Below are 55,148 nucleotides of genomic sequence, written 5' to 3'. Positions count from 1 at the left end.
GATTGCGGGCGGCGGCGTGCCGACTCCGAGTTCGCGAGTGGCCCGCTTCAGCTCGAGCAGGTCGGCGGTCTCGGTGAGGAGAGCCGGGGGCGGGTCGCTCTCGGCCAGAAGCGTCGACAGCTGCATCGGCACGACGCCCGAGGTCGGGTTGACCTCGAGCCAACGCAGGGCAGTGGCCGCGCGCAGAGCGTAGAAGACCCCTTGAGCTTGATCGGCTCGTCCGACGTGCGCCACTGGTTCCGCCCGACGTGCAGGTAGTGACGCCCGGTGAGAGCCCGGTCGGCGACCTCGTCGGCGAGGCCCAGGAAGGCGTCGCGAAAGGCCTCGTCGCCCTGGTAGACGATGGGAGACCGCAGCCACTCGACCACGACGGCGTTGCCGCGCGTCAGCAGACGGACCGCCTTCGCGAGGTCCCACCCGTTGACGTCGAAGATCTCGTCGAGAGGCGTCTCGATCACGTCGCGGGCCGGCCAGAGCGAGAGATAGTGGTCTCGTGGTTGCACATAGACGAACCGGCAGTCGTAGTCGCTGTCGGGGGAGGGGAAGCCCCACGCGCGACTGCCGCTCTCGATCGCCCACGGCACGACCACGTCGTGCTCGACGGCCACGCCGGCGAGGCGGGCGTCGATCTCGCTGACGACGGCAGGATCGAGGTCGGTCGGCACGTTCCGCATCTCACGACCGTACCCGACGGCCAGAATGGAATCATGACTCTCGGCCCCCGACCCACTGCCCTCATCACCGGCGCCACCCGCGGCATCGGCCGCGCGATCGCCCTCGATCTCGGCCAGACGCACCGCGTGATCCTCGGCGGTCGCGACCAGGCGGCACTCGATGCGCTCGCCGCCGAGCTGCCCGACGCGGCGACGTGGGCGGCCGATGTCGCGACCGGCGACCTCGACGGCCTCCTGCCGCTGATCGACGGCGGGCTCGACGTCCTCGTCCACTCGGCCGGGGTGCTGGGCGGCACGGCGGTGGCCGACACCCCGGTCGATGAGTGGCGGCGCGTCTTCGAGATCAACGTCTTCGCGGTCGCCGAGATCACCCGGATCGCCCTGCCGGCCCTCCGCGCATCCCAGGGCACCGTCATCCTGATCAATTCCGGCTCGGGGTTCGTGTCGGGCCCGCGCGGGTCGGTCTACGCCGCGAGCAAGTTCGCGCTGCGGGCGCTGGCCGACGCGCTGCGCGACGAGGAGCGCGCGAACGGCGTGCGGGTCAGCTCGGTGCACCCGGGGCGCACCGACACCGACATGCAGCACGAGCTCGTCGAGGCGCAGGGCGGCAGCTACGACGAGTCGCTCTACCTGCACGCCGACGACATCGCCCGCGCCGTCCGCCTCGTGGTCGACCTGCCGCACGGCGCCGTCGCCGAGACGGTCAGCGTGCGCCCTCTCGGTCGCTGACCCCCCGCCCGCCCCCTCCGTTCTACCCATAGGTAGCGCCCTCCCGACAGGAAATTTCTGTGCGGAAGCGCGCCACCTATAGGTAAAACGGGAGGGGGGCTAGGAGACGTGAACGTCGGGCCGCCGCTTGCGGTCGGGCTCGGCCCGACGCAGCACCTCGCGGGTGACCGGCGCCACGTCGCCCACGCCCGTCACCAAGAAGCGCGCGAGGTTCGACAGCGGGCCGCCCTCGTTCCACTCGAAGTAGATGTCGGGCACGACGCCGGTCGCGTCGCGGATCTCGAGCAGCACCGTCGCGAGGGTGTTGGGGATGTTGCCACTTCGCACGCGCATGACGCGGTAGCCGTGCACGAGCTTGCCCTCGACCTCCAGATCCTCTTCGAAGTTCGACGAGTCGGCGTGCCAGACCTCCATGAAGATGACCGGCGTGCGCTGCGGGATCCCGCTGTAGCGCCGCTCGTCCTTCGCCTTCTGCTTGTACTCGTCGAGGGTGCCGTCGTCGGGCTCGTTGGCGATCAGGGCGATTCGGCCCGACTCGTCGGCGTCCTCCGTGACGAAGGCGAGCGCCTGCGGGTCGAGCGAGACGCTGGTGGCGCGCAGCTGGAACGAGCGGCGCACGCGCGACAGGATCGCGATCACGATGATCCCGAGGATGAAGAGCCCGGCGATGCGCACGCCCTCCGGCCGCTCGATCACGTTGAGCACGGTGGTGTAGCCGAACACCACCACGGTGATGCCGAAGCCGATCGCGATGCCGCGCTGTTTCTTGCGCAGCGCCGACAGGAACACGGCGACGGATGCCGACGTGATCAGCACGAGCACGCCGGTCGCGTACGCGCCACCCTGCGCGTCGACGTTCGCCTTGAACGCGAGCGTGATGATGAAGGCGATCGCGATGAACACGAGCACGAGGGGCCGCACCGCGGCGGCCCACTGGGGTGCCATGCCGTAGCGCGGCAGATACCGTGGCACCAGGTTGAGGAGGCCGGCCAGGGCCGACGCTCCCGCGAACCACAGGATGCAGATCGTCGACACGTCGTAGATCGTGCCGAAGCCGTTGCCGAGATAGAGGTGCGCCATGTACGCCAGCGCGCGCCCGTTGGCCTGCCCGCCCGCCGCGAACTCCTTCTGCGGGATCAGGATCGTCGTGGCGATGCTCGAGGTGATCAAGAAGACGCTCATGATGACGGCGGCCGTGGTCAGCAGCCGCTTGGCGCCCCGGATCCTGCCGGCCGGTCGCTGGGGGTCGTCGTCTTCGGCTCCGGTGATCTGCGGCATGACTGCCACCCCGGTCTCGAAGCCCGAGAGGCCCAGGGCGAGCTTCGGGAAGACGAGCAGCGAGATGCCGATGATGGCGAGCGGGTTGCTGTGCTGGTGAGTGAGGTTCGACCACCAGTCGCTCGTGAGCTGCGGGTGCTCGAAGACGCGGCCGAAGGACACCCCGATGACGACCGCGTTCAGCACGAGGTAGACGCCGACGAGCACGAGCGCGATGCCGATCGCCTCCTTGAAACCGCGGAGGAAGACGACGCCGAGCAGGGCGATCAACACCAGGGTGATCGGCACTTCGGCGCCGTGGAACCAGCTCGGCGCGAACGGGTTCTCGATGGCGTGCGCCGCGGCGTCGGCGGCCGACAGGGTCACGGTGATCATGAAGTCGGTGGCGGCGAAGCCGAGAAGGATCAGCACGAACAGCTTGCCGCCCCACCACGGCAGCAGCCGCTCGAGCATGGCGATCGAGCCCGAACCCTTGAAGCTCTCGCGGGCCACGCGACGATAGACGGGCAGGGCGCCGAGCAGCGTCAGCAGCACCAGCACGATCGTGGCGAACGGCGACAGGAGGCCGGCGGCCACGGCTGCGATCGCGGGCTGATAGCCGAGCGTCGAGAAGTAGTCGACGCCGGTGAGGCACATGACCCGCCACCACGAGTGCGTCTTCTCGACCGTGCGGGCGTGCGGGCCGGGCTGCGAGGCCGTCTTGTCGGTGAGGCCGTCGAGCATCCAGGCGCGGAACCCGCGACGAGGCATCCTGGCCAGCGAGCCCTGCTCGAGGGCGTCGGTGTCGCCGGTGCGATCTGTGGTGGTCACGGGACAGTTTTACACGGGGCGGGCACCGATCAGAGGGGGTTCACGCCCAGACTCCCGAACTGCCTCGGCGGTGGCTGTCGACGAGATGCGTGTCGACGATGCCGATCGCCTCCATCAGTGCGTGCATCGTGGTCGGCCCGACGAAGCGGAAGCCCTTCTGCTTGAGTGCTTTCGACAGCGCTGTCGACTCCGGCGACGTGGTCGGGATCTCGCCGAGCGTCGCCGGTGCGGGCGTCGCCCGAGGCCGGAAGCTCCAGACGAACGCGGCCAGGCCGCCCTCGGCGCGGAGCGACACGGTGGCCTTCGCGTTGTCGATGGCGGCGTCGATCTTGAGCCGGTTGCGCACGATCCGGGCGTCGCCGAGGAGGCGTGCGCGGTCGGCGTCGTCGTAGGAGGCGACGGTGTCGGGGTCGAAGTCGTCGAACGCTTCGCGGAACGCCTCCCGCTTGCGGAGGATCGTCGCCCACGACAGCCCTGATTGGAAGGCCTCGAGGCTCAACCGCTCGTAGACGCCGCGCTCGTCGCGCACGGGCATGCCCCACTCGGTGTCGTAGTAGCCCATCAGCAGCGGGTCGGTCGCGGCCCACGCGGGGCGCGCGAGGCCGTCGGCGCCGACCACGACGGCGGGCGGCGCAGCCGCGGTCTCGTTGTCGCTCACGAGCCGAGCCTACGGTCGGCCGCCGTCACCGGCCACGCTCATCGCCCGGGTGACGGCCTCACACCGTCCCTTCACCGGGGATTCGGCGCCGTCAAAGGATTTGACGAGGTGAGAGCGCAACCGCTTCACTGTGACCATGACTGTGACGGTGCAACGGGGAGCATCTGTGCATTCGACGACCACGGCCCACCCCGCGGCGACCCGGGTCGACCTCCACCAGCATCTTCTGCCACCCGAGTTCCTCGACGCCCTGCGGTCTCGCACCGCTCTGCCGATGCTCCGTGACGAGTGGACACTGCTGACCGAGGGTGAGTCGGCCTTCTCGGTCAACCCCACCGCTCACGACGTCGAGCGCCGCCGCGAGCAGGAGCGCTGCGAGGGCAAGGGCGAGGTGATGGTCTCGCTGCCGGGCAACCTGCGCGTCGAAGACCTGCCGTTCGACGACTCTTGCGCCCTGATCGACATCTGGCACCGCTCGGCGCTCGCCCTGGGCGACCCCTTCCGCGTCTGGGCCGCCACCCCGATGACCCGCTTCGACCTCGACGGCCTCTCGGCGATCCTGGCCCACGCGCACTGCGTCGGCCTCCAGCTGCCCGCCTCGTCGATGGCCGATGCCGCGGCCGTCGCCCACCTCGAGCCAGTGCTGGCGCGCGTCGAGGCCGCCGGCAAGCCCGCTCTCGTGCACCCCCGACACGTCGTCGCCGCACCCAATGTCGGTGTCGCCACGGCCGACACGATGCCCCGCGCCGAGCAGCTGAAGGCGGCGTGGACCGCCTGGCACGAGGTCGGCCGGGCCCAGCACCCGACGCTCAGGATCGCATTCATCGCCCTGGCCGGGCTGGCACCGCTCGCGCAGGCCGCGGCCCAGTCGCGAGGCGGCAAGCTGCCGAAGTTCGACCCCAACGTCTTCTACGAGACCAGCGCCTACGACGAGCGCGCCATCGACGCGATGGCTCGCGTGGTCGGCCTCGGCCCGCTCGTGCACGGCTCGGATCGCCCCTACCGGCACCCGCGCGAGCACGAGCTCGGCCGCGCGGTGAACCACGCGCTGTTCTCGGCCAACCCCCGCGTGCTCCTCACGGGCCAGCCCCTCTAGCCGCCTGCGCTGCCGACTGCGTCGAACTCCGGTCGATTTCCGTCAAAACGGTCGATCCAGATCGACCGTTTTGCCTGAAATCGACCGGAGTCCGGCGCTAACGGGTCTCGAAGGCCGACTCGCCCAGCGGCGCGAGCTCCGACACGTCGACGCGGGTGACCTCGGCGCTCGACGGGCCGCCGCCGTGCAGCCAGGCGAGCAGCTCGTCGACATCCTGCGGCTCGCCCTCGACCTCGATCTCGACGGTGCCGTCGGGCCGATTGCGCACGAAGCCGCCCACCCCGATCCGGTCGGCCTCGCCCTCCGTCGAGAACCGGAAGCCGACGCCCTGGACGACGCCGCTCACGACCACTCGGCGGCGGACGATGTCGACCGGTTCGGGTTGAGCGCTCATGGCGGTCGAGCCGCGGCCTACTTGTTGACCGTCGACATGTCGGGGTAGCGGTCTCCCGCCGGCGCCGCGATGTCGTCGAGCTGGGAAACCTGGTCGGCGTCGAGCACGATGTCGTCGGCCGCGACGTTCTCTTCGAGGTAGGGCAGGCGCTTGGTGCCCGGGATCGGCACGATGCCCTCGCCCTTCGCGAGCAGCCACGCGAGCGCGACCTGCCCGGGCTTCGCACCGAGGTCGGCGGCGATGATGTCGACCGCCGTGACGATCGCGATGTTCGCCTCGAGGTTGTCGCCCCGGAACCGCGGGTTGAAGCGACGCACGTCGTTCTCGTCGAGCTGGTCGACGCTGCGGATGGCGCCGGTCAAGAAGCCGCGGCCGAGCGGCGAGTAGGGCACGAAGCCGATGCCGAGGGCGCGCACGGTCGGCAGGATCTCGTCCTCCGGCTCGCGAGACCACAGCGAGTACTCGGTCTGGAGCGCGGTGATCGGGTGGACGGCGTGGGCGCGGCGGATGGTCTCTGGCGCGGCTTCGGAGAGGCCGAGGTGCCGAACCTTGCCGGCGGTCACGAGCTCGGCCATGGCGCCGACGGTGTCCTCGATCGGCACGAGGGTGTCGACGCGGTGCTGGTAATAGAGGTCGATGTAGTCGACGCCGAGGCGCTCGAGCGAGCCCTCGATCGACTTCTTGACGTAGTCGGGGCGGCCGTCGACGCCGCGCGTCTTGCGGGCCTCCGGGTCGGTGACGTTGCCGAACTTCGTCGCGATGACGACGCCATCGCGCTTGCCTGTCAGCGCGCGGCCGAGCAACTGCTCGTTGGTGAAGGGGCCGTACATATCGGCGGTGTCGAAGAGCGTGACGCCGAGGTCGATGGCGCGGTGGACCACGCGGATCGACTCGTCGTCGTTCAGAGTGTGGCCGGTGTAGAACGCCGACATGCCCATGCAGCCGAGGCCCACGCGGCCGACGTCGAGGCTTGCGTCGCCGGTTCCGAGGAGTGTGTGCTTCATGGGCTCACTGTACGACCGGCCGCCCTGCGGCGACCGGCCGCCGGGCCACGACCGGCGGCCCGGGCGGCCACGGGGATGCGCCTCCGCGGAACCGAGCTACGCGAGCGCACCCATCGGGTCCCACGCGGGCAGCACCCGCGGGGACGAGGTGAGGGCGGGGCGCAGCGACTCGGGCAGAGCCGACTTCTTGACGACGACCTCGAAGACGTACTCGGCGAACCACGAGTCGTCCATCGTGTAGAAGCCCTGGTCGCCGTTCGAGTCGCCCCAGCTGTTCTCGACGCGCCAGCGACGCGGGGTGTCGCCGTCGAGGTCGACGCCGGTGAGCAGCATCGCGTGGGTCATCGCCGAGTCGCCGGCGAGCACGCGATCTTCTTTGGTCATGCCGAGGTCGAGGCCGTAGACGCCGTCGTAGTCGAACAGGTCGGCCGCCCAGCGGCCCTCCTTGCGCAGCACCTGTTGGCCCACGTCGCAGCCGAACCACACCGGCTCGCCCTGCACGATCGACGCGGCCGCGAGTTGCTTCATGACCTCGATCGGGGCGTTGACGTAGCGCACCTCGCTGCCGCCGCGCACGTTGCCGAGGTTCGCCACGGTGAGCGCCTCGCCCTTGGCGTGTGCCGAGCGGGGGTCGTCGACGAGGCAGACGTAGTCGTCGAGGTCGAGGGTGACGTATCGGGCGGAGAACTCCTGCGGGGTCAGCTCGCCGTCGCGGTGGAAGTTCTTGTCGTCGTCGGTCCACTGCCACTCGAAGGTCTCGGGCGGGGTGCCGAGGTGCACGCCCAGGATGCGGTGCACACCTTCGAGCGCATCGAGCCGGGCGGCCTCGACGGTGTCGGTGATCTCGCCCGCGGCGACCAGGGCGCGCAGGTGCAGAGCCGAGCGGCGGAGGTGCTTGCGCAGCAGCGAGTTCATCTTGCCGGTGTTCGACGACGACTCCGTCTCGGGCATCGCCTGCTGCGGCACGACGCCGTGCTTGGCGAAGATGCTCGTCGCCATGTCCCACTGGCCGCCGTCGCCGAGGGGCTCCGACAGCAGGAAGGTGACCAGCCGGGACGCTGACTCGTCGGTGGCTGTCGACACGATGTCTCCGAGCCAGAAGTTGGCCCGCTCGAGCTTGTCCCAGTACATCGCGTGATTCTGGCTGAACTCGAAGTCCTTCATGCCGAGGCGCTTCTTCGTGCCGACGCGCAGGAGGTTGAGGGCGGCGAAGAGCCAGCAGCGGCCGCTCTTCATCTGGTTGGTGACCTTCCAGTCGTCCAGCCGGTTCGAGACGGACGACGGGATCGCGACGAATCGCTCACGGCGCAGGGCGACGTCGTCGAGGCCCGTGCGGGTCACCGCGTTCTGCATGCGGACGGCATTCGAGTCGTGCTCGAAGCGGTGACGGAAGCCGGAGACGGCTTCGGAGGTCAACGCTCCAGAGACGGATGTGTGCGGCTGGTCGATCAGGGTCATGACGGAGGGCCTCTCTCAGCGTGGGCTTCGGTTGCCACTGAGGCTAGACCGAGGCGCTGAGGAGGCCCTTCGGGTGTTGCGGGATGATGCGGGTGGCGCTGCGGAGATGGACTCAGCGCTTCTTGACGTTCGAGACGATGTCTTCGGAGTGCGAGGCCTTGCCGCTCTTCGCCTTCTTGTCGGCGCGCTTCTCTTTGAGACTGCGGACGGCGACTTTGGCGCCGTCTTTGTGGCTGGATTTGTCGGCCATGGTGGTGCCTCCTGTCGAGACCTGGCGGTCCCGTGGGCACCGAGGCTACGCGGCCCCATCCCGAACCCCGCTCGAGCCAGGCGAACTGGCAGGTTGGAGCCCGCGCCGCCTAGGGTGGGCGCATGCGACCGGACGAGATCGCCAGGCGACGGCTCACCGCCCAGCGGGTCGCCGGGCACGGCGCGTCGTCGGTCGCCGAGGTCGCCGCCTCGCAGCTCGCGACCCAGGCGCAGGATCTCCTCGGGGCCGAGTGGGCGCTCGGCCTGCGCTCGACCACCGGCGAAGGCAATGTCGCCAGTGCACTCGTCGACGGCAGCGTCATCCGGTCGTGGCCGATGCGCGGCACTCTCATGATCATGGCGAGAGTCGACGCCCGCTGGCTCACCGAGCTGCTCGCTCCGCGTGCGTTCGCGGCCGCAGCCTCGGTCTGGCGCCGTGACGGCATGGTGAAGGAGGACTTCGATCGGGCAGCCGACATCGTGCGAGACGCGCTCTCGGGAGGGCCGGCGTTGAGCCGCCCCGCGCTGCTGGAGGCGATCGGGGCCGCCGGCGTCGAAACCGGCGGCGGTCGCGGGTCGCACCTCCTCCGCCAGCTCGCCGGCGAGACCCTGATCGTGTTCGGGCCGCCACAGGGCACGCGGCAGACCTTCGTCCTCCTCGACGAGTGGGCCCCCGGGGCCGTGCGCTACGAGCGCGACGACGCGCTCCGCATCCTGGCCACCCGGTACGTGGCCGGCCATGCGCCGACGACCGTGCCGGATCTCGCGTGGTGGAGCGGCCTCACCCTCACCGACGCGCGCCGCGCCGTCGCACTCGCGGGCGACGCGGTCGAGCAGGATGCCGAGGGGCTCCTGGTCCCGCCGGGCGGCGCTGCCCAGCCGCCTCGCCGTGGTGACGTGCGTCTGCTGCCGCCCTTCGACGAGATCCTGCTGGGGTATCGCGATCGTGTGGCGAGCCTCGCCCCCGAGCACTTCGCGCGCGTCGTGCCCTACTCGAACGGCCTCTTCGCCCCCACGCTCGTGATCGACGGGGTCGTCTCGGGCTTGTGGCGACGCACGCTCGCAGGATCGGGCGGGGTGCGCATCGACCTCGAGCCCTTCGCCGAGCTCTCCGACGTCGTGCGGCGCGCGGTGGAGCGTCGCGCGGCGGAGTACGGCCGCTACCTCGGCCGCGAGGCCACCCTCGCGATCCTGCCCTGACACGCCCGCCGGGCGCCGACGTGGCTCAGAGCAGCGTCGCCGTCGCCTCCAGCCTCACCCGGTCGCCACGGAATCGGTCGAACACGGTCTGGATGGGCGTGCCGTCTTCGGCGTAGTAGGTCATGTCGCGCGCGATGAGCGGGGTGCCCTCTTCGACGCCGAGAATGCGCGCGGTGTGGCCGTCGGCGCCGTCGCTGCCGATCGTCATGGTGACCTCGCCCGGCTTCAGGCCGAAGAACGCCTCGATGACCTTCTTCATCGTGACCGGCCCTCGAGGCTGTTGGCGGCGGCGGTGTAGACGGTCGAGAAGTACGCCGTGCGCAGCCCGATCACCTCGCCGTCCGTCAAGAACGAGTTCTCGATCATCCGCACGCTGTCCTCGTCGATGTGGAGCCGGTCGCGGACGAGCGGGAAGCTCGGCACGACGCGCTCTTCGATCGTCTCGATGACCACGTGCTCGGAGTCGGTGTGGATGTCGCTGAGCGGCACGAGCACCCCGACGTTGCTGACGCGGGTGCCGACGCGGCGTCGCCGCTCGACGAAGCCGGTGTCGCGCAGCTGCGTGAGGGCCGCCCGCACGCTTCCGCGACTGGTGTTGAACAGCGCCATGAGGTCTTCCTCGGCGAGCGGGTCGTCGGGCGCGATGTAGCCGTCGCGGATCGACGAGGTGATGAGATCGCGCACCCGGCGGGCGGAGATCTGACGCCCGTGGGCCGAGCCTCCGCGAGACCGCGGGTGCTCCGGAGATGGCGTTGTCATGGCGCTCCAACTTGTTCGAGTGGCGTTACGACAGTGTGAAGCGAGCCGCGAACAGGGTTTTTGTGATTCACGGCAGGTTCCCTACGTCGCGTAATCGATCGGTTACCGCAGATGCCGGTACCGGAAACGTCGCGACGCCATCATTGTGCCATCCCCACGGCGGAGACCCTGGTGGTCTTCATCGACCACCGTGACGAAGAGCTGGAAGGCGGACGCATGACCGTGAGTGAGCCCCAGACCGTGACCGGTCAGAGCCTCGACGACACGAGGGCCGAAGCGGAACGTCTCGCCGCGCTCGACACCTCACTGGCGCCGACCCGCCGATCCGCCTTCGCCGGGCTCTGGTTCGTCCGGCCGATCGTCAAGACGATCGTCAACTTCATCGTCTTCGTGCTGGTGGCGTTCTTCCTCGTGAAGCTCATCCCCGGCGACCCCGTCGTCGCAGCGACGGGCGGCCGACTCTCGGGCAAGGCCCTGCAGGCCGCTCGCGCCTCGTACGGGCTGACCGGGCCGTGGTGGCAGCAGCTCGGCACGTACCTCGACCAGCTGATCCACTTCGACCTCGGCACGTCGATCGCGTCGGGCCGGCCCGTCTCACAGGACTTCGCCACCAGGATCCCGGCGACGCTCGAGTTCGTCTTCTTCGGACTCTTCTTCGCCTGCGTCTTCGCACTCGTCGTCTCGTACTTCATCGTCACGCACCGCAGCAACGGGTTCGCCAAGGCGCTGGCCTCCTATGCCCGCTCGGCCGGCGCTCTGCCCGAGTACGTCATCGGCATCGCGGCGCTGTTCTTCTTCTTCGCCGAACTGCACTGGGCGCCGGCCCCCTCGGGCCGCCTCGACCCGATCCTGATCGCGCCGCCGCAAGTCACGGGCTTCCCGATGCTCGACTCGCTCCTCGCCGGCAACACGGCCGACCTGCAGTCGTACGCGGCTCACCTCGTCCTGCCGGTCATCGTGATGGTGCTCGCAGACTCGCCGCTGCTCATCAAGATGCTGATCCTCTCGCTCGACGAGGCGATCGACGACCCCGCCACGAAGTTCCGGGTCGCCTCCGGTGCGTCGCGCCGAACCGTGCTGGTCAGCATCTACCGCCGGGCCCTGCCGTCGGCCGTCGCCACGCTCGGGATGCTCTTCGGCCTCCTGCTCGGCGGCGCGGTCGTGCTCGAATCGCTCTTCAGCCTCGGCGGTCTCGGGCAGTACGCGGTCGACGCCGTCAACTCCAGCGACGTGTTCGCACTCCGGTCGTTCCTCGTGGTCGTCGCCGGCATGTGCCTCGTCATCTACCTCATCACGGACATCCTCACGATGCTCCTCGACTCCAGGCGTCGCTCGGGCGTCGCCGGGAAGGACGCCTGATGTCGCTCGACACCCCCGTCGTCATCTCGACCGACGACGCGATCCTCGCCCCGCCCGTCGCCCGCAAGGCGGCATCGACGAAGGGCTTCCACTTCTCCTGGCGCCTCGTGCCCTTCGCCATCGTGATCCTGCTGGCCATCATCGGCCCGTACCTCGCCAACCACCCGGCCACCAGCGTGGTCGGCGGCCAGACCGTCGCCCCGAACGGCAAGTTCTGGTTCGGCACGGATGCGAACGGCCTCGACATCTACTCGCGGGTCATGACGGCGTTCCGCCTCGACGTCTGCATCGCCCTGGGAGTCGCGATCATCTCGACTGTCGCCGCGATGGTCATCGGGCTCGTCTCGGGCATGTACGGGTCGCACCGCGGCGTGCTCGGCATCGTCTCGCGCATCCTGGGCCGCGCCGTCGACCTCGTCCAGTCGATCCCGGTCATGATCGCCGGCCTCGTGCTCGTGTCGTTCTTCGGCCGCAGCCCCGTCGTCGAGTGCCTCTCGCTGGCCGTCGTCATCATCCCCTTCCAGTCGCGCCTCATGAACACCGAGGTGCTGCGGACGCGCAGCGACGGCTACGTCGACGCCGCGCGCATGTCGGGGGAGTCGGAGCTCCGCCTGCTCGTGCGCCACGTGCTGCCGAACTCGTGGCGGCCCACGCTCGAGAACACCTCGACCGTCTTCGGCATGGGCATCATCTTCTGCGCCGCCCTCGGCTTCCTCGGCGTCGGCATCCCGACGCCGACCGCCGAGTGGGGCACCATGCTCTCGGTCGGAGCCCCGGACGCTGCGGTCGGCCACTGGTGGCCCGTCGCCTTCCCGGCCCTCGCGCTCGCATTCTCGGTCTGGAGCGCCTCCGTGCTCGTCTCGGCCTTCGTCGGCCGCCAGGCGAAACGGCGCTGACCCCGCCACCCCTCGCACTTCTCCACCCCCGCCTTCGGCCACACCCCGGTCGCGGCGATCCCTCCTGCACCCCTTCCCTCGCATCCACCCCGCTCGACTGGAGTCTCCCCACCATGAGAAAGACCAAACGCATCCTCTCCGCAGTGGCCCTCGCCGCTGCCGGAGCGATCGCCCTCGCTGCGTGCAGCTCGGGCGGATCATCGGGCACGTCGTCGGCCAGCACCTTCGTCATCGTGACCGCGGCTCAGCCCCAGAGCTTCTCGTACGAGACCAGCGCCACCGGCTACGAGGCCGCCGAGTTCTTCATGAACACCGGCGCCACCCTGATCCGCAACAAGTACGTCGCCGGCACCGGCGGCCAGTCCGAGCACGAGGACTACAACGACTTCACCGGCGTGCTCGCCAAGAGCTACGACGTCTCGTCGGACGGCCTCACCTACACGTTCCACCTCAACACCAAGGCCAAGAGCACCTCGGGCGACGCCCTGAACGCCCAGGACGTCGTCTGGTCGATGGACCGCAAGTTCAAGACCGCGACCAGCATCGTCTCGTTCGTCAGCGCGCCCTTCATCACCTCGCCGACCCAGTGGAAGGCCGTCAACGACTCGACCGTGACGCTGACCGTCGCCAAGAAGAGCTACGGCTACACGGCCCTGTCGCTGCTCTCCAACGTGCCCTACAACATCTACGACGCGACCCTGCTCAAGAAGCACGCGACGGCCTCCGACCCGTACGCAGTCAAGTGGTCGGGCACGCACGCCAACTTCGGCTTCGGCGCCTACAAGCTCTCGAGCTACACCCCCGGCGAGCAGATGGTCTACACGGCGAACACCGGCTACGCCCTCGGCACCCCGAAGGTGACCCGCATCGTCCAGCGCGTCGTGGCGGACGCCGGCACCCGAGCCAACCTCGTCAAGAGCGGCGACGCCCAGATCGCCGTCCAGCTTCGCCCGGCCGACCAGGTCAGCCTCGCCAAGGCCAAGTCCGCGACCATCTTCACGGTCCCGACCAACGCCTACGTCTACATGCCGCTTCTGACCTCGTCGGGCGTCTTCAAAGACGTCAACGTGCGCCGTGCTCTCGCCTATGCGATCCCCTACGACGCGATCGACAAGAACGTCTACCACGGGCGCGCCACGCCGAACTCGACGATCATCTCGTCGACCGACCCCGGGTTCGACTCGTCCGGCCTCAAGGCCAACACGACCGACCCCGCCAAGGCCAAGTCGATCCTGGCTGCCGCCGGCTACAAGTCGCCGATCAACTTCACGCTGACGGTCAACAACTCGGTGCCCGACCTCGACGAGGCCGCGGTGCAGATCCAGACCGCGGTCAAGGCGGCCGGCTTCAACATGACGATCAACCAGGTCAACTCGTCGGCGTTCCAGGCCGGCCTCGCCGCCAAGACCTTCGCCGCGTCCCTCCAGCGCGACTACGCCGTGGTGCAGTCCCCGCCCTACGTCCTGTCGCTCTTCTACACGCCCAAGTCGCCGATCAACTGGCCGGACTTCACCAACCAGAACCTGATCAGCGCCATCGCCGCCGGCAACAACGCGGGTGTCCCCACCAGCGTCGCCGCCGGCAAGGAGTGGAACGCCGCGCAGAAGGTCCTCCAGGACCAGATGCCGACGATCTACATCAACTACGTCCAGCCCCTGAACGCCTTCGCGAACAACGTCAAGGGCTACGTCTACCGCTCTGACAACGTGCTCGACTACTCGCAGCTCAGCGTCTCCAAGTAGCACCCCGGGCCGGCGGCGCACCTCACCGCCGGCCCACCCCTCTTCTTTCTCCGCACTGCAGGAAGGCTCATCATGACCGAGACAGCCGAAGCGGCACCCGTCCTCCGGGTCCGCGACCTCACCGTCCGATACGGCGACAACACAGCCGTCAGCCACGCGAACCTCGAGGTGCGCCGCGGCGAGCGGGTGGCGATCGTCGGCGAGTCGGGCTCGGGTAAGACGAGCCTCGGCAACGCCATAGCGGGCTTCCTCGACCTCGAGGCGGGCAGCGTCGAGGCCGAGACGATCGAGCTCGACGGCGTCTCGCTCGTGCGATCGGGCGAGCCGACCAGGATCCCGAGGCGTACCGACGGTCTCTCGATGATCTTCCAGGACGCGATGAGCTCGCTCGACCCGGTGTGGACGATCGGCAGCCAGCTGACGGCCGTCCTGCACTCGACCGAGAAGGTCTCGAAGAAGCAGGCGAAGCTCGACGCCCTCGAGTGGTTGCGCCGCGTCGGCATCACCGACCCCGAGCGGGTCATGAAGGCGAAGCCGCACGAGCTCTCGGGCGGCATGCGCCAGCGCGTCATGATGGCGATCGCGCTCTCGTCGAAGCCCGCCCTCCTCATCGCCGACGAGCCGACGAGCGCCCTCGACGCCTCGCTGGCCGTCGGCGCGATGGAGCTCATGGTCGAACTCGCCGAGCGCGAGGGCACCGCGGTGCTGATGATCACGCACGACATCGAGCTCTGCCGCCGCTTCACCGACTTCGTCGTGGTGATGTACCACGGTGAGATCGTCGAGCAGATCCCGTCGAGAGACCTGCACAACGCGTCCGACCCGTACACGCGAGGCCTCCTCGAGTGCATCCCCACCCTGGCATCCGCTCGCCTCGACGAGCTGCCCACGCTCGACTCGGTGCGGGCCCGACTCGAAGGGACCGCCGCATGAGCACCCCCGCCGTCACCCCCGTCACCACCCCCGGTGTCCGCATCGAGGCGACGGGCGTCCGCAAGTCGTACGGCCGCAAGACCGCCGTGCAGGACGTCTCGTTCGTGCTCGGCCAGGGCGAGCGCGTGGGTATCGTCGGCGAGTCCGGCTCGGGCAAGTCGACCATGGCCAAGATCATCACCGGTCTCGAGAAGGCCTCGGCCGGATCGATCACGGTCGACGGCCACGAGCTGAACTCCCTGCTCTCGACACGGGCCGGCCGCCTCGAGTACCGCCGCAAGGTCCAGCTCGTCGCCCAGGACACCACGTCGACGTTCGACCCGCGCCACCGCATCCGCGAGTCGCTGCGTGTGCCGGCGCAGTTGCTCGGCGGGCACGACCAGGCGGGCGCCGACCAGGCGATCTCCGAGATCACGGCCGAGCTCGGGATCCTGCCCGATCTCGTCGACAGGTTTCCCGGCGAGCTCTCGGGCGGGCAGCGCCAGCGCATGTCGATCGCCCGCGCGCTGATCGTGCGCCCCGGCCTCCTGGTCTGCGACGAGGCCGTGTCGGCGCTCGACGTGTCGGTGCAGGGCGTCGTGCTCAACCTGCTGAAGCGCTACTCGATCGATCACGGCGCAGGGCTGATGTTCGTCTCGCACGGTCTGCCCGCCACCGCGTTCATCACGCGCGAGCTCGTCGTCATGAACGCCGGGCGCGTGGTCGAGACCGGCCGCACCCTCGAGATCCTCGAGCGGCCGCAGCACGCGTACACGCAGAAGCTCGTCAGCGCCTACGAGGCCGTGGAGGAGCCCGCCGCCTGACCCCGCTCCACCTCTCTCCGCACGTCGGCGCGGCACAGCCATGCCCGCGAGCACCACCTCGCGCACCACCACAGAAAGGCAACACATGTTCCACCTCGGATGGTTCCTCGGCTCGGGTTTCGGCATTCAGCCCTGGAGCGCCACCAACGGCGACGGCCCCTGGGCCGGCTCGAACGTCACCGACTGGATGAAGCCCGACATCTACATCGACCTGGCCCGAAACCTCGAGCGCGCAGGATTCGACTACATCCTCATCGAGGACACCGCCATGGTCGAAGACACGTACCAGCAGTCGGCCGAGACCAGTCTGCGTCGGGCGTTCATGGCCCCGAAGAACGACCCGATGCCCCTCGTGCCGCTGATGACGGGTGCGACGAAGCACATCGGCATCGTGCCGACCGTGTCGACCATCCAGTACCCGCCGTATCTCGCGGCGCGCCTCTTCACGACGCTCGACCACCTCACGAACGGGCGAGTGGGGATGAACGTCGTGACCAGCGTCACCGACCGTGTCGCCCAGAACTTCGGCTACGAACGCCACCTCGAGCACGACGAGCGCTACACGATGGCGATGGAGTGGATCGACGTGGTCACCCAGCTGCAGGACTCCTGGAAAGAGGGCGCGGTCGTCGCCGACCCGGTCGCCGGCGTGTACGCCGACCACACCAAGGTGCAGCCGATCGACTTCCGGGGCGAGTACTTCACGAGCCGGGGCCCGCTCAACACGATCCCCGGCCCGCAGCGGATGCCTCCGATCTGCTCGGCCGGCAGCTCGATGCCAGGGCGCCTCCTCGCCGCCCGGTACGACGACACGATGATCGCGCAGCTGCCCGACGGCCCGTCGGCTCGCAAGTACCGCGACGAGATGCGCGCCATGGTGGCGGCCGAGGGGCGCAACCCCGACGATGTGAAGTTCATGTTCATCGCCACGCCGACCATCGCCGCCACCGACGCGGAGGCCGAAGAGAAGGCCGCTGCCGCCACGGAGTGGAAGAAGAGCGACAAGGCGATCGAGTACAACCTCTGGAACATGTCGTACACGTCCGGCGGCCGCATCGACTTCGGCGGCATCGACCCCGACACGAAGGTCAAGGACATCGACCTCTCGAAGCAGAACGGCGAGCACACCTCGATCGCCAACCTGTTCGGCGGGCGCGAAGAGCAGACCCTCCGCGAGGTCGTCGGCACGTCCTTCCAGATCGGCGACATGGGCCTCGTCGGCTCGCCCGACACGGTCGCCGCGAAGATGGGCGACCTGATGGACGAGATCGGCGGCGACGGCTTCCTCTTCTACCTGCCGACAACCCGCTACAACATGGCGATGATCGCCGACGGGCTCGCCCCCGCCCTCAAGCGTCGCGGCCTCACTCGCGAGAGCTACACCGGCGGAACCCTGCGCGACAACCTCCTGGCTTTCTGACGCCCGCCCCTTCCTTCCCTTCCACACACACCTCTGGAGTACCCATGTTCCATCTCTCCTGGTTCCTCGGCGACGGCTTCGGCATCCACCCCTGGAGCGCCACCAACGGCGACGGCCCCTGGGTCGGCAACAACGTCGACGACTGGACCGACCCCGCCATCTACATCGACATGGCGACGAGCCTCGAGCGGGCCGGGTTCGACTACATCCTGTTCGAAGACACGGCGATGGTCGAGGACAGCTACAACGGCAGCGCCGACACGAGCCTCCGCCGCGGTTTCATGGCGCCGAAGAACGACCCCATGCCGCTCGTCCCGCTGCTGACCGCGGCGACGAAGCACATCGGCATCGTGCCGACGGTGTCGACGATCCAGTACCCGCCGTACCTCGCCGCCCGTCTCTTCACGACGCTCGACCACCTGACGAACGGCCGCGTCGGCATGAACGTCGTCACGAGCGTCACCGACCGCGTGGCACAGAACTACGGCTACGAGCGTCACCTCGAGCACGACGAGCGCTACGACATGGCGATGGAGTGGACCGACGTCGTGCTGCAGCTGCAGGATTCGTGGAAGGAGGGCGCCGTCATCGCCGACCCCGTCGCGGGCGTCTACGCCGACCACACCAAGGTGCAGCCGATCGACTTCGAGGGCAAGTACTTCACGAGCCGCGGGCCCCTCAACACGATCCCCGGGCCGCAGCGGATGCCTCCGATCTGCTCGGCCGGATCGTCGGAGCCCGGCCGCGCCCTCGGCGCCAAGTACGACGACACCATGATCTCGATGGTGCGGAGCGGCGCCGAGGGCAAGGAGTTCCGCGACGACATGCGGAGGCGCATCGCTGCGAACGGCCGCAACCCCGACGACGTCAAGCTGATGTTCCTGGCCACGCCGACGATCGCCGCGACCGACGACGAAGCCCTGGCCATGGTCGAGGCGGGCAAGGCGTACCGCGCCAGCGACAAGGGCATCGAGTACAACCTCTGGAACATGTCGTACACCTCCGGCGGCCGCATCGACTTCGGCGGCATCGACCCCGACACGCTCATCCGCGACATCGACCTGTCGAAGCAGAACGGCGAGAACACCTCGATCAAGAACCTCTTCGAGGGCAACGAGGACAAGACGCTGCGGGAGGTCGTCGCCTCGCAGCACCAGGTCAGCGATCTCGGCCTCTACGGTTCGCCCGACACGGTCGCCGGCAAGATGGAAGACCTGATGGCCGAGATCGGCGGCGACGGATTCCTGATCTACATGCCGACGACGCGTCTCAACCTCGCCATGGTGGCCGACGGTCTCGCGCCGGCTCTCCGTCGTCGCGGGCTGATCCGCGAGGAGTACACCGGGTCGACGCTCCGCGAGAACCTGCTGGCGTTCTGACATCGTGACCACCACGACCGAGCCGGCCCTCTTTCGCCCGATCACCCTCCGGTCGACGACCTTCCGCAACCGCCTCTGGGTGCCGTCCCTCACGATGTTCGCGTCGGAGGGGCGGGACGGGGTGCCGAGCCCGTTCCACTTCGTGCACCTCGGCGGCATCGCCGCGGGCGGCGCCGGCGCCATCATCACCGAGTCGACGGCCGTCACCCCCGAGGGCCGCGTCTCGCCGCACGACGTCGGGATCTGGAGCGACGAGCTGCGCGACGCGTGGATTCCGATCGTGGAGTTCGCGCACTCGCAGGGCACCATGATCGGCGTGCAGCTGGGGCACGGCGGCCGCAAGTCGGCGACAAACCGATCCTGGGAGCCGCAGGTCGGGACCATTGCGCCTGGCGAGGGCGGCTGGCTGACCGTCGGCCCGTCGGCCATCGCCTATGAGGGCTACGACGTGCCGCGCGCCCTCACCCTCGACGAGGTCCACGCGACGGTGGCGGCGTTCGTCGACGCCGCCCGCCGGTCGCTCGAGGCAGGATTCGACTTCGTCGAGATCCACGCGGCGCACGGCTTCCTGATCCACCAGTTCCTGTCGCCGCTGAGCAATCGGCGCCGTGACGAGTACGGCGGCTCGTTCGAGAACCGCGCCCGCTTCTTCCTCGAGATCGTCGAGGGGATCCGGGTGGCTACCGATGACGACTTCCCGATCGTCGTGCGCGTCTCGGCGACCGACTGGGTCGAGGGCGGCTGGGACGAAGAGCAGACGGCTGCTGTCGCGCGCCTCGCCGCCGCCGCCGGGGCCGACTTCTTCGACGTCTCGACGGGTGGCCTCGTTCCCGACGCGAAGATCCCCGTGTTCCCTGGCTACCAGGTGCAGTTCGCCGAGCGGCTTCGCGAGGCGGCAGGCGTGCCGACGGGGGCCGTCGGCCTGATCCTGACGGCCCACCAGGCCGATGACATCGTCGCCGCCGGCAGGGCGGACGTCGTGTTCGTCGGCCGCGAGTTCATGCGCGACCCGCACTTCGGACTCCGGGCCGCGGCCGAGCTCGGCCTGCGGCTCGACTATCACCCGCTTCCCTACCACCGCGCGCGCTTCGCGCACACTCTCGAAGGATGAAGAACATGTTCCACCTGGGTTGGTTCCTCGGATACGGTTTCGGCGTCTACGGCTGGAACGAGCAATGGTCAGGCAACGTCGGCCGTGACGTGGCCAACCCGCAGCTCTTCATCGATGCGGCGACCTCGCTCGAGCGCGCCGGATTCGACTACATGATGCTCGAAGACTCGTCGGTCGTACCCGACGTCTACGGCGGCGGCCTCGAGTACTCGCTGCGCACCGGCATCGTCCGCCACGACCCGATGCCGCTGGTGCCGTTGCTCGCCGCGGCCACCAAGCACCTCGGCATCGTCGCGACCGCGGCGACGTCGTTCTACCCGCCATTCCTCGCCGCGCGTCTCATGTCGACTCTCGACCACCTCACGCACGGGCGCGCCGGGCTCAATCTCGTGACCGCGAGCCCGCACGCCTCGGCGCAGAACTACGGCTACGAGCAGCACTTCGAGCACGACCTGCGCTATGAGATGGCCGACGAGTGGGTGCAGGCCGTCAAGGCGCTCTGGGACACCTGGGACGCCGACGCGCTGGTCCTCGACGAGGCGACCGGAGTATTCGCCGACCACACCAAGGTGCACCACGCGAACTTCGAGGGGCAGTTCTTCAAGACCCGCGGCCCTCTCAACACCGTGCCGTCGCCCCAGCACCACCCGGTGCTCTGCCAGGCCGGCGGGTCGCCGAAGGGCCGCGACCTCGGCGCCAAGAACGCCGACACTCTCATCGCGGCCGCCCGAGGCGTCCCGGCGATGAAGGAGTACCGCGACGACATCCGCCGCCGCGCAGCCGGGTTCGGCCGCAACCCCGACGACGCCAAGGTGCTCTTCCTCGTCTCGCCGGTGCTCGGCGACACCCAGCGCGAAGCGGAGGACAAACGCGACCGCATGCTCACGGCGACCGAGGCGTCCATCGAGGGGCAGTTGGCCAACCTGTCCTACCTGAGTGGTTTCGACTTCGGCACGTTCGCCCTCGACGAGCCGCTGCCCACCGAGCTGAAGGGCAAGAGCAACGGCCACCAGAGCGTGATCGAGGAGTTCTTACGCAAGGCCGACGGCAAGACCCTCCGCGAGGCCCTGCCCAACCAGCGCGACACCACCGGCTCGATCGACCTTGTCGGCACGCCTGACAGCGTCGCGGCTCAGATGGAGGAGGCCATGGACGAGGTCGGCGGCGACGGCTTCCTCATCGGCCTGCCGGTCACGCGCAAGAACCTCACCGAGGTCTGCGACGGGCTCGCCCCGGTGTTGCGCCGAAAGGGTCTCATCCGCGACGGCTACGAGCACGACACCTTCCGCGAGAACCTCCTCGCCTTCTAAGCGCGCCTCTCGCCGCTTCCGGGGGCGTACCGTCGGGGCATGAGCTCCACGTCGTACGTCTCAGCCCTCGACCTGTTCTCGGTGGGGGTGGGCCCCTCGTCGTCGCACACGGTCGGGCCGATGCGGGCGGCGACGCGGTTCGCGCTGTCTCTCGTCGCCTCCTGCGGCCTTGACGCCGTGCACCGGGTGGAGGCGACGCTGTACGGATCGCTCGCGGCCACCGGGCTCGGTCACGGCACGCCCGACGCCGTGCTCGCGGGGCTGCAAGGGCTCGAGCCCGAGACCTGCGACCCGACGGCCGTGCGAGGTCTGACCGGGCGGGTCGAGGGCGCAGGATCACTGGCGCTGCTGGGGCTGAGAGACGTCGCCTTCGCGCACGGAGACCTCCGCCTCGCGCCGCTCACCCGCCTGCCTCAGCACCCCAACGCCCTGAGTTTCGAAGCCTTCGACGCGGCCGGCAGGTCGCTCGCACGAGAGGTGTACTTCTCGGTCGGCGGCGGGTTCGTCGTGCGCGAGGGCGAGGAGGACGTCGCCCTGCCGGCGCAGGAGGCGCCGCTCGGCTTCGCGACCGCGGCTGAGCTGCTCGCACTCTGCGACTCGCGCGACGCATCCATCGCGTCGATCGCCTGGGCGAACGAGTGCGCTCTGCACGGCACCACCGCGGTCGAGGCCGGGCTCGAGGCCCGCTGGGCGGCCATGGAGGAGTGCATCTCGGCCGGGCTGGTGACGACGGGAGTCCTGCCGGGGTGGATGAAGGTGCCGCGGCGGGCAGCATCGGTCGCGGCGACGCTCCGGGCCACGCCCGACGCCCCGGATGTCGCGGCTCAGTGGTTGCAGGCGTTCGCGCTCGCCGTCAACGAGGAGAACGCCGGCGGCGGGCGCGTCGTCACGGCGCCCACGAACGGCGCGGCCGGGATCATCCCCGCGGTCGGTCGCTACGCGCTCGACTTCCTCGGTATCCCGCGCGACGTGATCGTGCGCGAGTACCTGCTGACGGCCGCGGTCGTCGGGTCGCTCTACAAGCGCAACGCCTCGATCTCGGGCGCCGAGGCCGGCTGCCAGGGCGAGGTCGGGTCGGCCGCGTCGATGGCCGCGGCCGGTCTGACCGCTGTGCTGGGCGGCACGCCCCGCCAGGTCGAGAACGCCGCCGAGATCGCCATGGAGCACCACCTCGGGCTGACCTGCGACCCGGTCGGCGGCTTCGTGCAGGTGCCGTGCATCGAGCGCAACGCGATCGCCGCGGGCACCGCCGTCTCGGCTACCCGCCTCGCCCTGCTGGGAGACGGGGCGCACTTCGTCAGCCTCGACACCGTCATCGAGACGATGCGGCAGACCGGGCGCGACATGCGCACGTCCTACAAGGAGACGTCGGAAGCGGGTCTCGCCGTCAACGTCATCGAGTGCTGACCCCTCCCAATTGCGAGGAGATTCTGCCCGCAGAGCGAAAGTGAGACCGATCGGGGGCAGCCCGGCCCGAAATCTCCTCGCAATTGGGAGGAGGGGGCAGGATCAGCGTGCCAGAAGGGTCTGCAGCTCGACGGGAGTGAAGTCAGGGTCCTGGCCGACGGGCGAACCGTCGAGGGTGACCACGGGCGCGATCTGCCGGCCGCTCGACGCCAGCCACACCGCTTCGGCACGCCGCAGCTCGTCGACCGTGATCGGACGGTAGACGGTCACGGCCCCGCGGGACGACACGTCGGCGAAGAAGGCGCCCTGCGTTGTGCCCTCGAGCACGCCGAGGTCGGGCGGCGTCGTGACGTACTCGCCATCGATCAGCGCGATGACGGTCGAGTTCGGCCCCTCGAGCACTATCCCGTCTGTCGAGACGAAGATCACGTCGTCGGCGCCGCGCCGAGCCGCCTCGCGGAGGGCCGCCTTGTTGACCGCGTACGACAGCGTCTTGGCTCCCTGGAGCAGCCACGGCGACGTCTGCGCCACGTCGCTGCGGTAGCCGCGGTCGAGGGTGACGACGGCGATGCCCTGGTCACGCTCGGAGGCGTACGAGCCGGAGTCGAACACGTGGATCCAGCCGGTCGGCAGGTCTTGCCCCTCGACGCCGCGGGTCAGGATCACCTTCACCAGCAGCTCGGCCCCGTCGGCAGCCTCGCCGGAGAGAGAGAGGCCCTGCACGATCGCCGAACGCCAGACGTCGAGCGACGGCTGCGGCAGGTCGAGCATCCGCGCCGACTTCGCGAAGCGGGCGAGGTGCGGTTCGAGGGCTTGCGGGCGGCCGTCGACCACTCCGACGCTCTCGAAGATGCCGTCGCCGCGGGTGATTCCGAGGTCGGTGACCGTGATCTGCGGGGCGTCGGAATCCTGCTGCTCGATCGAGACCGAGCCGTCGGGCGAGTGGACCAGCATGAGGAGGATGGGAAGCGACATGCTTCGACCGTACCGTTACCGTGGAGCCCATGGCAGCTAAGCAGAAGGGCGTCGAGGCGCCGCGAATCGACCTGGTCGACCCGCAGGATCTCAGTGCGGGCGACAGTACGACCCTCCGCGACCGCGAGTCGCACGACGCCGAGCTGTTCGAGGGCGTCGACCTCACGGACGTCGATCTCGAGGGCTCGAGCTATTCGGAGTGCCGGTTCGAGAGCGTCCTCTGGGGCGGCGCGAAGCTGCGCGGCGCGCGGTTCGTCGAGTCGGTGCTGGTCGAGCCGTTCGCTCCCGAGCTCTCGGCGGCTCGCACGACGTGGCGGAACGTCCGGGTCGAGCGCCCCCGCTGGGGGTCGGCCGAGCTGTTCGACTCCGAGCTGCGCGGCGTGCGCGTCGAGGGCGGCAAGATCGACTACCTCAACCTGCGCTCGGCCACCCTCGAAGACGTCCTTCTCGAGGGGTGCTCGATCGGCGAGCTCGACCTCGGGGGAGTGCGAGCGACCCGCGTCGCGCTCGTCGACTGCCGCATCGGCACCCTCGACGTGACCCGGGCGACGTTCTCGTCGGTGGATCTCCGCGGGGCGACCTTCGAGACCCTGAACGGCATCGAGGGGCTGCGCGGCGCAGTGGTCGACGAGTTCCAGGTGACGCTGTTGGCCCCGCTGATGGCGGCGCAATTGGGTCTCGTCGTCGCCTGAATGGCTTCTGTCGGGCGATCGAGGCCCGGATCCGCGCGGATCCTGCGCCTTTTCGACCGGCGCAATGTCACGGGGCGAAACGCGTAAGCAAAACGAAACAATGCGGTGATAGTTTCAGTCACAAGCAACGCGCTCCGGGGTCAGTGAAAATCTGTACCGGCGGTATAGTCCGCGACCCGCTCGAGTCTCAGCAGTGAGAGTCGGGCGGCTGAACTGGTGTGATTCCAGTACCGACGGTTAAAGTCCGGATACGAGGCAGCGCGCGCTCACGTGCCCTTTTGTACCCCCGCGCGTGAGCAGCCGCGATGACGCGAACCTTCCCCCGGAGCATCCCCACCAGACCGGAGAAGTGAATGTTCACGGGAATCATCGAAGAGCGAGGTCGCGTCGTCCGCATCGACGACAACGGCGACTCCGTGCGCCTGACGGTCGACGGCCCGATCGTCGTCGCAGACGTGCACCACGGCGACTCGATCGCCGTGTCGGGCGTCTGCCTGACGGTCGTGGCGAGCGACGAGCGCGGCTTCACGGCCGACGTCATGAAGCAGACCCTCGTGATGAGCACCATCGGCGACCTGGCCGCAGGATCCGACGTCAACCTCGAGCGGGCCGCCCGCGTCGGCGACCGGCTGGGCGGTCACATCGTGCAGGGTCACGTCGACGGCACGTCCGCCCTCCTCGAGATCCATCCCGGCGACGCCTGGAAGCGGTTGCGGTTCGGCCTCTCCGACGATCTCGCCCCGCTCGTGGTCGACAAGGGGTCGATCACCGTGCACGGCGTCAGCCTCACGGTCAGCGACATCAGCGAGGCCGGAGCCGCCGACGGCTGGTTCGAGGTGTCGCTGATCCCCGAGACCCTCGAGGCCACGACTCTCGGCGCCCTCGAGGTCGGCGACCGTGTCAATATCGAGACCGACGTGCTCGCCCGCCACGTGCGCCGGATGCTTCGCATCGACGAGGCGGCCACCGCCGCCCTCGACGCGAGCCCCGTCGCGACGGTGGGTCTCTGATGCCCGCCCGCGCGTCGATCGGCGTCGACAACACCGTCGAGTCGGCCCTCGAACACCTGCGCCTCGGCCGCGGCGTCGTCGTCGTCGACGACGAGGATCGCGAGAACGAGGGCGACATCGTGCTCGCCGCCGAGCTCGCCTCGAAAGAGTGGCTCGCGTGGCTCGTGCGCTATTCGTCCGGCTTCGTCTGCGCACCGATGACCGGCGAGATCGCCGACCGCCTCGACCTGCCGCCGATGGTGGCCCACAACGAAGACGAGCGGGGAACGGCCTACACGGTCAGCGTCGACTCGGCCCGCGGGGTGACCACCGGCATCAGCGCCCACGACCGCGCTCACACCCTGAACGTGCTCGCCGACGCCGACAGCGTTCGCGGTGATCTGCACCGGCCCGGTCACATCCTGCCGCTCCGGGCTCGCGCCGGCGGCGTGCGCGTGCGCAGCGGCCACACCGAGGCGTCGGTCGATCTGATGATCGCCGCCGGCCTTCGGCCCGTCGCCGCCATCAGCGAGATCGTCGGCGACGACGGCGACATGCTGCGGCTGCCCGGCCTCCTCGCTTTCGGGGCCCGCGAGAGCGTCCCCGTCGTCACCATCGCGCAGCTGATCGACTGGCTCGATCAGAAGGCGCCCATCCAACAGTCAGAAGGAGTCACCGCATGAGCGGCGAGGGAGCACCCACCACCGACGGAGTCGACGGCACCGGCGTGCGCGTCACGATCGTCGCCGGCACCTGGCACGAGGCGATCAGCACCGGGCTCGTGGACGGGGCGACTCGCGCCCTCGAGGCGATGAACGCTGCAGTGACGCTCGTGCGCGTGCCGGGCAGCTTCGAGCTGCCGATCGTCGCCAAGGCCGCGCTCGACAACGGCGCCGACGCGGTGGTGGCGCTCGGCGTCATCATCCGCGGTGGCACCCCGCACTTCGAGTACGTCAGCGATGCCGCCACCTCCGGCCTCACCCGGGTGGCGCTCGACACGGGCAAGCCGGTCGGCTTCGGCTTGCTCACGCTGGACGACGAGCAGCAGGGCCTCGACCGTGCCGGCCTTGCCGGCTCGAAAGAGGACAAGGGCGCCGAGGCCGCCTCGGCCGCTGTCGAGACGGTGCTGACCCTCCGTCGCCTGTCGAGTCCCGCCCTCGCCGGCTGACACCCCTGCCGGATGCTGCCCGTCGAGGTAGTGCAGAAATCGCCCCTCACCGTCGAAAGTGAGGGGCGATCTCTGCACTGCAGAGTCAGTGCTGGCTATCCGTTGGCCGTGCTGGCGACGAGGGCGCCGTTCAGGCCGTTGGTGAAGAACCCGCCCTTGCTGACCGAGTTGCCGGTCGCGTTCAAGTAGACGATGTTCAGGACTTCGCCGGGGGTGCGGCTGTAGGCGATGCTGTTGCTGTCGGTGGGGACGAGGTTGCCGACCGTCGCGGAGCCGATGCCCTGGTCGTCGTCGGTCGAGCCGTCGACCGCGTCGCGGAGGCCCGAGATCGCGTTGACGTCGGCGAAGATCGCCGGGGTCTCGAGGCCCTGGGCGTAGAGCGTGGTGCGGATGATGCCGGCGTGGTACGCCTCGACCGCGAGGATCCCGGCGGCGGCGTCGAGGTAGGTCTTGTTGGCGATGAGGCCGGCGGCGCCCTTGTAGGCGGTGACTCCCACGTCTTCGAAGATGAAGGCGGCCAGCAAGAAGTTGATCTCGTTGGCGTACGGGTCGAAGGGTGTCGACGCGGTCGCGATGCCGGCGGCGACGGCAGCCGACTGGAAGGCCGCGCCGATGTTGATGGCGGGGCGGGCGACCGCTGCGCTGCCGAGGGCGGCGCGCAGGAATGCCACGTGCTGCTTCTCGTCTTGGGCGATCTCGGTGGCGTAGTTCTTGATGGCCGGGGTCGTGAAGTTGACGGCACGGCCGCCGCCGCTGACGGCGCCGGTGGTCTGGCTTCCGCTGATGAGCCCGGCGGGGAGGCCGGCGCCCGTGACGGCGTTGAGGTAGAACTCGGCCTCGAGGTATTCGAGGTTGAGGGCGAAGTTCAAAATGGTGCCGTCGCTGACAGGCGTGGTGGCGGCCATGGCGGGGGCTGCACTCGCGACCGCCGCGGCAGCCGCGCCGGCACCGGCGAGGCCGACCATGCCGAGCAGCTTGCGTCGATCGAGGCCTGTCTCGGCGCTGCGATCGATCGCATTCTTGATGAATTTCTCTTCGAACATTGAGGATGCTCCAGTCGGTGGTCCAAGAAGAGGGTTCAGGCCCAGCGCCGGACGTCCCTGTTCGACTCGACGTAATCGTCGCGTTAGACGTGACCCTAAGGGACGGAAGTAACGATTAGGAAGCCCCTCTTTGAGACGGGCCGTTAAACGGATACGCTGAAAGTTTTTCTTTCTGTTTGCGCCTAAACCTGATAGGAAGCTCCCGGGGAGGCTGAGTTCAGCCGCGCCCGAACCTTTAGACCAGGAGATCCAATGACGTCTCGCACCACGTTCCGCGCCGAAGCGAACGAGAGGCCGGTGGTGCGCTCGATGGGTCGCCGCCTGGCGATCTTCGGCACCGCCGCCGCACTGATCGTCGCCCCCGCTTTTGTGGCCGGTACGGCCGCCAACGCGGCTGATCCCTTCGTGATCACGACGCCGACCGCCGGTGAGACGGGCGTCGCCCAGGTGGCACCGAACGTTGTCGGTTTCGCCGGAACCGGTCTTCCGACCGCCGATGACGTGACCGTCTCCTATGTCGGCGCGACCGGTGTCGACACGGCCTCGACCGGTGGTGCGCACAACGACGGTGCAGGTAACTGGACCGAGCTGGAGAACTTCGGACAGCTTGGGCCCGGAGTCACGGCAGTCGCCGCCACGGTCACGGTCGTCGACGCGCAAACCGGTGTTGCCGACCCGGCCTACCCGGTACAGACCCTCGACTTCACGCTCGCAGTGGCGCCGAATGCGCTGACCCCGTTCACGATCACGAACCCGGTCAGCAACGCCGGCACCGTCGTCGCCCCCGGCGACGCGTTCACCGGCACCGGCACCCCCGGTGACACCATCACAATCGTCTACGGCGCTCGTGCGGGCCAGAACCTCGTTGCCGGCACCGGTACCGTGACGACGCCGGGCGGGACCTGGTCGATTGTTCCCGACTTCAGCAAGCTCGAGCCGGGCCAGACCGACGGCACAGCGATCATCACCGAGACCACGCCCGCGGGTGCGGTCGAGGCAGGCACGTCGCCCACCGCCACGAACTTCACCTTCTCCAGCGCCCCGGCCCCGGCTGTTCCGCTGACCCTCACCACCGACCCGAAGTCGTCGACGCTCTCGTCGGCCACGACCAAGGGCGTCGCCTTCCTCGCCACGGGCTTCAGCCCTGACGAGCAGGTGACCATCGCGGTCAAAGACTCCACCGGAGCCACCGTCGAGCTGGCCCCGGCCGCGGCCGAGTTCTTCGCCTCTGCGACCGACGGCAGCTTCCCCGGTTTCGTCATCCTGCCCTCGACCGCCGGCACCGGCACCTACACGGTGACTGTGACGGGCGTCCGCTCGGGTCGCATCGCCACCGGCACCTTCACCGTGGTGGCCGACCCGGTCACGACGACCACCCCGACCGGCACCGGCACGACGCCTCCCGTCGAGTCGCTCCCCGTCGTCAGCGGCTAGGCACAGCACAGGTTCCCGACGGGCCGGCCCTCTTCTCGAGGGTCGGTCCGTCACCACGCGGTAGGACGGATATTCGTGAGATTCTCTCGGCGCATCATCACCATATCGGCGTCCGTCGTCGCAGTGGCGGCCATCGTGACCGGGGCAGTCGCCGCCTTCAACCACCCCGCGTCGACGCCCGTCGCTAGCCACGTCGCCGCTCCCACTCCGACCCCGACGCCCACTCCCTACGTCGCACCGACGGCAGCAGCCGTTGCCGCTCTGCCCGAGGCCAAGTACAACGCGGTGATCCCGGGGCTCGTCGCCTACCAGCCGACCGGCACCCCCGTCGCGGCCCAGGCCGTCTACAAGATCGCCGCCGACGCCCCCCTCTACGCCGCCGACCAGCGCACGCCGGTCGCCCGCTTCGCGGCCCTCAATTTCTTGAAGCAGCCGAGCGTCATCGTCCCCGCGCAGTCGGATGGCCCCTGGACTCTCGTGCTGACACCGGCCCGCGAGGCGCTCCCCTCGAAGCACCCGGGTGCCGCTGCCCAGTCGGCGGGCTGGATCCGTACGAGCCTTCTGATCAAAGTGCAGACCCTCAGCTCTCACATCCTCGTCTCGCTCGACGCCCAGACGGTCTCGATCGTGAACTCGCAGGGCAAGACGACGGCCACCTTCCAAGCCGGCGTCGGGGCGAAAGGCACCCCGACTCCGACAAACGTCGTCGGCTACATGCAGGCACGCTACCTCGACCCGGCGCAAGACCAGACGGTGTATCCCATCGGGCTGACCTCGCTGCACTCGTCGGCGGCCGACGAGCCGTTCGGCGGCCATGACGGCGGCCTGATCGGCATCCACTACGAGCCATACCACACGGGCGACATCTCGCACGGCTGCGTCCGCCTCGACGGGGCCTCGATCACAGCCCTCGATCAGTTGCCTCTCGGCACCTCCGTCATCATCGAGAAGTGACGCCCTAGGCGAAGACCTCGTCGAAGAAGTCTCGCATCGCGCGCCACGAGCGGCGGTTCGCCGTGGCGTCGAACGCGGCGCCGTGCTCGGGCGAATTCGTGCCGGGCACGGCGAACGCGTGCAGGGCGCCCGAATAGCTGACGATCTGCCAGTCGTCGGCACCGCCGGCACGCATCTCGTCTTCGAAAGCCACGACGGCCTCGGGCGGCACCACCGGGTCGTCTGCGCCGGTCAGCACCAGGATCGGCGACGCGATGCTGTCGGCTTCGGCCGGGGCACCGCTCGTCAGGTTGCCGTGGAACGACACGAAGCCCGCCGCCTCTTCACCGGTGCGGGCCAGCTCGAGCGCCCCCGAGCCTCCGAAGCAGTAGCCCATCACAGCGATCCGAGACGAGTCGACGGCAGGATCCGCGCGCAGCGCCTCCAGGTTGGCCTTCACCCGCGCACGAAACAGCGCCGGGTCGCCGTAGAAGCGCCCGGCCTGCGCCTGCGCTTCACCACCGTCCGTCACCTCGACGTCGGCGCCGTACACGTCGCCAGCCAGTGCGACGTAGCCGAGACGGGCGAGCATCTGGGCGCGCACTCGCACATGGTCCGACATGCCGAACCAGTCGTGCAGCACGAGCACGCCGGGCCGGGGCCCGTCGGCCCCGACGGGGTGGGCGAAGTAGCCCTCGAGCTCGGAGTCGCCTTCGGCGTAGCGAGCCGTGCCGGTCGAGACCGGTCCCGACTCGGGGACGCTGTCGAGGAGATCCTGCAGGACGGGGGAGAGAATGTCGTCAGTCACCTCTCGGACGTTACTCCCGGCGGCCGACCGTCAGACGAAGCCCGGGCTCAGACCACCGTCAGACGGCGCCGAGGATGCGGACGACGGCCTCGCGCACGACGACGGCCCGCCGCTCGGGGTCGTCACGGTGGAGGTTCTGCGTCTGCGGCGTCACGAACCACGCCAGGACGAGGCCGAAGGTCATTGTCAGCAGTTCGTCGGGCTCCCAGTCGCGGGGGATGTCACCGGCTGCCTGCGCCGCGCGGATACCCACTCGACGGGCCGTCAGCTCTTCGTGGTCGACGATGCCGGGCGCTGACAGGGTCACGCCCTCGATCTGGCCCCAGAGCAGCAGGCGCGCGTCGTCGACGTGCTCGGCGAAGTGCAGGTAGAGCCGCGAGGCCCAGCCCGGCAGATCGTGGGCGTCGAGGGGCACCGCCTTCACCCAGCGGTCGACGCTCGCGCCGATGGCCGAGTCGAACAGGTCTCGCTTGGTCTTGAAGTGTGCGTAGAGGCGCTCTTTGCTCGCCTCCGCCTCACGAGCGATCGTGTCGATCCGGGCCCCGGCCAGGCCCCTCTCGGCGAATTCGACATGAGCGGCCGCGAGGATTCGCTCTCGTGGCGGCGTCTCCCGGCGTGGCATGGCACGAGTGTATGTCCTTTCGGGCATGTCCGAAACAGACAGTTCGGTGAACGCGCGAAATCGGCGTGATCAGGATGATGGGCGGCTCATCGGCACGTGCAGGATGTCGTCCTCGAGAAAATCGTCGCCCGATCGCACGAAACCGTAGCGGCCGTACCAACCTTCGAGCCGAGCCTGGGCGTCGAGACGCGTGAGGTGACCCTCGCACAGCTCGACCGCCTGCTCCATCAGCCGGCCGGCGTGGCCCGCGCCCCGAGCGCTCAGCGCGGTCGCGACCCGGCCGATCCGGCGATCCTGCCCGTCTGTCAGCACCCGGACCGTGGCGGTGACGGAGCCCTCGTCTTCGGCCCAGAGCAGTACGGTGCCGGGCTCGGTGTCACGGCCGTCGAGCTCGGGGTAGGCGCACTCCTGCTCGACGACGAAGACGTCGACGCGAAGACGCAGGATCGCGTAGAGGGTCACGGGGTCGATCGAGGCGAGGTCCGATTCGTGGAGGGTGACGGGCATCCTCCGACCCTAACGCGGCATCCCCTGTGAACCTCACTCGCGTGGCCCCCGGGTGAGAGACGGGTGACTCGAGCGGCGGAGACGGATGGTTCTAGGGGATCCGGCCTTCGGGGCGCCGTGAGACGTGGTGCGGTGGGGTCGGCCCCTGATCAGGGCCGCCCGTCATCCCGTTCGACCCGAAGGAATCCGGGCAGGGCCGTTTCGGCCGTCTGCCTCGTCTCATGAGCTCTTCTGCACCCGCCCACCGCCCCGGCCGCTCGGCTCGCCGCGAGCCTGACGAGCCGAGGGTCGTCGTGCTCGGCGACGTGCTCGACGACATCATCGTCGCCCCCGCGAAACGCCTCGCGCGCGGCACCGACACGGTCGCGCGCGTCCGCCACCGGGCGGGCGGGTCAGCGGCGAACACGGCGGCGTGGCTCGCCTCGCAGGGGGTGCGCGTCGACTTCATCGGGCGCGTCGGGGCGGGCGACGTGCAGCGGCACTCGCAGCTGCTCGTCGACGCCGGGGTCGAGCCACACCTCGCCTGGTCGTCGGCCGAGATCACCGGCACGGTCGTGATCGTCGTCGACGGGTCGACGCGCACTATGCTCACCGACCGTGGCGCCAGCGCCGAGCTCGACTTCGACGCCCTCACCGACACCCTGCTGCACGGCGCCTCGATCGTGCACGTGACCGGCTACAGCATCGTGCAGGAGCGCACCCCGGTCGCGTACCGCAAGCTCGTCTCCCGAGTGCGCGAGGCCGGCGCCCTCATCAGCGTCGACCCGGCGTCGTCGGGATTCATCGCCGATTTCGGGCCCGCGGCCTTCCTCGACCTGGTCGACGGGGCCGACCTCTTCTTCCCCAGCCTCGACGAGGGGCGCCTGTTGACCGGCCTCCAGGAGCCGGACGACATCGTCCACGCCCTCGCCGAGCGCTTCGGGGCCGTGGCCCTGACGCTGCCGACCGGGGGAGCGGTTGCGGGCAAGCAGGGGGCGAAACTCGTCCACGCGGCACCGGCGTCGTCGCGCCTCGTTGATCCCGTCGGCACGGGCGACGGCTTCAGCGCCGGGTTTTTGGCCGGGTGGCTGCACTCGCCGAGCGTCGCACTGTCGACGCGGCGCGGCACGAACACGGCGGCTCGGGTGCGGGCCGTGGTCGGGGGTCGCCCGTCGCGGTGACGCCCGGGCGGGGTGCGCGGCTCAGCTGAGCCGGTCGGCGCGCACCAGGATGGTCTGGACCCGCGGCGGCGCTTCCGGGCTCAGCCGGATCTCGAGACGCAGCTGCCCGCGAACCCCCGGCAGGCGCCAGACGAGGTGCGTGGGCGACGTGGACTCGTCGCCTGACTCGGCGTCGACCGTGATCGACGTCGCCGTCGGGTCCGGCACAGGCGCGATCGGCACCGGAAGCTCGAGCCCGCCGATCGTCTCGATCGCCTGCGCCCACGCGTGCCGCCGCCTCGCGAGGGGGATGTCGAGCTCGACGTTCTCCGACACGAGGTCGGCCGGCAGCTCGTCACCGTCGACGACGGCCTTCTGCAGGGCGACCCGTGCGGCGGCGGTCTCGGGCAGGACCCGGGGCCCCGGTGTCAGGTCGAGCTCGTGCAGCAGCCCGTGGATGGCGGTCGTCGCCGGTACGGCCACCTGCGCGTAGGTGGCGTTCTCGAAGGCGACGATGCCCCACCCGCTCGCCGGCTGCCAGCGCATGTGCGCCGAGAACCCGGGGTAGCCGCCCGAGTGCGACACGATCGTGCCGAGCCCCGGCTGCTCTTCGATGAAGAGCCCGTAGCCGTAGCCGGTCGGCACAGGTGCGGACGGCACAGCGCGGTAGGCCTGCTGCATCTCGCGCCGCGACGCGCGCGACAGGATGCCGTCGAAGTCACCAATGGCATCCTGGTCGGGGTCGAACGCCGACCCGAGCCAGCGCGCCCAGCGCGCCAGGTCGGGCACCGTGCTGAACAGCCCGCCGATCGACGAGAAGCCGCCGGGGCCCGAGAACGGCAGAGCCTCCCACTCGTCGCCCACGCGCCGGTGGCCGATCGCCAGCCGGTCGTCGGCACCCTCGGGCTTGACGAAACCGGTCGAGGAGAGGCCGAGGGGGCGCAGGATGTCGTCGGTCACCACGTCGCGGTAGGGCCGGCCCGTCGCGACAGAGATCACACGACCGAGCAGGGCGTAGCCGAGATTCGAGTAGGCGAACCGGGTCCCCGGAATGCTGTCGAACGTGAGGCCTCGCCGGAGGAGGGCGTCGAGGTCGTCGTCGCTGATCGACTCCTGCCGGTCGCCCCACGGGTCGTCGGTGGGTAGGCCGGCCGACATCGTCAGCAGCATGCGAAGGGTCGGCACCGGGGAGTCGAGGCTCGGCAGCGTCACGTCGGCGAAGGCCCGCACGTAGTCGGTCACGGGGTCGTCGGGGTTCACTGTGCCAGCGTCTCGCAGGGCGAGCAGGGCGGTCGCGGTGAAGCTCTTGGTGCAGGAGGCGATGCGGTAGATCGCATCCCGGGGCGGAGAGTCGTCGCCGATCATGCCCGTGACACCCGACCCGACGAGCCCGTCGCGGGTCGTGAAGACGCCCCACGAGCTGCTCGGGGCGTGCGGCCGCTCGGCTCGCGCGCCGAACAGCTCGCTGACGCCGGCGATCGCGCGGTACACGGGGCCCGACTCCGTCTCGAAGCCTTTGTCGATCGTCATTTCAGGCCCGCCTTCGTCCGCATCGTGTCGTACGCCGCCAGCGCCTCCTGGCGGCTCTGCTTCAGATCGACGATCGGCTCGGGGTAGTCCTCGGTGTCGACCTCGGCGACCCACTGCGTCACGTACTCGCGCTGCTTGTCGAACTTGTCGGCCTGCAGCAGCGGGTTGAAGACACGGAAGTAGGGGGTGGCGTCGGCGCCCGACCCGGCGACCCACTGCCAGTTGCCCGGGTTGTTGGCCTCGTCGGCGTCGACCAGGGTGTCCCAGAACCACTGCTCGCCGACGCGCCAGTCGATCAGCAGGTTCTTGATCAGAAAGCTTCCGACGACCATGCGCACCCGATTGTGCATCACCCCGGTCTGCCAGAGCTCGCGCATGCCGGCGTCGACCAGTGGGATTCCGGTGCGCCCCTGCTGCCAGGCCTCGAGGTCGCGCACGTGCGGCTTCGCCCACGGAAAGTCGTCGAACTCGGGCCGGTAGTTGGCGGTGGCGAGGTCGGGGTTCGCGAACAGCACCGTGTAGTTGAACTCGCGCCAGACCAGCTGCCGCCGGAAGGCCGCCGTCAGCTTCTTCGCCGCGGGTGGCAGGTCTCCGCGCAGCCGGTGCCAGACCTGGAAGGGGCTGATCTCGCCCCAGCGCAGGTACGGCGAGAGATGGCTCGTCGTGTCATCGGCGGGTAAGTCGCGGTCGCCGTAGTCGGCGAGGTCGGAGTGCACGAACTCCTCGAGCACGCGGTGCGCCGCCGCCTCGCCCGGCTCCCACCGGTCGCGAAGGCCCCCGGCCCAGTCCGGCTTCGCTGGTTCGAGGCCCCAGGATGCCAGGTCGTCGCTGTCCGGCGCCGACCGCGGGCCGGGCACGTGGCGGGGCTTCGGGTGGGGGTGCCGCGGCTCCTGCTGGTCGAGGCACGCCCGGTAGAACGGCGTGAACACCTTGAAGGGCGTGCCGCTGCCGGTCTGGATCGTCCACGGCTCGAACAGGAGGCTGCCCTGGAAGCTGTGCGCGTCGAATCCTGCGTCGTGGAGGGTCGACTTGATCTCGGTGTCGAGGTCGCGGGCGGCTCTGCCGTAGCGGCGGTTCCAGAAGACCGCACCCGCCCCCAGCTCGCGAGCAAGCGTGGGGACGACTTTCTTCGACGAGCCGTGCCGCAACGTCAGACTGCCGCCGCGCTCGCGGAGGTCGGCGTCGAGCGCGGTGAGCGACTGGTGCAACCACCACTTGCTCGCGGCGCCAAGCGGGCGGAGGCCGTCGCTGTCGTCTTCGAGCACATACAGGACCACGACGGGCTCGTCGCGCTCGAGGGCGGCGTGGAGGGCCGGATTGTCGCCGAGCCGCAGGTCGTCGCGCAGCCAGACGAGGGAGGGTGACGTCACGGGCAGACGACGTCCGCTTCAGGAACCTCGGCGATCGCGGTGCCGAGGCGCAGCTTGGTGCAGAGGTCCATGAGCTGCTGCAGCTCGTCGTGGTCGAGCGTGCCGCCCACTCGCCGCGAGATGGCCTCGGCGTGGCGCACGGCGGTGCGACGGAAGAGGTCGACGCCGAGCGGTGTCATCGAGACGACGATGCCGCGCGCGTCGGCCGGGTCGGGCAACTTCTCGACGATCTGCTTCGAGGCGAGACGGTCGACCAGCCGGCTGATGCTCGGCTGCGTCAGCAGCAGGTGGTGCGTCAACTCTTTGATGCGGGCGCGCCGCTCGGGCTGGTTCGAGAGGTTGAAGAGCACGTCGTACTCGTTGAACGAGATCTCGCCGGTCGGGAAGCACGCCGTCAGTTCGCGCATGATCGTGACCTGGGCGCGGAAGAGAGCCTCCCAGGCGCCGACGGCGAGGGCCTTGTCGCCCTTCTCCATCGGTGCGGGTGCGTCCGCCGTTGCCGTGCTCATCTGCTCCTCCATCCCCCTGCTGGCCCACCAGTCTACGAAGCGAAAAGCGGGAAGGGCCGGAACGACGCCTGGCAGAAGGCTGTCGGTTGATCGGTTCAGCCGGTTAACGGACTGAGGGTCGGTCTCAGAGGCTTGAGACCGACCCTCTCCCTTGCACCAAGAGTGTCCTGCAATCACATTCCGCTGAAGCTGCCACAGCAAACAACTTCAGTGACATCAATCTATAACGGCTTGGTAACGGCGGTCTAGTTACCGAATCGTTATTTTGCTGGGAAGTCACCCTGTGGACACCTGCTGTCGCCTATGTCCGGGGTACGGGCTGTCCGCACCCCGGGGGACACCGGCTCAGAAGACGTCGGGCGAGGGGGTCGAGGCCTGGCGGATCGAGACATCGGCGTGACGGTCGAAGCGGTAGCCGACGCCTCGAACGGTGCGCACGATGTCCTCGAACGCTCCGAGCTTGGAGCGCAGTCGGCGCACGTGCACGTCGATGGTGCGCTCGTTGGGCGCTTCGTCGTCGCCGGCCGACCAGAGGCTCGAGATGAGCTCGGCGCGGTCGATGGTGCGGCCTTCGCGCAGCACGAGGTATTGCAGCAGCTCGAACTCCTTGTAGGTGAGCGGTGCGACGTCGCCGTCGAGCAGGAGACGCTTGCGCGAGATGTCGACGACCACGCCGCCGCGGGCGCCGGGCTCTTCGTCGACCTCGGTGTGGCGGTGCTTCGCGAGGGCCGCCGGATCCTGCAGCGCGAGCCGGACCACGTCGACGTCGCGACCCCCGGACCCCTCAGGGGCCAGCGCGACAGCGGCGTGCGTTTCGGCGGCGGGGGCGAGCTGGGCGGTCAGGGCGCGCAGCTGCGAGACGATCTCGCCGAGGCTGGTGCCGGCTTCGGCAGCCTTCAGCTCGTCGATGCCGACGTAGAGCACGAAGCCGCGGGCCTCGGTTCCGGCCGGGACGGCTCGAAGGCGAGGGGCCGGGGCCGCAGCCGTGTCGGCGACGGCCGACAGGTGGCGGGTGGTGGGGATGGTGGTGTTCGGGGTGGTGTCAAGAGCGAGAGACATGGGAGTTACGAGTCCTTTGGGACGTCGAAGGCGCTCGCTCGTCCGCTGACCCGACCAGAGATGCATTGTCGAATGCGGAGAAGGAACGCAGTGCCTTCAGTGTGTGCCGCGTGGTTCGACGTGGAGCGGAATGAGGCTCACAACGTGGAACGGGAGGGGATGCCCGCCGGGTGGGCGGATGTGCATCCGGAGTCGACCTCGCGAGCGGGTGTGCTCGCACTGAGGGTGCGGGTTGCAGACAGCGGTATCAGGTCTGCGAACCTGCGGAGACTCGGCGGGGTCGGAAGCCGGTCAGGCCTGCATTCGACAACACATGACTGCAGAAACCGGCATCATGCCGGCAATCACCACAGGACCTCGGGAGGCGCGCGTCGTTGAAACGACGATGCCTTCGCAGATCGGGGTGTGCGCGTGTGCAGTCATAAAAATGATTGTTTCGTAAAGCGACGCGCGATGTCAACCCGATGGGGTGGCTACTCGGCCAGCCCGTACAACCGGTCGCCCGCGTCGCCGAGCCCCGGCACGATATATCCCTGCTCATTCAGCCGCTCGTCGACGGCGCCGACGACGATCGTCACCTCGCGCCCGTGCATCGCCTTCTCGACGGCGGCAAGACCCTCGGGCGAGGCCAGGATGCAGACGGCAGTCACATCGACGGCCCCGCGATCGAGCAGGAAGTCGATGGCGGCGATCAGCGAACCGCCGGTGGCCAGCATCGGATCGAGCACGAAGCACTGACGGTTCGACAGGTCGTCGGGCAGGCGCTCGGCGTAGGTAGTCGGCTGCAGGGTCTCTTCGTCGCGCATCATGCCCAGGAAGCCGACCTCGGCGCTGGGCACGAGCTTCGTCATGCCCTCGAGCATGCCGAGCCCCGCGCGCAGAATCGGCACAACCAGCGGCCGCGGCTTCGAGATCGCCAGCCCCGTGGTCGGCCCGACCGGCGTGACGATGTCGATCGCCTCGGTCCGCACCGTTCGCGTCGCCTCGTAGGCGAGCAGCGTCACGAGCTCTTCCGTCAGTGCCCGGAAGGTCGGCGACTTCGTCTCGCGGTCGCGGAGCACCGTGAGCTTGTGGGTGATCAGGGGGTGGTCGGCCACGTGCACTCGCATAGGCTCGAGGCTAGCGGAGTCGAGCGCCCCGGCAGTCGGGCGCCGCCGCAGTCGTCGAGAGGGAGGTGCCGTCGTGGGGCCGGTGCCACCCGAGTTCGACGAGTGGATGGGCGAGTGCCTCGGCGAGGCCGCCCAGTGCGAGGTGTCGGGCGACGTGCCTGTCGGCGCCATCGTGCTGGATCCTGAGGGCCGCGTGATCGGCCGGGGGCGCAACGAGCGCGAGAGGCATCAGGATCCGACAGCCCACGCCGAGGTCGTCGCACTGCGTCGCGCGGCCGAAGCCCTGGGCGACTGGCACCTCGTCGGCTGCACGCTCGTGGTCACCCTCGAGCCCTGCCCGATGTGTGCCGGCGCGATCCTCGCCGCCCGGGTGCCCCGAGTCGTCTTCGGCGCGTGGGACGACAAGGCCGGGGCCGGCGGCAGCGTCTACGACATCCTCCGCGACCGGCGCCTGCCGCACCGCGCCGAGGTCTACGCCGGCGTGCGCGGCGAGGAGTGCGCCGCCCAGCTCCTCGCCTTCTTCGCCCCGCGCCGCTGACCCCTCCCGCCCCCTCCGTTTTACCTATAGGTAAGCGTCTCCCCCACAGTTGTTTCTGCGCGGCAAACGCCCGCCTATAGGTAAAACGGAGGAGGGGGAGGGGCGCCGGGGCTAGTCGCTCGACTTGAGCACGATCGCCTCGGTGGGCGGCTGCGGCGCGTCGGGCGAGACCCAGACGTCGGGCTCGACGTAGATGACGCGGGCGATGGGCACGGCGGCACGGATGCGCGCCTCGATCGAGTTGATCGCCGAGGCCACGTCGGCGAGCAGCTGCCTGCCGGGCATCGCGACCTTCACCGCCACGAGCAGCTCGTCGGGGCCGAGGTAGAGCGTCTTCATGTGGATGATCTGTTCGACCTCGGGCCCGCGCGTGATGGCCGAGCGGATCGCGGCGGTGTCTTCGGGCGAGGCGCCCTCGCCGACGAGGAGGCTCTTCGTCTCGACCCCGAGCACGATCGCGACCAGGATCAGCAGCACGCCGATCAGCACCGTGCCGATCCCGTCGAAGATGCCGTTGCCCGTGAGGACGGTCAGCAGCACCCCGATGAAGGCGAGCACGAGGCCGGTGAGCGCCGCGGTGTCTTCGAGCAGCAGCACCGGCAGCTCGGGCGCCTTCGCCCGGCGGATGAACTGGAACCAGCCGAGCGTGCCCTTGTGCGGTCGCGCCTCGCCGAGGGCCGTGCGAAGCGAGAAGCCCTCCAGGCCCATAGCGACCAGCAGCACCAGCAGCGGAAGCCACCACACCTCGAGGGGGTGCGGGTGCTGCAGCTTCTCGATGCCCTCGTAGAGCGAGAAGACGCCACCGATCGAGAACAGGATGATCGACACCACGAACGCGTACACGAAGCGCTCGCGACCGTGCCCGAACGGGTGCTCCTCGTCGGCAGCCTTCTTGGCCTGGCGCCCGCCGAGCAGGAGGAGCAGCTGATTCGCCGAGTCGGCGATCGAGTGGATGCCCTCGGCGAGCATCGACGCCGAGCCCGAGAACGCCCAGGCGATCAGCTTGACGATCGCGATGCCGAGATTGGCGCTCAGCGCGGCCAGGATCGCGCGGGTGCCGTGCCCGCCGGACGCCTCGCCGTCGCCGGCTGCTTCGTCGGCTCTGTCGCCGGCTGCCTCGGTGATCTCGCTCATCTGCCCATCCGCCCTGATCTGCCTGCCGTGGTGCGCACCGCGGTTTGGCCGACGCCGCGATGCCGTCAATCCTAGGATGGACGAATGAGCACGAGCCTGCCCGCCACCGCGATTCTCGGAGCCGGATCGATGGGAGGTGCGATCCTCCACGGTCTGCTCCGGCCCGACGTGACCGTCGACGGGGGCGTTCGCGTCACCAACCGCACCGAAGAGAAGGCGGTGGCGCTGCGGCACGGCAACGTGACCTCGCTGGCGACCCAGACGGATCCTGCCGCCAATGCCTCGGCCGTGACAGGAGCCAAGGTCGTGCTGATCGGGGTGAAGCCCTACATGGTCGTCGACCTGCTGACCGAGATCGCACCGGTGCTCGAGCCCGGCACTCTCGTCGTCAGCCTGGCCGCCGCCACGACAATCGCCACGATGGAGGCCGTGCTGCCCGACACGGTGCCGGTGCTGCGCGCCATGCCGAACACCCCGGCCGTCGTCGGCCTGGCAGTGACCGGCCTCGCCGCTGGCCCACGCGCCTCCGACGCCGATCTCGCCCTGGCGCGCAGTCTTTTCGCCTGCGTCGGCGACGTCGTCACCATCCCCGAAGACAGGATCGACGCGCTGTCGACGATCTCCGGCTCCGGCCCCGCGTATGTCTTCTACCTCATCGAAGAGATGACCCGCGCGGCCGTCGACCTCGGCTTCACCGAGCACCAGGCGAGAGTCATGGTGCAGGGCACCTTCCGAGGCGCGTCCGAGCTGCTGGCGGCCGACGTGATCGACCCGGGCGAGCTGCGGCGTCGTGTGACCAGCCCGAACGGCACCACCGAGAAGGCCGTCGAGGTGCTGCAGAGCGCCGACCTCAAGGGGCTGTTCGACCGGGCGACGGCTGCCGCCCTGGCGCGCGCGAAAGAGATCTCCGAGTCATAGCGGGGCGAAGGACGAGCGACGAGCTATGACTCGAGCGCCGCGAACCTCTCGAGGTCGCGCTCGGTGCCGCTCACGATGATCAGGTCGTGGTCGCCGACGACGGTGTCGGGCGTCGCCTCCTGGAACGACCTGCCGGGAGTCTTGACCCCGGTGACCGTCACCCGGTGCTTCGACGTGACGTCGGCGTCGGCCAGGCGCCGGCCCCGCACGGGTTTCGGCGGCACCATCTTGACGACGGCGAAGTCGTCGTCGAATTCGATGTAGTCGAGCATGCGCCCCGACACGAGGTGGGCTGTGCGCTCGCCGGCTTCGGCTTCGGGCGAGACGACGTGCGTCGCGCCGATCCGGGTCAGGATCTTCGCGTGCGAGGTCGAGATCGCCTTCGCCCAGATCTGCGGCACCCCGAGGTCGACGAGGTTCGCGGTGATCAACACGCTCGCCTCGATCGACGAGCCCACCCCGACGACCGCGATCTCGAAGTCGGAGGCGCCGATCTGTCGCAGCGCGTCGATGTCGCGGGCGTCGGCCTGCACGGCGTGCGTCACGTGGTCGGCCCATTTCTGCACGAGGCCGGGGTCGGTGTCGACGATCAGCACGTCGCGATCCTGTCGCTGCAATTCGCCCGCGGTGGCGGCGCCGAACCTCCCGAGACCGATGACGAGCACCGGGGCGTCGTGGGCGATGCGTTCAGCCAACGATGGGCCTCTCTTCGGGGCGCGTGAACAGCTGCCGCCGCTGGCTCTGCGCCAGGGCCACGGCGAGTGTCACTGTACCAACGCGGCCCATCCACATCGTCACCGCCAGCACGTACTTGGCGCTGTCGGGCAGGTGCTCGGTGAGGCCGATCGAGAGGCCGCAGGTGGCGAAGGCCGAGATCACCTCGAAGAGCACGTGCGACAGGTTCGCCTTGGTGATCTGCAGGATCACGACGCTCGCCACGGCCACGATGGTCGCGCCCCACAGAGCCACGCTCACCGCCAGCCTCAGGACGTCCGACGGGATGCGCCGCCCGAACGCCTCCATGCTGCGTTTGCCTCGGGCCTCGGCGACCGCGGCGAGGAACAGCACCGCCAGGGTCGTCACCTTGAGCCCACCGGCGGTCGACGCCGAGCCGCCCCCGATGAACATGAGCATGTCGGTGACGAGCAGGGTCGAGTCGTGCAGGTGCGCCATGTCGATGGTCGAGAAGCCGCCCGAGCGCGTCATCGTCGAGAGGAAGAGCGACTGGAAGATCGTCGTGCCTGCGCTCTTGTCGCCGAACGTGCGCGGGTTGTCGAACTCGAGGGCGATGTAGAGCACCGTGCCGAGAGCCAGCAGGATGCCGGTGGTCACCAGTGTCAGCTTGACGTGCAGCGACCAGCGGCGCGGGTGCCAGGGGTTGCGAGTGAGGGCATAGATGACGGGGAAGCCGATGCTGCCGCAGAACACCCCGACCATCAACAGCGTGAGCAGCCAGTAGTCGCCGGCGAACGGTGCGAGCCCCGAGGCGTTCGGGCTGAACCCGGTGTTCGTGAAGGCCATCGCCGAGTAGTAGAACGCGTCGAAGAACGCGTCGCCGACCGGGATCCCATCGATCAACAGGCGAGGGAGGAGCAGGGCTCCGATCACGAACTCGATGGCCAGGGCGCTGACCGCCACGGTCGTCAGCAGGCCGCCGACCTCGCCGAGCCGCACCGCCTGCCCCTCGGGCACCGGCCCCGCGTGCGCACGCAGCGGGTTCGTGTCACTCGCCGCCATCAATCGCGACCGGAGGCCCAGCCTCCGCGACACCACCATGCCGAGGATCGACGCCACCGTCAGCACCCCGATGGCACCGATCTGCACACCGACGTAGATGACGACGTGCCCGAAGAGCGACCAGTGCGTGGCCATGTCGACCGTCGCGAGACCGGTCACGCAGATCACCGACACCGCCGAGAACAGCGCGTCGGCGATCGGCGTCGGCGCCCCGTCGGCCGCCGAGATCGGCAGCATGAAGAGCACCGTGAAGATCAGGATCAACGACGTGAAGATCAGGATCGCGAACCGCGCGGGCGACCGCCTGCTGACGCCGGCGAAGGCGACGCGTGCGCGCCGAACGGCCGACAAGACGCCCACCCCGTCTCCTCTCGAAGACATCGTTCACCCGAAACCGGGGGCAGATATCACCCGGAGGTCGTCATGGTACTCGGAGCGCCGGGTCAGTACCCTTGCGCACATGGCCGACATCTTCGCCGTGATCGCCGACCCCACCCGTCGTGAGCTGCTGCGCGTGCTCCTCGAGCGGCGGGGCGGCGGTGGCTCCGCGCCCGCGCCCTCGGCCGCGCCCGGCTCGGTGACCGCCGACATCAGCGTGGGTGAGATCGTCACGTCGCTCGGCCTCAGCCAACCCACCGTGTCGAAGCACCTCCGCGTTCTCCGCGAGGCCGGGCTCGTGCGCGTGCGCGAGGTCGGGCAGCACCGCTACTACAGCGTCGACGACGAGCCGCTCCGCGAGGTGAGCGCCTGGCTCGACCCCTTCGTCGAGCCGACCACGGCACCGCCCCTGGTGTCCGTGCCGAGCGGCCGGACGAGCCCGGTGCCCGTCCCCGCACCCCTCCGCCGGGCCGCCGAGAGCCTGCCCGACGCCTCCGACGTGGGCGACGCGCTCGGCCGCGCCGTCGCGGGTGCGCAGAGCCGCATCGTCGCGCCGGTCAAGAAGCGCCTCGGGCACCGCGAACAGGGGTAGCGCGTCGGCTTTACATCGGGTCACATGCGCCCCTAAAGTAGCCACGAGGCACACGAGTAACACTCAGGAGCCCCCAAGCCCGCCCGACGCATTCCCGTGCGAAAGGCCACGACCCCGAGGCAGGACATGTCGGACGACCTGACAGACGTGCGTTTTCTCACGGTGGCCGAAGTCGCCGACATGATGCGCGTGTCGAAGATGACGGTCTACCGCATGGTGCACTCCGGCGAACTGCCGGCCATCCGCTTCGGCCGCTCCTTCCGCGTGCCCGAATCGGCCGTCACCGCCGTGCTGCGCGGCGGCATCGCCGACGTCGGCTGAGCGCATCCGGCACTGGTTCGTCTTTCTCGTTTCGTCCTAGTAGACTGACCCGAGGTATTTTTCCGCGGTTCTTGCTTTGGGGCCCGGTGGTCCAAGGTCCATTTCAAGATAACTGTGAGGTCCCCTATGGGTTCTGTCATCAAGAAGCGTCGCAAGCGTATGGCGAAGAAGAAGCACCGCAAACTGCTTCGCAAGACTCGTCACCAGCGTCGCAACAAGAAGTAGCCAACGAAAAACGGTCGTCGCCCTCCGGGCGGCGGCCGTTTTTCGTTGGCTACTTCGTGCTTGTCCGGCCGCCCGCCGGCGGCGTGCGGGCTCCGCCCGCGGGTGCTCGACGGTGGTCCGGCCGCCCGCCGGCGGCGTGCGGGCTCCGCCCGCGTTCCGCGAGATGGCCTGTCCGACGATGGATGCGCTGTGGGGCAGTCGGACGGGGCCATCTCGCGAGGCGAGGCGGGGCAGGGTGCCGGGCCGTCGCATCCTGAGGCCCGGCGGTACGCTGGGTCGGTGCCCGTTCCTCACATCACACTGCTGACGAAACCCGGCTGCCACCTCTGTGACGACGCGCGCGCCACCCTCGAGTCGGTGCTCGACGAGGTCGAGTTCGCCGGGGCGCGCGACTACGACGAGCTCTCCATCCTCGACGACCCCTCTCTCGCCGACGAGTACTCGGAAGAGATCCCCGTCGTGCTGATCGACAACCGGGTGCACACCATCTGGCGCGTCGAGCCGGAGCGCCTCCGCACCGCGCTCCGCGCCGCGACCCCCGGTGCCGCGACCCCCGGTGCCGCCACCCCGGGCGCCGCCGCCCCCACCTCCCCAGGAGCCCCCGCGTGACCGTCAAGCACATCGTGATCTGGGGCCTCGCCGCCACCGACGAGACCGAGAAGGCCGAAGCGCTGGCGACCATCGAGTCGGCTCTCACTGGTCTCGTGGGCCGGGTGCCCTCGATCCTGAGCCTCACCGTCGGCGTCAACGGCGCTTACCCCGACGAGAACTCCGACGTCGCCGTCGTGGCCGACTTCGCCGACTACGAGGGCCTCGAGGCCTACCAGACGCACCCCGACCACCTCGAGGTGGCCGCCCTCATCCGCACCCTCGTCTCGTCGCGCGCCGCCATCGACTACGAGTATTGACTTCTCTACATACACATTCTGGACATGATGTTCTGACTGCCGATACGGTGGTCGGGTTTCGACGACGAGACCGTACGAAAGTCAGTCATGTCGATCTCCACCGCATTCCGTCCGAACCGCCGCACGACGTTGCTCGCCGGCCTGGCCATCGTGTCGAGCACCTGAAGATGCCGCTTCTCGTCGTGTGCGTCGCCCTCGTATTGTCGACGGTCGCCAGCTTCATCGGCGTTACACGAGGCATCCGCCGCGGGCACATTCGTCGGGCGCCGAAGATCGAGGTCATGCGGGCCTGCTCACTCGTGATGGCACGTGAACAGCAGGATCCGAAATGACCCAGGTGGTCGAGTGGCTCGCGGTGATCGGCGCCCCGGCTTCCATCCTCATCGGAGGCGGCGCAGCCTACGTGCGCTGCCGCCTCCGCGGCGAACTCCGAACCGTCGACCGCAAGGCGGTCCTCGACGAGCTGCGCCGTCAGGGGTGACGCCCCGCACCACGAACCGGCCCCCGCCACCTCGCCGAGGCGTGGTGCGGGGGCCGTTCTGCGGTGCGGGGCACGTGCGGCGCCGACGGGCGGGGCGCCGGAGCCTAGGGTTCGAGGCGCGTCGGGCCGCGGAAGAGGTAGGTCGTCTCGCGAAGGTTCGGCAGGTGCAGCATCAGCATCAGCACGCGCGCGAGGCCCATGCCGAAGCCGCCGTGCGCGGGCACGCCGTAGCGGAAGAAGTCGAGGTAGCCCGACAGCTCTTCGGGCTCGAGGCCCTTCGAACGCGCCTGCTCTTCGAGCACCTCCACGCGGTGCTCGCGCTGGGCTCCCGTCGAGATCTCGGTGCCGTTGAAGATGAGGTCGTAGCTGTTGGTCAGCGACGCGTCGTCGTCGTGGCGCTTGTGGTAGAACGGCCGGATCGACGATGCGTAGTCGGTCAAGAACACGAAATCGTGGTCGTACGTCTCTTTGACGTAGGCCGAGATCTGGCGCTCGCCCTCCGGGTCCATGTCGTCGTCTGCGCGGGGCACCTCGTAGCCGCGCGAGGCGACGATCTCCTTGGCCTCGGCGAGGGGGATTCGGGGGAAGGGCACGGTCGGCACGACGAGGTCGATGTCGAACAGCTCTTTGATCGCGGCGCCGTGCTTGTCGGCGACTGCCTGGAAGGCGGCCTGGAGCAGCTCTTCGTGCAGCTTCATGACGTCTTCGTGCGAGTCGATCCAGCTGATCTCGGTGTCGACCGAGGTGAACTCGGTGGCGTGCCTCGACGTGAATGAGGGGTCGGCACGGAACGCCGGGCCGACCTCGAAGATCTTGCCGAAACCGGCCGACTGCGCCATCTGCTTGAAGAACTGCGGGCTCTGCGAGAGGAAGGCGCTGCCCTCGAAGTACTCGACGCGGAAGAGCTCGGCCTTCGACTCGGAGGCCGACGCCATGAGTTTCGGCGTCATGATCTCGATGAAGTCGTGCTCGACCCAGTAGGTGCGGAGCGCGTGCAACAGCGTCGTCTGGATCTTGAAGATGAGGGCGTTCTTGGGCACGCGGAGGTCGAGGAAGCGCCAGTCCATGCGCTTGTCGATCCCGGAGTCGTCGGCGATCGGCGTCTCGGGGATCGCCAGCGAGGCGACCTCGATGAAGGCCAGCTTGATCTCGACGCCGCCGAGCTTGACGCGCTCGTCGTGCTTGAGCTCGCCCTGAACAGAGAGGAAGGAGCCCTGCGAGAGGGACGAGATCGTCGTCGAGACGTCGGAGGCGACCTCGGTGCTGTCTTCGCCGAACGTGCGCGGGTTGACCAGCTGCACGGCGCCCGACTCGTCGCGGAGCACGACGAACTGGACCTTCTTCTGATCGCGCACCGTCTCGACCCACCCGGACACCTGGACGGGCCCGTCGGTCGAAGCAGCAAGGTCGGAGATCAGAGTGCGTGTAGTCACGAGGGACGACTTTACCGGGAGGAGGGCACTCTCTCGATTCCGAGCGAGTCCCGGCTGTGGAAAACCCTGGTGGGAGGTGTGCGCGCGGGCGCAATCTACACTGGATCCCGTGCCCGCGAACCAGATCCATCTCGTCCGTCACGGCGAGGTGTTCAACCCCGACGGTGTCCTGTACGGGCGCATCGAGGGGTTCGGCCTGTCGACTCTCGGCCACCGGATGGCCGAGTCGGCCGCCCTCTTCCTTCGCAACCAGCAGGCTCCGGTCCGCACTCTCGTCGCGAGCCCGCTGCAGCGCACACAAGAGTCGGCTGCCCCGTGGTCCAGGCGCTTCGACCTCGAGATCGCGACGGATGAGCGCCTCATCGAGCCGACCAACAGGTTCGAGGGGCGACAGACCGGCATCAGGCAGACGCTGTCGCATCCTGCCGAGTGGCCCTGGATCGCCAACCCGCTGAAGCCCAGCTGGGGCGAGGCCTACGTCAGCATCGCCGCGCGCATGCTCGCCGCGGTCGACGCCGCCTGGCGCAGCGTCGACGACGGCGGCGACGTCGTGCTCGTCAGCCACCAGCTGCCCATCTGGATGGTCCACCGCAGCCTCAAGGGTGAGCGCCTGTTCCACGATCCTCGCCGGCGGCGCTGCTCTCTGTCGAGCATCACGACGCTCGAGCGGCACGGCGACGCGTTCGTCGAAGTGAACTACCGCGAGCCCGCCGCGACCCTGCTGGCAACCGCAGTCGACTCAGGAGCAGTGTGAAACCCCGCCCCCTCTCGTCCGTCTCTCGCCGCACCCTCTTGCGGGCCGGTGTGCTCGCTGCCGCAGCGACCGTGGCTCTCACGGCCTGCTCGTCGAACGGCAGCCTGGTCAGCCAGTACAACAACGGCACCACCAAGAACTACATCTCGGGCGACGGCACGGTGGTCGAGTTCAAGCCGGCCGACCGCAAGGCGCCGATCGAATTCACCTCGACCACCGCTCAGGGCGATTCGATCTCTCGCAAGACCTACGAGGGCAAGGTCGTCGTGCTCAACTTCTGGTATGCCTCGTGCCCGCCCTGCCGCCTCGAGGCCCCCGACCTCGAGTCGCTGAGCAAGAAGTACGCCGGCCGCGTGCAGTTCATCGGCGTCAACGTCCGCGACGAGACCGATACGGCCGCCGCCTTCGAGCGCTCGTTCAAGATCACCTACCCGTCGATCATCGACGCGACCGACGCCAAGGTCCAGCTCGCCCTCGCCGGCCAGCGCGGCCCGAACGCCACCCCCACCACGATCGTGCTCGACCAGAAGGGCCGTGTCGCCGCTCGAATCCTCGGCGAGGCCAACAAGAACGTGCTCGACACCCTCATCTCCGACACCCTCAAAGAGGCGAACTAGGTGTTCGCGGGCAACCCGTTCTACGACGCCGTCACCAGCGGCCAGCTGGCCGTGGCGCTTCCAGTCGCGGTCCTGGCCGGCATCATCTCGTTCGTCAGCCCCTGCGTCCTGCCTCTCGTCCCCGGCTATCTCGGCTACGTCGGCGGCCTGAGCGGTGGGGCGCAGGATGCCAGGGGCAAGCGGGTCGACAGGTTCCGCCTCGTCCTCGGGGTGGTGCTCTTCATCCTGGGGTTCACCGTGGTGTTCGTGGCCCTCAACACCGGTGCCAGCCTCGTGGGCTTCTGGTTCTTGGAGTGGCGCACTCTGATCACTCGCCTGATGGGCGTCGTGGTCATCGCCATGGGGCTCGTCTTCATCGGCAACTTCCCGTTCTTCCAGCGGACGATCAAGCTCGGGATCAGCCCGAAGACCGGCCTCATCGGCGCGCCGCTCTTGGGCCTCGTCTTCGGCCTCGGCTGGAGCCCGTGCCTCGGCCCGACGCTCGCTGCGATCATCTCGCTGTCGTACAGCTCGGGGTCAGCCGGGCAGGGATTCCTTCTGGGTCTGTTCTACTGTGTGGGGCTGGGCGTCCCCTTCCTGCTCGTCGCGCTCGGCCTCGGCTGGATGACGCGCTCCGTCGCATTCGTCAAACGGCACATCCGTGCCGTCAACCTCCTGGGAGGCAGCCTTCTCGTGCTCATCGGTGTTCTCATGGTCGCCGGGGTCTGGACCGACCTCATGTCGCGATTCGGGGCGGTGATCGCGAACTATGGCACGGTCATCTGACGAGTCGGGGCCCGAGAAGGCCACGGTGCAGTCGCCGCCGGAGGCCCCCGGCCACGACACGACGGGGCTCGACACGACGGGGCTCGACAGCACCGACGAGCGCGCCGACCCGCTGCGCCCCGCCGATCACTTCGACTCTCCGGTGCCGGCGACCAGGGGTGACGGCATCGCCCAGCCGCGGCTCGGCCCGATCGGCTACGTGCGCTTCTTCTGGCGCCAGCTCACGAGCATGCGCACGGCCCTCTTCCTGCTCATGCTTCTCGCGGTGGCCGCGATCCCCGGGTCGCTCGTGCCGCAGACCTCGTCCGACCCCAACGGCGTCGCGCAATACAAGCTCGACCACCCGGCGCTCTACCCGTTCGTCAAAGATTTCGGGCTCTTCAACACCTATACGACGCCGTGGTTTTCGGCGGTCTACCTGCTGCTGTTCATCTCGCTGGTCGGCTGCATCATCCCGCGCACGAAGCACCACTTCGACGCCCTCCGCGCAGCCCCGCCGAAGACCCCGGCCCGGCTGTCGCGCCTCGCCGGGTTCCAGTCGCACCCGCTCGTGCAGGATCTCGACGGCGGCCGGGCTCCGGCCTCCGCCGAGATCGCCATCGCGACCGCTCGATCGCAGCTGCGACGCTCCGGCTACCGCACGAAGGTCTACGGCGACTCCGTCAGCGCCGAGCGCGGCTATCTGCGCGAGACCGGCAACCTGGTCTTCCACATGGCACTCCTCGGCGTCCTGGTGACCGTCGCCATCGGCGGCGGCTTCGGCTACACCGGTCAGCGCGTCGTGGTGGCTGGGCAGACGTTCTCGAACGTGCTCGGCTCGTACGACTCGTTCAACCCGGGCCGCTGGTTCAACGACTCGCAGCTCGTGCCCTACAACGTCAAGATCGACAATTTCACCGTCAAGTACGAAGAGAAGATCCAGGCCGCCCTCGGCACGCCGATCGACTACAACGCCAAGGTCACCACGAGCGAGCCGCACAAGGCCTCGAAGACGCAGAACCTCCGCGTCAACGACCCGCTGGAGATCGGCGGCACGCAGGTCTACCTGCTCGGCAACGGCTACGCCGTGAACGTGACCGTGCGTGACGGCAAGGGCAACATCGCGCTGAAGGACAGCATCCCCTTCCTGCCCCAGGACAACAACCTGACGTCTCTGGGCGTCATCAAGGTGCCTGACGCACAGCCGACGCAGCTCGGCATGATCGGCTTCTTCTACCCGAGCGCGGTCAAGTCGGCCAGTGGCGCACTGGCGTCGAACTACCCCGACGACATCAACCCCGAGCTCACCCTCGACGTCTACTCGGGCAACCTCGGCCTGAACGACGGCGTGCCGAAGTCGGTCTACACGCTCAACACCGACAACCTGAAGCCCGTCGCCGTGACCCCGACCGCGGTCAACCCGGCCAAGGCGCCGGAGAAGGCGCTGACCCTCACACCCGGTCAGACGGCGACGCTTCCCAACGGCCTCGGCACCGTGCAGTTCAACGGTGTCACCCGCTACGTGTCGCTCGACGTGCACCACGACCCCTCGCAGTACTACGTGCTGATCTTCGCGATCTTGATCGTCCTCGGCCTCCTGACCGGCCTCTTCGTGCCTCGTCGGCGCGTGTGGGTGAAGGCCGTGCAGGGTGACGACGGCATCCGCCTCGAGTACGCGGGGCTTGCCCGTGGCGAGGACCCGACTCTCGAGCGGGCCGTCAACGATCTGGCCAAGAAACATCTCGCATCCCTGGGCTCTCCCGTGGCCTCCGACCGACGTAAGGTGATCAAGTGACGTCTGCAGATCTCTCGCTCTACTGCCTCTACGCGGCGTATTCGGCAATGGCCATCTACGTCATCTCGTTCATCGCCTTCGCCCTCGACCTCGCGAAGCGCTCGGGCGACGCGCAGATCGCAGCGACCGCGGCGCTCAAGGCCCAGACGCAGAGGGCGCAGACGCAGAGGGCGCAGACGCAGACGCAGAACGCGAGCGCCGCCGTCTCCGGCGGCCAGATGGCGATGGTCGGCGGCGGCAGTGGGCCGGCGGTCGCCGTTCTCGAGCGCACCGATGTCGCCGACCCCGATCGCGCACCGCGCCGCTCGTCGAAGTTCGAGCGTGTCGGCCTGTCGATGATGGGCCTCGGCCTGATCGTCCACGTCGCCTCGGTCGTCTTCCGCGGCCTCGCCGCCGGGCGCGTGCCGTGGGCCAACATGTTCGAGTTCGGCCTCACCGGCACGGCGCTCATCGTGTTCGTCTTCCTGCTCGTCAACGTCTTCGTCAACCTCCGCTACCTCGGCGCCTATGTGATGGGCCTCAACCTCGTGCTGCTCGGGGTCGCGGTCGTCAACTTCTACGTGCCGATCAGCCCGCTCGTGCCGGCCCTGCAGTCGTACTGGCTGGTGATCCACGTCTTCGTCGCGTGCCTGGGCACCGCGTTCTTCGCGATCGCCGCGGGCCTCTCGGCCGCGCAGATCATCCAGGCGCGCCGCGAGGTCTCCCGCAACGCCGGCATCAAGCTCTTCGACACCCTTCCGGGTGCCGACCGCCTCGAAGACCTCGCCTACCGCATTGCACTCGTCGGCTTCGTGCTCTGGACGTTCACGCTGATCGCGGGCGCCATCTGGGCCGAGAAGGCGTGGGGCCGGTATTGGGGCTGGGACACCAAAGAGGTCTGGACCTTCATCATCTGGGTCATCTACGCCGGCTACATCCACGCTCGGGCCACGCGAGGCTGGCGTGGAGCCCGGTCGAGCTACCTGTCGATCGTCGGCTTCGCTGCCGTGATGTTCAACTTCTCGGTCGTGAACCTCTTCTTCAAGGGTCTGCACGCCTATTCCGGCCTCTGATCCCCGCCTGAGAGTGCGCAAAACGCGGCTCACCTTCCAAGGTGAGCCGCGTTTTGCGCACTCTCAGCGCTGCTCGAGCTGGCGGTAGCAGGCGGCGACGCGGGCGAGCCACCACTCGCGGCGCTCGGGCGCGGCCGCCGAGGCGCGAAGCAGGTCGACGTCCACGTCGACCCGCCGCACGTCGATCGCCCCACCGGAAGGCAGCAGCGGCTCGCGCGTGACGTCCGACGTGAACATCGCGGCAGTGCCCAGCCCGCAGTCGTGGTCGAGGGAGGGCACCGAGGCCGCGAGGTAGGCGCCCATCGAGAGCCCCACCGAGGTGTCGATCGCACTCGACACGACCACCGGCAGCCCGGCATCCTGCACCACCCGAAGCGCCGGGGTGATGCCGCCGAGCGGCTGGGCCTTGATGACGAGCAGGTCGGCCGCACCGGCGCGGGCGACGGCGAGCGGGTCGGTCGCCTTTCGCACGCTCTCGTCGGCGGCGACGGGCACGCCCAGGCCCTCCGCTGCGATCCGGTCGCGGACGGCGGCGAGCTCGGGCACGGTGCGGACGGGCTGCTCGACGTACTCGAGGGCGAAAGGCGCCAGGGCTTCGAGCGCCTCGAGGGTCTGGTCGATCGACCAGTTCGTGTTGGCGTCGATCCTGACCCGCCCTGAGTCGCCGACGAACTCGCGGGCCGCGCGCACTCGTGCCACGTCGTGGGCGAGGCTCTGCCCCGGCTCGGCGACCTTCACCTTGACCGTGCGGCAGCCGGGATACCGGCGCAGGATGCCAGGGACGAGCGCCGCATCCACCGCCGGAAGTGTGGCGTTGACGAGCACGCTCGACCGCACGGCCACAGGCGCCGGCCCCCAGCCGAAGTCGATGGTGGCGGCCAGCCACGCCGAGGCCTCCGCCGACTCGTACTCGACGAACGGGCTGAACTCCGTCCAGCCGTTCGGCCCTTCGACGAGCAGCGCCTCGCGCACGTCGACACCACGGAAGCGGTTGCGGAGAGGGAGCGCGACCACATGCGCGTCGCGCGTGAGGTCGTCGAGCGGAGGGAGGGGGAGCGCGTGAGGCATCCTTCTAGTCTTCCCCAGCGGGCTCTCGATAAGCTTGCAGTCATGCCAGACGCTGTCTCCGACCTGTTCGATCCCGCTGAGTGGCGCGAGGCGCCGGGGGCCGGTGAGCTCACCGACATCACCTACCACCACGACACGGGCGGCCAGGTCGCGCGTATCGCCTTCAACCGGCCGGAGGTGCGCAACGCCTTCCGCCCGAAGACCGTCGACGAGCTCTACCGCGCCCTCGACGACGCGCGGATGAACCCCGGATCGGCGTCGTCCTGCTGACCGGCAACGGCCCCAGCCCCAAAGACGGCGGCTGGGCGTTCTGCTCGGGCGGCGACCAGCGCATCCGCGGGCGCGACGGCTACAGATACGAAGGCGACGAGGCGAACCGCCCCGACCCGGCGCGGAGCGGCCGTCTCCACATCCTCGAGGTGCAGCGCCTCATCCGCACCATGCCCAAGGTCGTCATCGCCGTTGTGCCCGGCTGGGCTGCCGGCGGCGGGCACTCGCTGCACGCCGTGTGCGACCTCACGCTCGCCAGCCGTGAGCACGGCAAGTTCAAGCAGTCCGACGCTGACGTGGGCTCGTTCGACGGCGGCTACGGCAGTGCCTACTACGCCCGCCAGATCGGCCAGAAGTTCGCGCGCGAGGTGTTCTTCCTGGCCCAGGAGTACTCGGCGCAGCGCGCCTACGAGATGGGTGCGGTCAACGCCGTGGTCGATCACGCCGCCCTCGAGGTCGAGGCTCTGCGCTGGGCCCGCATCATCATGACGAAGTCGCCCACGAGCATCCGCATGCTCAAGTTCAGCTTCAACGCCGTCGACGACGGGCTCGTCGGCCAGCAGGTGTTCGCCGGCGAGGCGACGCGTCTCGCCTACGGCACCGACGAGGCCGTCGAGGGGCGCGACTCCTTCCTCGAGAAGCGCGAGCCCGACTGGTCGCCCTACCCGTGGCAGTTCTGACCGGGCCGGGGCGCTGACCCAGTGACCCACCCGCTCCTCCCGATCGATGCTCGCGAGGCGGCGCGCGTCCTGGTGGCCCTGCGCGAAGCGCTCTCAGGTGGCCCCGCGATCAATCCGCGCACCGACGACACGGTGCCCGCCGATCTGCCGCGCGAGGTCGACACGCGAGTCGCCCTCGTCATCGAGACGAGCGGGTCGACCGGCCACGCCAAGCGCGTGGCCCTCTCGACGAGTGCTCTTCTCGCCGGGGCGCAGGCGGCCGACCAGGCGCTCGCCGGCCCGGGCCAGTGGGTGCTGGCCCTCCCGGCGCACTACGTGGCGGGTACGAACGTGCTCGTGCGGTCGATCGCGGCCGGCACCGTGCCCGAGATCCTGCCGTCCGGCCACTTCGACCCGCTCATCTTCGCCGCTACGGCTCGGCGCCTGCCGGGGCCGACCCGGGTCGACGCCCCGGCGCGCTACACCTCGCTCGTGCCGGCGCAGCTCGCGAGCCTCCTCGACGCGGCCGAGGGCGACCCCGACGTCGCCGGGGTGCTGGGCCTGTTCGACGCCGTCCTGGTCGGCGGCCAGGCGACACCGCTGGCGCTGCTCGAGCGCGCCCGAGCGGCCGGAGTGACAGTGGTGCGCACCTACGGCTCGAGCGAGACCAGCGGCGGCTGCGTCTACGACGGCGTGCCGGTCGGGGCGACGCGCGCCGAGGTCGTCGACAGTCAGCTCGAGCTCACGGGCCCGACCCTCGCCGAGGGCTACCTCGGCGACCTCGACCTCACAGCGGCCGCGTTCGTCGAGCGCGACGGAGCCCGCTGGTACCGCACCGGCGACGCCGGCACCGTCTCTGCCGAGGGCGTCGTCTCGGTGACCGGCCGCCTCGACGACGTCGTCATCTCCGGCGGCGAGAAGGTGTCGCTCGGCGTCGTCGAGCGGGCCGTCCGCGAGCTGCCGGGCCT

At 69.2% G+C, this 55,148-nt stretch carries 58 protein-coding genes, 3 pseudogenes and 1 riboswitch (2 of these 62 running past the window's edge); of the genes and pseudogenes, 36 read left to right on the top strand and 25 right to left on the bottom strand.

Features of this window, described 5'->3' with window-relative positions; all coding sequences use genetic code 11:
- Both AX769_RS25785 and AX769_RS25780 read right to left on the bottom strand, forming a co-directional pair.
- On the bottom strand, positions 1-234 hold the 5' portion of the coding sequence (locus tag AX769_RS25785) for a DNA polymerase beta superfamily protein (protein ID WP_255359406.1). The gene continues 135 nt to the left of window position 1, outside the view; only the first 234 of its 369 coding nucleotides appear in the window; the start codon lies at positions 232-234; the stop codon falls past the left edge of the window.
- 50 nt (positions 235-284) lie between these two features.
- Positions 285-674: pseudogene (locus tag AX769_RS25780) on the bottom strand (DNA polymerase beta superfamily protein); the annotation flags it as partial.
- Positions 675-707: 33 nt separating this feature from the next.
- On the opposite strand from AX769_RS25780, the gene AX769_RS19470 reads away from it, so the two are divergent.
- On the top strand, positions 708-1,403 hold the full coding sequence (locus tag AX769_RS19470; RefSeq protein WP_066282427.1) for an SDR family oxidoreductase: 696 nt from the start codon (positions 708-710) through the stop codon (positions 1,401-1,403).
- Between the two features lie 99 nt (positions 1,404-1,502).
- Here the strand turns inward: AX769_RS19470 and AX769_RS19465 are convergent, their stop codons facing one another.
- Together AX769_RS19465 and AX769_RS19460 are read right to left on the bottom strand one after the other, a co-directional pair.
- Positions 1,503-3,431, bottom strand: a complete 1,929-nt coding sequence (locus AX769_RS19465; protein ID WP_066284056.1) for an APC family permease — start codon at positions 3,429-3,431, stop codon at positions 1,503-1,505.
- A gap of 100 nt (positions 3,432-3,531) precedes the next feature.
- Positions 3,532-4,149 (bottom strand): DNA-3-methyladenine glycosylase I, encoded by a 618-nt coding sequence (locus AX769_RS19460; RefSeq protein ID WP_066282426.1) that lies wholly within the window; start codon positions 4,147-4,149, stop codon positions 3,532-3,534.
- 166 nt (positions 4,150-4,315) lie between these two features.
- On the opposite strand from AX769_RS19460, the gene AX769_RS19455 reads away from it, so the two are divergent.
- The gene (locus AX769_RS19455; protein WP_066282424.1) at positions 4,316-5,245 is read left to right on the top strand and encodes an amidohydrolase; all 930 of its coding nucleotides are present in this window, start codon (positions 4,316-4,318) and stop codon (positions 5,243-5,245) included.
- 97 nt (positions 5,246-5,342) lie between these two features.
- Here the strand turns inward: AX769_RS19455 and AX769_RS19450 are convergent, their stop codons facing one another.
- The 4 genes from AX769_RS19450 to AX769_RS24820 all read right to left on the bottom strand — a co-directional run bounded on the left by AX769_RS19450 (position 5,343) and on the right by AX769_RS24820 (position 8,351).
- Positions 5,343-5,639, bottom strand: coding sequence for an acylphosphatase (locus AX769_RS19450; protein ID WP_066282423.1), 297 nt, complete (start codon positions 5,637-5,639; stop codon positions 5,343-5,345).
- A gap of 17 nt (positions 5,640-5,656) precedes the next feature.
- Complete coding sequence (locus AX769_RS19445) at positions 5,657-6,643, bottom strand: aldo/keto reductase (protein WP_066282421.1); 987 nt, start codon at positions 6,641-6,643, stop codon at positions 5,657-5,659.
- A gap of 96 nt (positions 6,644-6,739) precedes the next feature.
- A complete protein-coding gene (locus AX769_RS19440) occupies positions 6,740-8,101 on the bottom strand; it encodes an aminopeptidase C (protein ID WP_066282420.1) in 1,362 nt (453 codons plus the stop codon).
- Between the two features lie 112 nt (positions 8,102-8,213).
- Positions 8,214-8,351 carry a hypothetical protein gene (locus tag AX769_RS24820; protein WP_204249245.1) on the bottom strand — a complete coding sequence of 46 codons (138 nt, stop codon included), beginning with the start codon at positions 8,349-8,351 and terminating at the stop codon, positions 8,214-8,216.
- Between the two features lie 122 nt (positions 8,352-8,473).
- Between AX769_RS24820 and AX769_RS19435 the strand changes: the two genes are divergently transcribed.
- The gene (locus tag AX769_RS19435) at positions 8,474-9,550 is read left to right on the top strand and encodes a winged helix DNA-binding domain-containing protein (protein ID WP_066282417.1); all 1,077 of its coding nucleotides are present in this window, start codon (positions 8,474-8,476) and stop codon (positions 9,548-9,550) included.
- Positions 9,551-9,575: 25 nt separating this feature from the next.
- Here AX769_RS19435 and AX769_RS24815 read toward each other — a convergent pair whose 3' ends face one another.
- On the bottom strand, positions 9,576-9,809 hold the full coding sequence (locus AX769_RS24815) for a UTRA domain-containing protein (protein ID WP_066282415.1): 234 nt from the start codon (positions 9,807-9,809) through the stop codon (positions 9,576-9,578).
- A complete protein-coding gene (locus tag AX769_RS24810) occupies positions 9,806-10,309 on the bottom strand; it encodes a GntR family transcriptional regulator (protein WP_204249244.1) in 504 nt (167 codons plus the stop codon). Before AX769_RS24810 ends, AX769_RS24815 begins: the two co-directional genes overlap by 4 nt.
- A 216-nt stretch (positions 10,310-10,525) precedes the next feature.
- Between AX769_RS24810 and AX769_RS19420 the strand changes: the two genes are divergently transcribed.
- The 10 genes from AX769_RS19420 (at position 10,526) to AX769_RS19375 (ending at position 22,669) form a co-directional block, all read left to right on the top strand.
- Complete coding sequence (locus AX769_RS19420) at positions 10,526-11,668, top strand: ABC transporter permease (protein WP_082764122.1); 1,143 nt, start codon at positions 10,526-10,528, stop codon at positions 11,666-11,668.
- The gene (locus AX769_RS19415) at positions 11,668-12,564 is read left to right on the top strand and encodes an ABC transporter permease (RefSeq protein ID WP_066282410.1); all 897 of its coding nucleotides are present in this window, start codon (positions 11,668-11,670) and stop codon (positions 12,562-12,564) included. The genes AX769_RS19420 and AX769_RS19415 overlap by 1 nt, the downstream gene beginning before the upstream one ends.
- A 113-nt stretch (positions 12,565-12,677) precedes the next feature.
- The gene (locus AX769_RS19410) at positions 12,678-14,306 is read left to right on the top strand and encodes an ABC transporter substrate-binding protein (protein WP_066282408.1); all 1,629 of its coding nucleotides are present in this window, start codon (positions 12,678-12,680) and stop codon (positions 14,304-14,306) included.
- A gap of 72 nt (positions 14,307-14,378) precedes the next feature.
- Entirely contained in the window at positions 14,379-15,239 is an 861-nt protein-coding gene (locus AX769_RS19405) for an ABC transporter ATP-binding protein (protein WP_066282406.1), read from the top strand.
- Positions 15,236-16,042, top strand: coding sequence for an ABC transporter ATP-binding protein (locus AX769_RS19400; protein ID WP_066282404.1), 807 nt, complete (start codon positions 15,236-15,238; stop codon positions 16,040-16,042). The genes AX769_RS19405 and AX769_RS19400 overlap by 4 nt, the downstream gene beginning before the upstream one ends.
- An 85-nt stretch (positions 16,043-16,127) precedes the next feature.
- Complete coding sequence (locus AX769_RS19395) at positions 16,128-17,462, top strand: NtaA/DmoA family FMN-dependent monooxygenase (RefSeq protein ID WP_066284053.1); 1,335 nt, start codon at positions 16,128-16,130, stop codon at positions 17,460-17,462.
- 44 nt (positions 17,463-17,506) lie between these two features.
- A complete protein-coding gene (locus AX769_RS19390) occupies positions 17,507-18,841 on the top strand; it encodes an NtaA/DmoA family FMN-dependent monooxygenase (protein ID WP_066282403.1) in 1,335 nt (444 codons plus the stop codon).
- Positions 18,842-18,845: 4 nt separating this feature from the next.
- Positions 18,846-19,952: an NADH:flavin oxidoreductase/NADH oxidase gene (locus tag AX769_RS19385; protein WP_066282401.1), complete on the top strand. Its 1,107-nt coding sequence runs from the start codon at positions 18,846-18,848 to the stop codon at positions 19,950-19,952.
- Positions 19,953-19,957: 5 nt separating this feature from the next.
- The gene (locus tag AX769_RS19380; RefSeq protein WP_066284051.1) at positions 19,958-21,262 is read left to right on the top strand and encodes an NtaA/DmoA family FMN-dependent monooxygenase; all 1,305 of its coding nucleotides are present in this window, start codon (positions 19,958-19,960) and stop codon (positions 21,260-21,262) included.
- 39 nt (positions 21,263-21,301) lie between these two features.
- On the top strand, positions 21,302-22,669 hold the full coding sequence (locus AX769_RS19375; RefSeq protein ID WP_066282397.1) for an L-serine ammonia-lyase: 1,368 nt from the start codon (positions 21,302-21,304) through the stop codon (positions 22,667-22,669).
- 102 nt (positions 22,670-22,771) lie between these two features.
- On the opposite strand, the gene AX769_RS19370 is transcribed toward AX769_RS19375, so the two are convergent.
- A complete protein-coding gene (locus AX769_RS19370; protein ID WP_066282395.1) occupies positions 22,772-23,644 on the bottom strand; it encodes an aminodeoxychorismate lyase in 873 nt (290 codons plus the stop codon).
- Positions 23,645-23,673: 29 nt separating this feature from the next.
- Between AX769_RS19370 and AX769_RS19365 the strand changes: the two genes are divergently transcribed.
- The 4 genes and pseudogenes from AX769_RS19365 (at position 23,674) to ribH (ending at position 26,493) form a co-directional block, all read left to right on the top strand.
- Positions 23,674-24,336, top strand: a complete 663-nt coding sequence (locus AX769_RS19365; protein ID WP_066282393.1) for a pentapeptide repeat-containing protein — start codon at positions 23,674-23,676, stop codon at positions 24,334-24,336.
- 126 nt (positions 24,337-24,462) lie between these two features.
- Positions 24,463-24,601, top strand: a riboswitch (FMN riboswitch).
- Between the two features lie 88 nt (positions 24,602-24,689).
- The gene (locus AX769_RS19360; protein WP_066282389.1) at positions 24,690-25,346 is read left to right on the top strand and encodes a riboflavin synthase; all 657 of its coding nucleotides are present in this window, start codon (positions 24,690-24,692) and stop codon (positions 25,344-25,346) included.
- Positions 25,346-25,981 (top strand): annotated as a pseudogene (gene ribB / locus AX769_RS19355) (3,4-dihydroxy-2-butanone-4-phosphate synthase); the annotation flags it as partial. The gene AX769_RS19360 and the pseudogene ribB, both read left to right, overlap by 1 nt.
- A 23-nt stretch (positions 25,982-26,004) precedes the next feature.
- Positions 26,005-26,493, top strand: coding sequence for a 6,7-dimethyl-8-ribityllumazine synthase (gene ribH / locus AX769_RS19350; RefSeq protein ID WP_066282387.1), 489 nt, complete (start codon positions 26,005-26,007; stop codon positions 26,491-26,493).
- Between the two features lie 95 nt (positions 26,494-26,588).
- Here the strand turns inward: ribH and AX769_RS19345 are convergent, their stop codons facing one another.
- Complete coding sequence (locus tag AX769_RS19345) at positions 26,589-27,536, bottom strand: ferritin-like domain-containing protein (protein WP_066282385.1); 948 nt, start codon at positions 27,534-27,536, stop codon at positions 26,589-26,591.
- A gap of 252 nt (positions 27,537-27,788) precedes the next feature.
- Here AX769_RS19345 and AX769_RS19340 point away from each other — a divergent pair, with 252 nt between their 5' ends.
- Positions 27,789-28,970, top strand: a complete 1,182-nt coding sequence (locus AX769_RS19340; RefSeq protein ID WP_066282383.1) for a hypothetical protein — start codon at positions 27,789-27,791, stop codon at positions 28,968-28,970.
- Positions 28,971-29,045: 75 nt separating this feature from the next.
- Positions 29,046-29,924: a L,D-transpeptidase gene (locus AX769_RS19335; RefSeq protein WP_066282382.1), complete on the top strand. Its 879-nt coding sequence runs from the start codon at positions 29,046-29,048 to the stop codon at positions 29,922-29,924.
- Positions 29,925-29,928: 4 nt separating this feature from the next.
- Here the strand turns inward: AX769_RS19335 and AX769_RS19330 are convergent, their stop codons facing one another.
- The 3 genes from AX769_RS19330 to AX769_RS19320 all read right to left on the bottom strand — a co-directional run bounded on the left by AX769_RS19330 (position 29,929) and on the right by AX769_RS19320 (position 31,840).
- On the bottom strand, positions 29,929-30,711 hold the full coding sequence (locus tag AX769_RS19330) for a dienelactone hydrolase family protein (protein WP_066282381.1): 783 nt from the start codon (positions 30,709-30,711) through the stop codon (positions 29,929-29,931).
- Between the two features lie 58 nt (positions 30,712-30,769).
- Entirely contained in the window at positions 30,770-31,333 is a 564-nt protein-coding gene (locus AX769_RS19325; RefSeq protein WP_066282379.1) for a TetR family transcriptional regulator, read from the bottom strand.
- A 69-nt stretch (positions 31,334-31,402) separates the two neighbouring features.
- Complete coding sequence (locus AX769_RS19320) at positions 31,403-31,840, bottom strand: GNAT family N-acetyltransferase (RefSeq protein WP_066282377.1); 438 nt, start codon at positions 31,838-31,840, stop codon at positions 31,403-31,405.
- A gap of 221 nt (positions 31,841-32,061) precedes the next feature.
- Between AX769_RS19320 and AX769_RS19315 the strand changes: the two genes are divergently transcribed.
- Complete coding sequence (locus AX769_RS19315; protein WP_066282373.1) at positions 32,062-33,000, top strand: carbohydrate kinase family protein; 939 nt, start codon at positions 32,062-32,064, stop codon at positions 32,998-33,000.
- Positions 33,001-33,021: 21 nt separating this feature from the next.
- Here AX769_RS19315 and AX769_RS19310 read toward each other — a convergent pair whose 3' ends face one another.
- The 5 genes from AX769_RS19310 to upp form a co-directional block, all read right to left on the bottom strand.
- Positions 33,022-34,509, bottom strand: a complete 1,488-nt coding sequence (locus AX769_RS19310; protein WP_066282370.1) for a serine hydrolase — start codon at positions 34,507-34,509, stop codon at positions 33,022-33,024.
- On the bottom strand, positions 34,506-35,879 hold the full coding sequence (locus AX769_RS19305) for a deoxyribodipyrimidine photo-lyase (protein WP_066282369.1): 1,374 nt from the start codon (positions 35,877-35,879) through the stop codon (positions 34,506-34,508). Before AX769_RS19305 ends, AX769_RS19310 begins: the two co-directional genes overlap by 4 nt.
- The gene (locus AX769_RS19300; RefSeq protein ID WP_239451859.1) at positions 35,876-36,388 is read right to left on the bottom strand and encodes a MarR family winged helix-turn-helix transcriptional regulator; all 513 of its coding nucleotides are present in this window, start codon (positions 36,386-36,388) and stop codon (positions 35,876-35,878) included. The genes AX769_RS19305 and AX769_RS19300 overlap by 4 nt, the downstream gene beginning before the upstream one ends.
- 345 nt (positions 36,389-36,733) lie before the next feature.
- On the bottom strand, positions 36,734-37,447 hold the full coding sequence (locus AX769_RS19295; protein ID WP_066282368.1) for a winged helix-turn-helix domain-containing protein: 714 nt from the start codon (positions 37,445-37,447) through the stop codon (positions 36,734-36,736).
- Between the two features lie 473 nt (positions 37,448-37,920).
- A complete protein-coding gene (gene upp, locus AX769_RS19290) occupies positions 37,921-38,556 on the bottom strand; it encodes a uracil phosphoribosyltransferase (RefSeq protein WP_066282367.1) in 636 nt (211 codons plus the stop codon).
- 106 nt (positions 38,557-38,662) lie between these two features.
- Between upp and AX769_RS19285 the strand changes: the two genes are divergently transcribed.
- Positions 38,663-39,094, top strand: a complete 432-nt coding sequence (locus AX769_RS19285) for a nucleoside deaminase (RefSeq protein WP_066284047.1) — start codon at positions 38,663-38,665, stop codon at positions 39,092-39,094.
- A 111-nt stretch (positions 39,095-39,205) separates the two neighbouring features.
- On the opposite strand, the gene AX769_RS19280 is transcribed toward AX769_RS19285, so the two are convergent.
- Positions 39,206-40,228 (bottom strand): cation diffusion facilitator family transporter, encoded by a 1,023-nt coding sequence (locus AX769_RS19280; protein ID WP_082763949.1) that lies wholly within the window; start codon positions 40,226-40,228, stop codon positions 39,206-39,208.
- 84 nt (positions 40,229-40,312) lie between these two features.
- Here AX769_RS19280 and proC point away from each other — a divergent pair, with 84 nt between their 5' ends.
- The gene (gene proC / locus AX769_RS19275; protein ID WP_066282365.1) at positions 40,313-41,146 is read left to right on the top strand and encodes a pyrroline-5-carboxylate reductase; all 834 of its coding nucleotides are present in this window, start codon (positions 40,313-40,315) and stop codon (positions 41,144-41,146) included.
- A gap of 23 nt (positions 41,147-41,169) precedes the next feature.
- On the opposite strand, the gene AX769_RS19270 is transcribed toward proC, so the two are convergent.
- Entirely contained in the window at positions 41,170-41,841 is a 672-nt protein-coding gene (locus AX769_RS19270; protein ID WP_066282361.1) for a TrkA family potassium uptake protein, read from the bottom strand.
- Positions 41,834-43,264: a TrkH family potassium uptake protein gene (locus AX769_RS19265; RefSeq protein ID WP_066282359.1), complete on the bottom strand. Its 1,431-nt coding sequence runs from the start codon at positions 43,262-43,264 to the stop codon at positions 41,834-41,836. The genes AX769_RS19270 and AX769_RS19265 overlap by 8 nt, the downstream gene beginning before the upstream one ends.
- A 79-nt stretch (positions 43,265-43,343) precedes the next feature.
- On the opposite strand from AX769_RS19265, the gene AX769_RS19260 reads away from it, so the two are divergent.
- The 7 genes from AX769_RS19260 (at position 43,344) to AX769_RS24270 (ending at position 45,788) form a co-directional block, all read left to right on the top strand.
- Positions 43,344-43,853 (top strand): helix-turn-helix transcriptional regulator, encoded by a 510-nt coding sequence (locus AX769_RS19260; RefSeq protein WP_066282358.1) that lies wholly within the window; start codon positions 43,344-43,346, stop codon positions 43,851-43,853.
- A gap of 126 nt (positions 43,854-43,979) precedes the next feature.
- Entirely contained in the window at positions 43,980-44,174 is a 195-nt protein-coding gene (locus tag AX769_RS19255; RefSeq protein WP_066282357.1) for a helix-turn-helix domain-containing protein, read from the top strand.
- A gap of 126 nt (positions 44,175-44,300) precedes the next feature.
- Positions 44,301-44,399, top strand: a complete 99-nt coding sequence (locus AX769_RS23295) for a 30S ribosomal protein bS22 (RefSeq protein WP_003792170.1) — start codon at positions 44,301-44,303, stop codon at positions 44,397-44,399.
- Between the two features lie 279 nt (positions 44,400-44,678).
- Positions 44,679-45,008, top strand: a complete 330-nt coding sequence (locus AX769_RS19250) for a glutaredoxin family protein (RefSeq protein ID WP_082764121.1) — start codon at positions 44,679-44,681, stop codon at positions 45,006-45,008.
- Entirely contained in the window at positions 45,005-45,307 is a 303-nt protein-coding gene (locus tag AX769_RS19245) for a Dabb family protein (RefSeq protein ID WP_066282355.1), read from the top strand. The genes AX769_RS19250 and AX769_RS19245 overlap by 4 nt, the downstream gene beginning before the upstream one ends.
- A gap of 167 nt (positions 45,308-45,474) precedes the next feature.
- On the top strand, positions 45,475-45,639 hold the full coding sequence (locus tag AX769_RS24275; RefSeq protein WP_157887730.1) for a hypothetical protein: 165 nt from the start codon (positions 45,475-45,477) through the stop codon (positions 45,637-45,639).
- Positions 45,636-45,788 carry a hypothetical protein gene (locus AX769_RS24270; RefSeq protein ID WP_157887729.1) on the top strand — a complete coding sequence of 51 codons (153 nt, stop codon included), beginning with the start codon at positions 45,636-45,638 and terminating at the stop codon, positions 45,786-45,788. Before AX769_RS24275 ends, AX769_RS24270 begins: the two co-directional genes overlap by 4 nt.
- Positions 45,789-45,892: 104 nt before the next feature.
- On the opposite strand, the gene aspS is transcribed toward AX769_RS24270, so the two are convergent.
- A complete protein-coding gene (aspS, locus tag AX769_RS19240; RefSeq protein WP_066282354.1) occupies positions 45,893-47,221 on the bottom strand; it encodes an aspartate--tRNA(Asn) ligase in 1,329 nt (442 codons plus the stop codon).
- Between the two features lie 109 nt (positions 47,222-47,330).
- Between aspS and AX769_RS19235 the strand changes: the two genes are divergently transcribed.
- The 5 genes from AX769_RS19235 to ccsB are packed head-to-tail and all read left to right on the top strand — an operon-like array spanning position 47,331 to position 52,183.
- Positions 47,331-47,975, top strand: a complete 645-nt coding sequence (locus AX769_RS19235) for a histidine phosphatase family protein (RefSeq protein ID WP_066282352.1) — start codon at positions 47,331-47,333, stop codon at positions 47,973-47,975.
- Complete coding sequence (locus tag AX769_RS19230; RefSeq protein WP_066282351.1) at positions 47,972-48,592, top strand: TlpA disulfide reductase family protein; 621 nt, start codon at positions 47,972-47,974, stop codon at positions 48,590-48,592. The genes AX769_RS19235 and AX769_RS19230 overlap by 4 nt, the downstream gene beginning before the upstream one ends.
- Complete coding sequence (locus AX769_RS19225) at positions 48,593-49,357, top strand: cytochrome c biogenesis CcdA family protein (protein ID WP_066282350.1); 765 nt, start codon at positions 48,593-48,595, stop codon at positions 49,355-49,357. It abuts the gene before it with no gap.
- On the top strand, positions 49,341-51,131 hold the full coding sequence (locus AX769_RS19220; protein ID WP_082763948.1) for a cytochrome c biogenesis protein ResB: 1,791 nt from the start codon (positions 49,341-49,343) through the stop codon (positions 51,129-51,131). The genes AX769_RS19225 and AX769_RS19220 overlap by 17 nt, the downstream gene beginning before the upstream one ends.
- Positions 51,128-52,183, top strand: coding sequence for a c-type cytochrome biogenesis protein CcsB (gene ccsB, locus AX769_RS19215; RefSeq protein WP_369824044.1), 1,056 nt, complete (start codon positions 51,128-51,130; stop codon positions 52,181-52,183). Before AX769_RS19220 ends, ccsB begins: the two co-directional genes overlap by 4 nt.
- 63 nt (positions 52,184-52,246) lie before the next feature.
- On the opposite strand, the gene AX769_RS19210 is transcribed toward ccsB, so the two are convergent.
- Complete coding sequence (locus tag AX769_RS19210; protein WP_066282348.1) at positions 52,247-53,251, bottom strand: o-succinylbenzoate synthase; 1,005 nt, start codon at positions 53,249-53,251, stop codon at positions 52,247-52,249.
- Positions 53,252-53,293: 42 nt separating this feature from the next.
- Between AX769_RS19210 and AX769_RS19205 the strand changes: the two are divergent.
- A pseudogene (locus AX769_RS19205) lies at positions 53,294-54,201 on the top strand (1,4-dihydroxy-2-naphthoyl-CoA synthase).
- Between the two features lie 21 nt (positions 54,202-54,222).
- A protein-coding gene (locus tag AX769_RS19200; protein ID WP_082763947.1) for an AMP-binding protein crosses the window boundary here: on the top strand, positions 54,223-55,148 show its 5' portion. The gene runs 280 nt beyond the window's last position; 926 of the gene's 1,206 nt are visible here — the first part of the coding sequence; the start codon lies at positions 54,223-54,225; its stop codon lies off the right edge, out of view.

The sequence above is a fragment of the Frondihabitans sp. PAMC 28766 genome (assembly GCF_001577365.1).
GTDB lineage: Bacteria > Actinomycetota > Actinomycetes > Actinomycetales > Microbacteriaceae > Frondihabitans.
Note: the sequence above shows the minus strand (reverse complement) of the source record. Positions and strands in the feature narration are given on the sequence as shown.

Bases quoted from the DNA above. Each gene is read 5' to 3' on its own strand.
- AX769_RS19325 (WP_066282379.1), bottom strand. From the start codon at position 31,333: ATGCCACGCCGGGAGACGCCGCCACGAGAGCGAATCCTCGCGGCCGCT.
- AX769_RS19285 (WP_066284047.1), top strand. From the start codon at position 38,663: ATGGGCGAGTGCCTCGGCGAGGCCGCCCAGTGCGAGGTGTCGGGCGAC.
- AX769_RS24820 (WP_204249245.1), bottom strand. From the start codon at position 8,351: ATGGCCGACAAATCCAGCCACAAAGACGGCGCCAAAGTCGCCGTCCGC.
- AX769_RS19265 (WP_066282359.1), bottom strand. From the start codon at position 43,264: ATGTCTTCGAGAGGAGACGGGGTGGGCGTCTTGTCGGCCGTTCGGCGC.
- AX769_RS19440 (WP_066282420.1), bottom strand. From the start codon at position 8,101: ATGACCCTGATCGACCAGCCGCACACATCCGTCTCTGGAGCGTTGACC.
- AX769_RS19340 (WP_066282383.1), top strand. From the start codon at position 27,789: ATGACGTCTCGCACCACGTTCCGCGCCGAAGCGAACGAGAGGCCGGTG.
- AX769_RS19420 (WP_082764122.1), top strand. From the start codon at position 10,526: ATGACCGTGAGTGAGCCCCAGACCGTGACCGGTCAGAGCCTCGACGAC.
- AX769_RS19310 (WP_066282370.1), bottom strand. From the start codon at position 34,509: ATGACGATCGACAAAGGCTTCGAGACGGAGTCGGGCCCCGTGTACCGC.
- upp (WP_066282367.1), bottom strand. From the start codon at position 38,556: ATGCGAGTGCACGTGGCCGACCACCCCCTGATCACCCACAAGCTCACG.
- AX769_RS24270 (WP_157887729.1), top strand. From the start codon at position 45,636: ATGACCCAGGTGGTCGAGTGGCTCGCGGTGATCGGCGCCCCGGCTTCC.
- AX769_RS19280 (WP_082763949.1), bottom strand. From the start codon at position 40,228: ATGAGCGAGATCACCGAGGCAGCCGGCGACAGAGCCGACGAAGCAGCC.
- AX769_RS19470 (WP_066282427.1), top strand. From the start codon at position 708: ATGACTCTCGGCCCCCGACCCACTGCCCTCATCACCGGCGCCACCCGC.
- AX769_RS19435 (WP_066282417.1), top strand. From the start codon at position 8,474: ATGCGACCGGACGAGATCGCCAGGCGACGGCTCACCGCCCAGCGGGTC.
- proC (WP_066282365.1), top strand. From the start codon at position 40,313: ATGAGCACGAGCCTGCCCGCCACCGCGATTCTCGGAGCCGGATCGATG.
- AX769_RS19415 (WP_066282410.1), top strand. From the start codon at position 11,668: ATGTCGCTCGACACCCCCGTCGTCATCTCGACCGACGACGCGATCCTC.
- AX769_RS19370 (WP_066282395.1), bottom strand. From the start codon at position 23,644: ATGTCGCTTCCCATCCTCCTCATGCTGGTCCACTCGCCCGACGGCTCG.
- AX769_RS19220 (WP_082763948.1), top strand. From the start codon at position 49,341: ATGGCACGGTCATCTGACGAGTCGGGGCCCGAGAAGGCCACGGTGCAG.
- AX769_RS19300 (WP_239451859.1), bottom strand. From the start codon at position 36,388: ATGAGCACGGCAACGGCGGACGCACCCGCACCGATGGAGAAGGGCGAC.
- AX769_RS19315 (WP_066282373.1), top strand. From the start codon at position 32,062: ATGAGCTCTTCTGCACCCGCCCACCGCCCCGGCCGCTCGGCTCGCCGC.
- AX769_RS23295 (WP_003792170.1), top strand. From the start codon at position 44,301: ATGGGTTCTGTCATCAAGAAGCGTCGCAAGCGTATGGCGAAGAAGAAG.
- ribH (WP_066282387.1), top strand. From the start codon at position 26,005: ATGAGCGGCGAGGGAGCACCCACCACCGACGGAGTCGACGGCACCGGC.
- AX769_RS19295 (WP_066282368.1), bottom strand. From the start codon at position 37,447: ATGTCTCTCGCTCTTGACACCACCCCGAACACCACCATCCCCACCACC.
- AX769_RS19345 (WP_066282385.1), bottom strand. From the start codon at position 27,536: ATGTTCGAAGAGAAATTCATCAAGAATGCGATCGATCGCAGCGCCGAG.
- AX769_RS19375 (WP_066282397.1), top strand. From the start codon at position 21,302: ATGAGCTCCACGTCGTACGTCTCAGCCCTCGACCTGTTCTCGGTGGGG.
- AX769_RS24810 (WP_204249244.1), bottom strand. From the start codon at position 10,309: ATGACAACGCCATCTCCGGAGCACCCGCGGTCTCGCGGAGGCTCGGCC.
- AX769_RS19445 (WP_066282421.1), bottom strand. From the start codon at position 6,643: ATGAAGCACACACTCCTCGGAACCGGCGACGCAAGCCTCGACGTCGGC.
- AX769_RS24815 (WP_066282415.1), bottom strand. From the start codon at position 9,809: ATGAAGAAGGTCATCGAGGCGTTCTTCGGCCTGAAGCCGGGCGAGGTC.
- AX769_RS19365 (WP_066282393.1), top strand. From the start codon at position 23,674: ATGGCAGCTAAGCAGAAGGGCGTCGAGGCGCCGCGAATCGACCTGGTC.
- AX769_RS19465 (WP_066284056.1), bottom strand. From the start codon at position 3,431: ATGCCTCGTCGCGGGTTCCGCGCCTGGATGCTCGACGGCCTCACCGAC.
- AX769_RS19410 (WP_066282408.1), top strand. From the start codon at position 12,678: ATGAGAAAGACCAAACGCATCCTCTCCGCAGTGGCCCTCGCCGCTGCC.
- AX769_RS19360 (WP_066282389.1), top strand. From the start codon at position 24,690: ATGTTCACGGGAATCATCGAAGAGCGAGGTCGCGTCGTCCGCATCGAC.
- AX769_RS19210 (WP_066282348.1), bottom strand. From the start codon at position 53,251: ATGCCTCACGCGCTCCCCCTCCCTCCGCTCGACGACCTCACGCGCGAC.
- AX769_RS19450 (WP_066282423.1), bottom strand. From the start codon at position 5,639: ATGAGCGCTCAACCCGAACCGGTCGACATCGTCCGCCGCCGAGTGGTC.
- AX769_RS19405 (WP_066282406.1), top strand. From the start codon at position 14,379: ATGACCGAGACAGCCGAAGCGGCACCCGTCCTCCGGGTCCGCGACCTC.
- AX769_RS19395 (WP_066284053.1), top strand. From the start codon at position 16,128: ATGTTCCACCTCGGATGGTTCCTCGGCTCGGGTTTCGGCATTCAGCCC.
- AX769_RS19320 (WP_066282377.1), bottom strand. From the start codon at position 31,840: ATGCCCGTCACCCTCCACGAATCGGACCTCGCCTCGATCGACCCCGTG.
- AX769_RS24275 (WP_157887730.1), top strand. From the start codon at position 45,475: ATGCCGCTTCTCGTCGTGTGCGTCGCCCTCGTATTGTCGACGGTCGCC.
- AX769_RS19380 (WP_066284051.1), top strand. From the start codon at position 19,958: ATGTTCCACCTGGGTTGGTTCCTCGGATACGGTTTCGGCGTCTACGGC.
- AX769_RS19390 (WP_066282403.1), top strand. From the start codon at position 17,507: ATGTTCCATCTCTCCTGGTTCCTCGGCGACGGCTTCGGCATCCACCCC.
- AX769_RS19255 (WP_066282357.1), top strand. From the start codon at position 43,980: ATGTCGGACGACCTGACAGACGTGCGTTTTCTCACGGTGGCCGAAGTC.
- AX769_RS19400 (WP_066282404.1), top strand. From the start codon at position 15,236: ATGAGCACCCCCGCCGTCACCCCCGTCACCACCCCCGGTGTCCGCATC.
- AX769_RS19260 (WP_066282358.1), top strand. From the start codon at position 43,344: ATGGCCGACATCTTCGCCGTGATCGCCGACCCCACCCGTCGTGAGCTG.